The following is a 56,923-nucleotide window of genomic DNA, read 5'->3' as shown; positions in this document are numbered from 1 at the left end:
GGTCTCGACGGCCTGGGCCATCCGGGCCGCGGGCCGGTACCGCCTGCAATAGTTCGGGGCGCACAGATGTGAGCCGCCCTTGATGACGCGGCGGCCGATCCGCGGCTGTGCCCGGTCGACCTGTGCCCGGTCGACGCTGTCGGCTTCGGTGCCGCCCCTGGGATCGACGGCGACACAGCAGGCGTGCGCCTGGCCCTGGTGGGCGGTGTACCAGTCCTGGGTCCATTCCCAGACGTTGCCGACCATATCGACCAGGCCGTAGCCGTTGGGCGGGAAGGAACCCACCGGCGAGGTGCCCTCGAATCGGTCGACTCGCGTGTTGTGGTGCGGGAATTCGCCGTGCCAGGTATTGGCCATCAGGGTGTTCCCCGGCGCGAATTCGTCGCCCCACGCGAACTCCGCGCCGTCGAGTCCGCCTCGGCACGCGTACTCCCATTCGGCCTCGGTCGGCACCTCCTTGCCCGCCCACTCGGCGTAGGCCACGACGTCGTCCCAGGCGATGTGGACCACGGGATGGTCGGGCCGCTTGCGGACGGAGGTGCCCGGCCCCTGCGGATGCCGCCAATCCGCGCCGGGAACCCAGTGCCACCACTGGTACGGGAGGTCCATGCGCACCGGACGGTCCGGCTTGACGAACACCGAGGAGCCCGCGACCAACTGATCGGGATCGGCGTCGGGATAGTCGGCGGCGCTCGGGGTCCGTTCGGCGACGGTGCGGTAGCGCGTGCGGGAGACGAACCGGGCGAATTCGGCATTCGTCACCGGACGCGGATCGAGCCAGAATCCGCCGACCGACACCCGGTGCGTCGGCGCTTCCTCGGGATAGTGGCGGTCCGAGCCCATGGTGAAGGTACCGCTGTCGATCCACACCATCCCCCGGTGCGCGGCCGGGTCGGGAACTGTCCGAGCGCCCGGTATATCGCCCGCGGAGGTACCGCTCGGATCCGATCGAGGTGCGTCGTGCCGTAGCCCGTTCGCGACTCCACTACCCATGCGGTCCCACTCTCCACCCGTCGACGAGGATTCCGGCCTGTGCGCCCAGTGTGACCCCCGCGGCCCCGAAATCCCTCGCACGGCACGGGTGAAGCGCGGCCGTATCGCGCGCGTGTCACCCGTAGGGGGTGATGCCCGTGGTTCCACGACTGCGCCACAGTCGCATCCAGTGCCTCGGCAGCTCGAACAAGGAGTCGGTCCATGGTGGTGGAAAATCCCGCGGCGGCTACCGTCCGCGCCTCCTCGAGTTCCCCGGCAGCGACTCCGGGCGGTGACCCGCTGCCCAGCTGGCGGGAGGGTGCGGCCAAACGCGCCGTGCTCGATTTCGTGGAGCGGGTGGCGGCCGAGGCGGTGCCGCCCGAGGATCGGGTCGCCGTCTTCGACAACGACGGCACGCTGTGGTGTGAGAAGCCGATGCCGATCCAGCTCGACTTCATCCTGCGTCGGCTGGTCGCGATGTGCGAGAAGGTGCCCGCCCTTCGGACTCGCCAGCCCTGGCAGGCGGCCTACACGCGCGACTACGACTGGCTCAACGACGTGATCACCAAGCACTATCGCGGCGACGACAGCGAGGTCGCGGTGCTGGCCTCCGGAATGCTCACGGCGTTCGCCGGAGTCACGGTGGAGGAATTCGAGGCCCAGGCCGATCGGTTCCTGCGCACCACCGAGCACCCGACTCTCGCCCGCCCGTACACCGCGTGCGCCTACGCGCCGATGGTCGAACTACTCGGCATGCTCGAAGCCACCGGATTCGCCAACTACATCGCCTCCGGCGGTGGTCGCGATTTCATGCGGCCGATCAGCCAGGAGATGTACGGCATCCCCCGTGAGCGGGTCATCGGCAGCAGTGTCTCGCTGGCATGGAAGGACAGTACGGTCGTCCACACCGCGGAATTGGATTTCCTCGACGACGGTCCGGAGAAACCCGTGCGCATCTGGAGCCGAGTCGGCCGACGCCCCCTGCTCGCCGTGGGAAATACCAACGGGGATATCCCGATGCTGCGATTCACCGAGCGCGACGGTGTTCCGTCGCTGCGGATGCTGGTGCTCCACGACGACCCCGACCGCGAGTTCGACTACGAGACGGGTTCCGAGCAGGCACTCGAAGCAGCCGACGCCGAGGGCTGGACGGTGGTCAGCATGAAGGACGACTGGTCGACCGTGTTCGAGGCCCGGTAGCGGACAACTCCCGGTTTCGAAACCCGAAAGTTGTTCTCACCCATCGTGGGTGAGGCGAGCCGGAAGGTGGGCGCTTACGTTCGATCGGGGGGCGAACCGTCGGGGGGCCGTCCATCAATGAGGAGAACGCCAATGGCAGTTCCTTTCCGCGGTGTGGTCAACCTCGATATCCGTGATTCGATCCCGGACTGGGGCCCCTACGAGCAGCCCAAGGCCGCGCCGGGATCGCCGAATATCGTCTACATCGTGCTCGACGACGTCGGCTTCGGCGCGATGAGCTGCTACGGCGGCCCGATCGAGACGCCGAATATCGACCGGATCGCCGCCAACGGATTGCGCTACAGCCAGTGGCACACCACCGCGCTGTGCTCGCCGACCCGTTCCTGTCTGCTCACCGGCCGCAACCACACCACCAACGGCATGGCCTGCATCAGTGAGGCCGCGGTCGGATTCCCCGGCGGCAACGGCCACATTCCCCCGGAATGCGCCACTCTCGCCGAGATCCTGGTCGACCAGGGCTTCAGTACCGCGATGGTCGGCAAATGGCATCTGTGCGCCGAAGACGAGATGAATCTGGCGTCCACCAAACGCAATTGGCCGGTCGGTCGCGGTTTCGAGCGCTTCTACGGATTCCTCGGCGCGGAGACCAACCAGTGGTATCCGGATCTGGTGCACGACAACCATCCCGTCGAACAGCCGTCGACGCCGGAGCAGGGCTACCACCTCAGCGTCGACATCACCGACCGGGCCATCGAGTACATCGATGACGTCAAGTCCATCGCCCCGGACCGTCCGGTATTCCTCTACTACGCACCCGGTTGCGCGCACGCGCCCCATCACGCGCCGCGCGAGTGGATCGAGCGCTACCGGGGACGGTTCGACGCGGGCTACGAGGTGATGCGCGCGGAGATCCTGGAACGGCAGAAGCAGATGGGCCTGGTCCCGATGAACACCGAACTGCCGCCGCTGAATCCGATCGGCACCCCCGACACCCGGAGCGGACCGGATGGTCAGCCGTTCCCGCCGCTGGACTACACCCGCCCGTGGGACAGCCTCAACGACGACGAGAAGCGACTGTTCGCCCGGATGGCCGAGGTGTACGCCGGATTCCTCTCGCACTGCGACGATCAGATCGGGCGACTGCTCGACTATCTGGAGAGTACCGAGCAACTCGACAACACCATGATCGTCGTGGTCTCGGACAACGGAGCCAGCGGCGAAGGCGGTTCGGACGGCTCGGTCAACGAGAACAAGATCGCGAACAGCGTCCCGGACGACCTGGCCGAGAACATGGCCGCACTGGATCTGCTCGGCAGCCCGATGACCTACAACCACTACCCCAACGGCTGGGCGGTGGCGTTCAACGCCCCGTTCAAGATGTGGAAGCGGTACTCGTTCAACGGCGGCACCTGCGACCCGTGCGTCATCTCCTGGCCCGACGGGATCAACGCCCACGGCGAGATCCGCGACCAGTACCACCACGCCGTCGATCTGGTGCCGACCATGCTGGACTGCCTCGGCATCGAACTGCCCGACATGGTCAAGGGCCACACCCAGGTGCCGTTGCAGGGGGTGAGCATGCGTTACAGCTTCGACGCCGCGAATATCCCGACCGCCAAGCACACGCAGTTCTACTCGATGCTCGGCGGACGCGGGATCTGGCACGACGGCTGGAAAGCCGTCACCACCCACCCCACGCTCAGCGGCTGGAGTCACTTCCCCGACGACACCTGGGAGCTGTACCACACCGAGGTGGACCGCTCGGAGATGCACGATCTCGCCGCCGTGGAACCGGGCAGACTCGCCGAACTGATCGGATTGTGGTTCTACGAGGCGGGCGTGAACCAGGCGTTCCCGCTCGACGACCGTTCGGCCGTCGAGATCCTCACCACCACCCGCCCCCAGCTCGCGCCACCGCGCAACCGCTACGTGTACCGCCCCGGCGGCGCCGAGGTGCCGGAGTCGGTCGCGGTCAACATCCGTAACCGCTCCTACTCGATCGGGGCGCTGGTCGACCTGCCCGGTCCGGGCGCGTCCGGCGTGCTGTTCTCCCAGGGCGGCCGATTCGGCGGGCACGCGTTGTACGTGAAGAACAATCGTCTGCACTACGTCTACAACTTCCTCGGCAGCGAGGAACAGCGGATCAGCGCGACCGAGGACCTGCCGACCGGCCGCGACCTGATCCTGGCCGCGTCCTTCGACAAGGACGGCGAGGATCCGCCCGGCACCGCCCAGGGGACGATCACCCTCTACTACGGTGATCGCCAGGTCGGTGCGGGCCGAATCCGAACTCAGCCGGGCAAATTCAGTATCGCCGGGACGGGCCTGCACGCGGGCCGCGACAACGCCGAAGCCGTCACCGACGACTATTCGGGTGAATTCCCGTGGTCGTTCACGGGCGGGACCCTGCACCGGGTGGCCGTCGATGTCAGCGGTGAGCCCTACGTCGATCTCGAGCGCGAGGCTGTCGCCATGCTCTCGCGCGAGTAGTACGCGCATGGTCGTTGTCTCGGAGCAGCCGGGGCGTCACGCCCCGGCTGTCGAGCCGGTGAGCCGACAGTGCCCACCCGGGTGATCCGCGCGCGCCGTCCGCCCAGGTCATCGACACGCTGCTGGCGATCGGACTCGGACTCCTCGGCGCGGTGGCGCTGATCTTCTCCGTGCTGTTCCTGGTCGTCCAGTGGGTGAGCACCACGTTCTCGCCGCGGTTGATGCTGTTCCGCGACGACCCGATCGTCTGGCGCACCTTCGGTTTCGCCGTCGGACTCGTCGTGTTCTGCGTCACGGCCGCCCTGAGCATCGGCAAGCGCGCCGATGTCTCGGTGGCCGTGCCGGTACTCGCGATGTTGTTGCTGCTCGTATTGATCGCGCTGTTGCGGACATTGCAGTTGCGCGCCTTCTCCGCCATTCAGCTGGCGCCCGCGCTCGGCTCGATCGCCGCGCGCGGGCGCGAGGTGCTCGGCGCCCTCTACACACGTGACCGCACCGAGCTCGCGACGACTCCACTGCCGCCGCCGAGCACCACCGTCGGCTGGCCCCATCCGCCCGCGGTGTTGCAGCGGGTGCGGACCCGGCGGCTGGTCGACGCGGCCCGATCCGCCGACGTGGTCATCGTGCTTCGCGAAGCTCCGGGCGCCACACTGCATTTCGGCGATCCCGTCGCCGATGTGCACGGCGGCGCGCTTCCCGACGACGTCGTCCTGCACGGGCTGAGGCTCGGCGATGAACGCACCTTCGAACAGGATCCGCTGTTCGCGTTCCGCCTGCTCGCCGACGTCGCGTTACGCGCGTTGTCGGCGGCCGTGAACGATCCGGCGACGGCGGTGCAGACCTTCGACGGGTTGGGTGACCTGCTCGGACGGGTGGCGGCGATGCCGCACGGTCCGCTGCGCCTGACCGACCGGGACGGCGTGCCACGACTCGTCATCCCCCGGCCCGACTGCGAGGAATTCCTCCGAACCGGCGTCGACGACATCATCTTCGCCGCCCGCTCGCCGATGGTGCTCGCGGGTCTGCGGACCATGCTGCGACGTGCGCGTGAACGTGCCGCGCCGGAGAACGCCGGACTGTTCGACGAACGCGCGGCGCTGCTGGACGGCCGGTTCGCCACCCCACCACCGGAAGCTCTGTGACAGAATCAGCGAACCAGACAACGGCGTCGAAGTAACTGTGCCAGATCAGAATTCAACCACCGGAGGGCCGCGGCCCGGACCGGTTCGAGGAAGCGGGAACACGTCTTGTTCTGGGGACTCATCACGACCGTCATCGTCATCGCACTGCTGCTGCTCGTCGCCACGGCCATGAAACCGCGCGAGCGTCACGACAGCCGCACGCGGTTCGCACCGGAAACACCCGCCGGGAGCAGGGAGAGTTCACGTCCCGCACCGGCGATGCACCACTGACCCGTTCCGGGGTCGACCGAGTCGATCGCATGCGTCCCGACGTCGTGACGCATGCGATCGAACACTCGAATCACGGTGTGGTCGAACTCGGTTCATCCATCTGACGCAAACGCTGCTCGACGAATTCCATGGTCTCGGCATGTCCGCCGCGCACCCCGAGCGATTCCTCGAGCATGAGAAACCGTGAGACACCCGACAGCGCGACGACCACGACCTCCGCGGGCCACGTCTTCTCCTGCGCGTCGTACTTCTCCATGAATTCGCGTAGCGCCGTCATCTCGGCCTCGCGGAAACGATTCGAGTACTCGGTGAGGGCGGCCCGAATCACCTTGCGATGGTTGGCCAATGCGGCGAATTCCATGGTGAGCGCGGCAGCCGCGGCCTCGGTGTTGAATTCCCACAGCGCGCGCAGCGGGTTGGGCGAGGCGAGCGCGACCGCTTGCCTCGCCAGGCCCTCCTCCGCGCGGCGGGTGAAGACTTCCAGCAGCAGATCGTCCATGGTCCGGAAGTAGTAGTAGACGAGCTGATACTTCAGGCCCGCCTTGCGAGCGACAGCGCGCGAGGTGACGGCCGCGTAGCCCTCGTCGAGCATGAGCTGCTCGGCGGCGTCCAGCAGGACCGTGCGATTCTTCGCATCGGGCGCACCGAACCTTCTCGGCGATGTCATCTCGATAACCTCCGTGACTCGTGATCACCGCTCACCGCGGTCGGTGCCGACCGCACGCGATCGAACCGATGCCGATGACCAGCATCTTCTCTTCCGATGCTAGGCGTCGGCACGGTACGACCATCGCCGAGCACCCGGAGGAAATCTAACCCAACCGTCGCGATCCGCCCTCGTCCTCACCTCCGACGCTTCCCGGATCGCGCTCGTACCCGGCTCGGCGCGCCGCGCGTTTTCCACGGGCGACCTCGGTGGCGAGCGCGTCGAGCGGCTGCGCGAAAAGCTCGATCGAGGGGATGAGGCCGCCCAACCACGTCCGGGCGACCTCGATCCCGGCGGTGTCGATCGCGTAGATCCGGCGGGTGCCCTCGGCCCGAACGGTCACGATCCCGGCCTCCCGCAGCACTTTCAGATGCTGGGAAACAGCGGGCTGGGAGATCGGCGTGTACGCGCGCACGGCGTCGGCCACCGCTCCCGCCGACATCTCGCCGCCCGCCACCAGTTCGAGGATGCCGCGGCGGACGGGATCGCCCAGCGCCTCGAAGATCTTCGCCGCCGCCGTCATCAGGACTCGGGACCGTCCTCGGGAACGGTGGTGTAGAACACGATGGTCTGCTCGGCGGCGGTATGGGCGTCCGTGGGATCGTCACCGTCGCCGATGGCCGCGTCCGCCCAGCCGCTCGCGCAGGTCCTGATGAAGGTGATGCCCTCGGGGGTGGTGTGGAATTCCGCCGCCGCCGCGTGATCGACGGCCGCGCCGGTCGACAAGTGCAGTCCGAGTCCCATCAGCGCCAGATCCCAGCCCACGCCGACGGCGCCCGGTCCGTACTGCGTCCAGAATTCCGGATCGACCTCGGCCTCGTGCACCAGTTCGAGCCGCGTGCCCTCCCCCTCGGGGCTGAGGTCGACCTCCACCCACGACACCTGCGGCCCCATTTCCCAGGTCACCGCGAACCGCTTCGGCTCCTCGCACACCTCGACGACACCGCCCGCGTTGCCTTCGAGCTGATAACTCCCGCCCACCCGCAATTCGCCGCTGACGGGCATGAACCAGCGCGGCAGCCGTTCGGCGTTGGTCAGCGCGTCCCACAGATCGGCCTGATCGGTCGGGTACGTGCGCCGCGCCACGGCGATCCGCGTCGGCGTGCCCGCGCGTGAGCCGGAGCGGACCTCGCGGGTCACCAGGCCGGCCACGGTGGCCGGATCGGTCAGCAATGTCATGACAACCTCCTTTTATAAGTTTTGACTTATATTATCAGGTGCGCTCCGCGCCGTCACCGCCCCGGCGATCCGCGCCTGGCGTGTCCGAGCGTCGACGGCCAGGATGGACGTCATGGCGACAACCCGAGAGACCGCCGAAACCCCGCCCGCACTCGGCTTCCCGCCGATCGAACCGTACGACTCGGGCCTGCTCGACGTCGGCGACGGAAACGAGATCTACTGGGAGACAAGCGGAAATCCGCGGGGCAAACCCGCCGTCGTCGTCCACGGCGGGCCGGGCAGCGGCGGCACCCGCGGATCGCGGCGGACCTTCGATCCGGACGTCTACCGGATCATCCTCTTCGATCAGCGCGGATGCGGCGAGAGTCGCCCGCATGCCTCCGGGCACGATGTCGACCTGTCGTGCAACACCACCGACCATCTACTCGCCGATATGGAACGGCTGCGCGAACATCTCGGCGTCGAGCGCTGGCTGATGTACGGCGGATCCTGGGGCGCGACACTGACACTCGCCTACGCCGAGCGGTTTCCGCGACGTGTCGACGCGATCGTGCTCGTCGCCGTCACCACGACGCGACTGGAGGAGATCGACTGGCTCTACCACGGGCTGGCCCGGCTGCTGCCCGCCGAATGGGACATCTTCCGCGACGGTGTCCCGCCCGAAGAGCGCGACGGCGACCTCGTCGTCGCCTACGACCGCCTGCTGCGACACCCCGATCCCGACGTGAGGATGCGTGCCGCGCGGCAGTGGTGCGCGTGGGAGGACGCCGTCATCGCGCACGAGAACCTGGGCTCTCCGGGCCAGTACAGCGCGAAGTCCGATACCGCGATGCTGGCCATGGTCCGGATCTGCGCGCACTATTTCGCCCATGCCGCGTGGCTCACCGAATGGCAACTGCTCCAGGAGGCGGGCGCGCTCGCCGGCATTCCCGGCGTGCTCGTCCACGGCCGACTCGACCTCGGGTCGCCGCTGACCACCGCGTGGGAGCTGGCGAAGGTGTGGCCGGACGCGAAACTCGAGATCATCGACGACGCCGGGCACACCGGAAGCGCGGCGATGGGACAGGCGATCATGCGCGCGATCGACGCGTTCGGCCGACACTGAACGTCACGGGGGCGGCAACGGCGCGCGCGGATCGATCACGATGCCGAGCGCGCGCAGGCGATGGTCGATGAGCAGCCAGGATTCCACGACGAGGGTTTCGACCAATTCCTCCTCGGTGCTGCCACGATGGGTCAGCCACCAGCGCACCGAAGCGTCGATGAGACCGAGCAGCGCCACGACCAACCGGTCCGCGGCCACGCGGTCGGCGCCGAAACGCGGGATGTAGCGGGTGGCGGCGGCCGAGATCTCGGAGGCGAAGGCGCTGCCGCCGACACTCGGATCGTCGTTGCCGCGGCGATAGTTGCGTCCGAGCAGGAATCGGTACAGGTTCGGATGCTCGTTGGCCCAGCCGACGTGCTCGGCGACCGGTGCGCGAATGATGTCGAGCGGGGTGCCGTCGATCGCGAGCGCGGCGCGGATGCGTTCGGTCAACTCCTCGTGCGCGCGCCGGGCGATGGCCAGATCCAGTTCTTCCTTGCTCGCGAAATGCCGGTAGAAGTGGGTGCGGTTGAGTCCGGCGCGATCGGCGATCTGGCCGGTGAGCGCGTTGGGCCCCTGTTCCTCGATGGCGGCGACGGCGGCATCGAGGATGGCCAGGCGGCGGTCTTCGCCGCGATTGCCCGAACGCCGCGTGACGGCGGTATCGGTCCAGCGCTGATCTGTCACACCGGTCACGCTAGCCGACCCTTCCCGCCGCTCAGAGGTATTCCTTGCCTCCCGGCGTCATATGGGACACACTGTACCCGCTAATTCTGGTTACAAATATGTACCCAGTGCTGTGCCGAGCCTGAGGAGTCTCGATGACCGCGCACCGGTCCCCGTGGATGAACGACGATCTCGACGCGCTGCGCGACCTCGCGCGGGCGTTCTTCGACAAGGAGGTCGCACCGAACGTCGACAGGTACATCCAGCAACATCACGTCGACCGGGAGCTGTGGAACAAGGCGGGCGAACTCGGCCTGCTCTGCCTGTCCATCCCGGAGGAGTACGGCGGCGGTGGCGGCACCTTCGCGCACGAGGCCGTCCTCATCGAGGAGCAGGCACGGGTCGTCGACACCGCGTGGGGTCAGAGCCTGCACAACGGCATCGTCGCGCACTACCTGCTGCACTACGGCACCGAAGAACAGAAACAGACGTGGCTGCCGAAGATGGCCAGCGGCGAAGTGGTCGGCGCGATCGCCATGACCGAGCCCGGCACCGGATCCGACCTGCAGAACGTCAAGGCCAAGGCGATCCGCGACGGCGACGAGTACGTCGTCAACGGATCGAAGACCTTCATCACCAACGGCGCGCAGGCCGATCTGATCATCGTCGTCGTCAAGACCGACACCAGCCAGGGCGCCGCCGGTATCAGCCTGGTGCTGGTCGAGGCCGACCGTCCCGGCTTCCGTCGCGGCCGCGTCCTGGACAAGATCGGGCAGAAAGGCCAGGACACCTCCGAACTGTTCTTCGAGGACGTCCGGATCCCGGTCACCAACCTGCTCGGCACCGCCGAGGGCCAGGGTTTCGTCCAGCTCATGCAGCAACTGCCGCAGGAACGGCTGATCATCGCCGTCGGTTCGGTGGCGGGGATGGAAGCCGCGTTGGAGCACACCGTGCGCTACACCAAGGAGCGCGAGGCGTTCGGCCGCAGCGTCTTCAACTTCCAGAACACCAAATTCAAACTGGCCGAGGTGGCGACCGAGGCCAGGGTGGCTCGGGTGTTCGCCGACGACTGCATCGTCAAGCACATCGCGGGCGAGCTCGACATTCCCACGGTCGCGATGGCCAAGTGGTGGACCACCGACCGCGCGCTGTCGGTGGCCAGCGAATGTCTGCAACTGCACGGTGGGTACGGCTACATGACCGAGTACCCGATCTCACGGATGTGGGTCGACAGCCGCGTACAGATGATCTACGCGGGTACCAACGAGATCATGAAGGAGATCATCGCGCGCACCCTGTGATCGACGCCCGCGACGCGCTCCGGTCTCAGTAGTGTGGCAGGAGCACCATCCCGGGCCGGCCAGGCCCGGTCCGCTCCCGTCACGGAGAGGATGCGAGATGACCGTGCTCGTCGCGGGTTCGACAGGTTTCATCGGTGGGCGGCTGTGCCCGGCGCTGGAGGAGGCCGGACATACGGTCCGCGCCATGACCAGGCATCCCGACACCTACGAGGGCGCGGGCGCGCCGGTACCCGGTGACGTCGGCGACCCGGAATCGCTGCGCGCGGCGATGGACGGAGCCGAGGCCGCCTACTACCTCGTCCATTCGCTGGCCGCGGCCGATTTCGAGCGCCGCGACGCCGAGGCGGCGCGCAATTTCGGGCGCGCCGCCGCCGAGGCGGGTATCGGGCGCATCATCTACCTGGGCGGCCTCGGCGAGGACGGTGACCAGCTGTCCGCGCATCTGCGCAGCCGCCGCGAGGTCGAAGGACTCCTCGGCGCCGCGGGCGTTCCCGTCACCACCTTGCGCGCCGGGATCATCGTCGGCCACGGCGGCATCTCCTGGGAGATCACCCGGCAACTCGTCGAACACCTGCCCGCGATGGTGACCCCGCGCTGGGTGCGAACCCGGACCCAGCCCATCGCGGTCGACGATGTGATCCGCTACCTGGTCGGCGTCCTCGACCGGGAGGAAGCGGCCGGGCGCACCTTCGACATCGGCGGACCCGATGTCCTGGAATACATCGATATGCTGCGCCGGGTCGCCCGGATCGAGGGCAGGACGCTGCTGATCGTTCCGGTTCCCCTGCTGTCGCCGCGTCTGTCGTCGGCGTGGCTGTCGCTGGTCACCGATGTCGACAACCGCACCGGACGCTCACTGGTCGACTCGATGGTCAACGAGGTGCTCGTCCGCGACACCGCCATCAGGGAACTGGTGCCCTTCGAGCCGATCGGCTACGACGACGCGGTGCTGCGCGCCCTCGCCGAGCGGGCGGGAGTACGGCCATCCTCATGAATCGCAGCGTGAGACGTCGGTGGCGCGGGATGATCGACGGACGCGACCGGTATCGGCTCGCGACCGCGGGCGTCTGGGGCGTCGGCACCGGGTTGCTCGGCGCGTCGCTGGCCTCGCGACCCGACAGTGCCGAGTTCTACGGATTCACCCTCGCCACCGCCGCCACCTTCGCCGTCGGCGGCCTCGCCGCGACACCGCCCGCAGCCGAACCGTCGAAGCGGCAACTGCTCACTCCGGTCGTCATCGGGGTCGGCGCTTTCGGCGTCTTCTACGGCTGCGCCCTGGTCGTCCGACGGATCCCGTTCCTGCGCAACGCGATCGCCGGTGTCCTCCAGTACGCCGAACGTGGTCCGGCTCCCTCGGTGCTGCTGATCACACTCGCCAACGGCGCGGCCGAGGAGATCTTCTTCCGGGGCGCCGTCTACGCCGCCGTCCCCGAGCGTCCGATCGCGGTGTCGACCCTGGTCTACATGGGCACCACCGCAGCGACCCGCAATCCCGCCCTCGTCCTCGCCGCCGCCGTGATGGGCGCCCTGTTCGGTGCGCAGCGCCGCTGGACCGGCGGGGTGCGAGCGCCGATGATCACCCATCTCACCTGGTCGACGTTGATGATCCACTACCTCCCTCCCCTGTTCGCCCCTGCCGTGAGCGCGGGAGCCGATACCGCGCGGTGAACGAGCGGCGGAGCACCGGTGGGCGCGCGACGATTCCGCGCGTTGATCGAGTGTCTTGCGGACGACAGTCCCGCTTGGCAGGATTACCCCCGCATGCCGAATACCGATCCCGCCCGTGACAGCCTCGACGGCCTGTCCGTCGGCGACGCGCTGGGAGCTCAGTTCTTCGTCCCCGGCAGCTCCGTGACCGAACTTCTCGCGGGCCGACCGCCCGCGGCTCCCTGGCCGTGGACCGACGACACCGAGATGGCCTGTTCGGTGTACGTCGAACTCCGCGAACACGACCGGATCGACCGGGACAGGCTCGCCGCCGCGTTCGCCGATCGCTGCGAGCCCTATCGCGGCTACGGCGCGGGCACGGTCGTCGTGCTGCACGAGATCCGCGACGGACGCCCGTGGGCCGAAGCGGCGGGCGCGGGCTTCGACGGGCGAGGATCCTGGGGCAACGGCGCGGCGATGCGCGTCGCGCCGCTCGGCGCTTATTTCGCGGGCGACCCGGACCGGGCGGCGGCGCAGGCCGCGCTGTCCGCCGAGGTCACCCATCGGCATCCGGAAGCGATCGTGGGCGCGATGGCGGTCGCGGTCGCGGCGAGTCACGCGGCGGCGACACGTGCCGGGGCGTGCGCGCCCGACGAATTGCTGCGGGCGGTCGAGCCGTATCTGGTCGACGGGCGGACCGCCGACGGCATCCGACGTGCCGGGAGCCTACTGGGCAGATCGGTCGCCGAAGCGGCGTATCAGCTCGGCAACGGCGCGCAGGTCAGCGCCGCGGACACGGTGCCGTTCACGCTGTGGGCGGCGGCGACCTTCCTCGACGACTATCCGGCCGCCGTACTCGCGTGCGTCGAGGCGGGCGGTGACGTGGATACGACGGCCGCGATCGTCGGCGGAATCGTCGCGGCGCGGACCGGCGTCGGGCAGCGCGGTCGACTACGCGGCGTACCGGAGCAGTGGTATTCCGCGCGTGAACCCCTGCCCCCGTGGGCCGAGTCACCGCACCGATCGCCGACGAACATCGACTGATATCGCGGGGCGCCGAAGCACCCGCACCGTCGCGGGATTCCGAACGGTCACGGGGCGGTCGATCATCCGCGTCCTGCCGTGATGGAATCCGACGGGCCCGCCCGCCGAAAAGGAGTTGCCGATGGAGACCGAACACTTCCTGCCGTTCCGCAAGAGCGCGGTGATATCGCTGTGCGCCGCGGAGTGGCCCGAGGAGGAGCGCGAGTCGTTCCTGGAATTCGCGCGTCTGCTGGCGGCCCTGGTGCACTACGGATTCCACGCGCGCGGTGACGCCGTACTCGATGCCTATCAACTGGTCGATCCGGCCGAGGACGTGCGGATGATCCGCGCGGCGACCGCGCGGGACCGGGCGGCGGCGCGGGCGGTCGTCGAACGTGAACTCGTCGCGCTCGCCGAGGCGGCCGATTTCACCCGCGTCGACGCCGCCGAGATCGACCGCGCCTTCGCCGAACACTCCCTGGTGAAGGTGCGGCTGGAAGTCGACGACGACGATATCGACACCGTGATGTTCTTCCGGCGCGGAGTGACGCAGCGCAGCGAGCAGGTGAAGTCGCTCTACGGGTTGCGGCGACGCAGCATCGAATTCACCAGCTATTCCAAGGTTCTGGTCTACATCGCCTTCACCGAGCGACCGGAGCCGGACGGGGATCGGCCCAACGGCGGCGTTCTGCTCAAGCTGTTCCAGAATGTCCCGAGAAACGACCTCGAAATGCTGTATCCGCGCGTCCGCGTGCGGATGAGACCGCTGGACAAGTTGCTGATCGGCGTGCCCGCGGTGATCTCGGGGATCATCGTGCTGGTCACCAAGTTGGTCGCCTCGCTGGGACTGCTGGTGTTGTTGCTCGCGTTCTGGGTCGGTCTGCGTGAGGAATCGGTGCGACTGGATCAGACCGCGCTCGTCACCCTCGGCGCCGGGCTGGCGGCCTTCGGCGGCTATCTGGTGCGGCAGTTCTCCAAGTTCAAGAACCGCAAGATCGAGCTGATGAAGACGCTGTCGGAACACCTCTACTTCCGCAATCTGGACAACGACGCCGGGGTGTTCCACCATCTGCTCGGTGCCGCCGAGGAATCCGAGGTGAAGGAAACCGTGCTGGCCTACCACTTCCTCCGCACCGCCGAGCGACCGCTCACCGCCGCCGAACTCGATCAGCGGATCGAGAGCTGGTTCCGGCAGCGGTGGGACACCACCTTCGATTTCGAGATCCGCGACGGCCTGAGCACACTGCGGAGGCTGGACCTGCTCGCCGAGGACGAGCACGGCGGACTCGGCGCGGTGGCGGTGTCGCAGGCGCGACAGCGGCTGGATCGGCACTGGGACGACGTGTTCGGTCCCGACCCGTCGACCGCGGCGCTATCGGACAGCGAGCGCGTACAAAGCATATGAGAATGTCGTTCTCATATCGGACATACCCGCAGCTGCCACACGATGGAATAGTCAGTACATCTTTCTCGCAATGACTCAAACCGCCGCGGCGAACACGGCCGCAGGCGCGGGCCGGCAAACATCGACGCCGAGGGACACGCGGGGTGAATGCGGTCCCAACTGCGCCGAAGCACCTTCGGGCAACCCGGAACACAGTTCTCCCCAGGCCCTGTACGTTCTGGGATCGGACTGTTATATTCTCCCCAGAGAGAATGCAGTTTCCATACTCGACGTCGCCGAGGTCGAGCGCGAATCCGAGGCGACTCTCAGGTCAGACTGCGCAGGGTGATCGTGTCCGCATTCGCGGCGCGCGTTCATCGGCACTTTCGCGTGATCCGAACCATTCGGGCACAGGTTGGCACGCCCGCACGGCATGGGAGCGACACGTCATGACCTTCTCCACGACGCACCGGCCCCACGGTCGGTCCCGCTCGGTACTGCGAATCGGCGGTCGAGCGGCATCGACACCGCTGCGCAACGCGGACCGGATCGCCGAACACGTGCTCCGATCCTTCCAAACCTCGGTGACCCCGTCCGGCCCGCTGCCCGCCGAGCAGCTGCGCGAGGACGTCACCCAGCTCACCCGGACCTGCCTCGAACTCGTCACCGAGATGCTGGACAAGCGCGAAGTACCCGGCCCCGACCAGTTGGGCGTCGTCTGCGAGGCCGCGACCCAGTGGGCACACGACGGCGTGCCGCTCAGCACCGTCCTGCGTGCCTGCCACGAAGGCGTGCGGGTCGCGTTCGGACTGGTGACCGCGCCCGCGAAGGCAGCCGACGTCGACGAACTGCTGATCGCGGGCGATCTCATGCTCGAGATGCTCAACGCGATCATCGCGGGCGCCTCCGACGCCTACGTCGCCGAACAACTCCTGGTCGCGAAGGAACAGCATTCCGCGGCCGAGACCCTGGCCTCGGCTCTGCTCAGCGGCCGGGGCAGCGCCGCGCTCTCACGCCAGGCCGGTGTGCACGTCGCCGACTCCTACCAGGTGGTGGCGCTGTCGATACCCGACGACGACGATGTGAGCATGACCGCCACGGTCGCGGCTCGTCGCCGACTCCGCCGACTCCGGGCCGCGATAGCGACGGTCTTCTCCCCCCACGCACTCGCTGTACTCAGCGCGACCGGCGGCACGCTGCTCGTCCCGCTCGGTGACGAGAACGGCCCGATATTCGAGGCCGACACCCTGGCCGAACTCTCCGAATCCGCCGAGGTCACGCTCACCGCGACCGTCGTCATCAGTGGCACCGAGCAGATACCGGAATCGGCCGATCAGGCGCACGAACTGCTGACCCTGATCCACGCAGGCCAGCGTGCGCCCGGTCTGTACCACATGTCGGATCTCGACATCGAGTTCCAACTCACCCGGGGCGGATCGGTGACCAGGCGGATCGCCACCATCCTGGATCCGCTGCGCAGCTATCCCGAACTTCTCGACACCGTGCGGGCCTACCTCGCCAACGACATGAACCGGCAACGCACCGCCCGCAGGCTCTACGTGCATCCCAATACCGTCGACCATCGGCTCCGGCGTGTCGCACAGCTGACGACGATCGATCTGGCGACCTCCACCGGAATCTGCCGGGCGGCCATCGCCCTGCTCGCCTACGACCACGGACGCAACGACCCCGGTCAGACCTGATCGACGAGTGAATCCGGATCCGGTCGAACACCACGAATCCGGACCCGCGCAGAATATCGCCGCGGATATTCGCCCGCGACTCGGTGATCGGTCACCGTTCGAACAGCGCGTCGGGTGACATACGCGCGAGATCCGTGGCCAACTGCGCGACGGTTTCTTCCGCGCACACCCGGTTGTCACCGATTCCACCGGTCGAACCGCGTTTCGCCCAACCGGTCACGTACAGTCCTTCGACGGCGCCGCCCGTTCGGGGAGAGATCACCCGTCCGCGGCGATTGAGCACCACGCCGTTCTCGTCGATGAAAACGCCGTCCATTTCCTTCATTCGGAATCCCGCCGCACCGATAACGGAACTCGACTCGAATACTCGCCCCGATGCGGTGACGATGCGGGCCATGCCCCGGTCCGAATGCCCGATATCCACGACTTCGTTTCCGAAGGAGAACGTCACCCGGACCTGTCCGGGTTTCGCCGCGATATCGTCGGGATCCGAGAGGTCCACCGAACCCAGTCCGGGCACATCCCTGAGAAAACGGCCGGAGCCGAATATGTCCACCGAAGTTCCGGCTCGATCTATGGCGAGGTCGACATTATCCAGATCCGCGATCTCGTCGAACGCGGCGGGAGTGAAAGCCACGCGATTCGACCGCGCCAGAATCACCACATCGGTCACCGCGTCGTCGACCGGATCCGCGCCGCCGCGTTCGGCGATATATCGGACGATATCCAGTGCGACATTCCCCGCGCCGACGACCAGACAGCGCGGGCCGAGCCCTTCGGGACGAATCGGAACGGGAAGACCTCGGTTGTCGGAGGAGAGAATATCGATGGCCTGGTAGAAACGGCCGGAAAGCTCAGGATCCGCCGGTCCGAACGACCGGGGCTCGGAAGCGCCGCAGGCGAGTATCACGGCATCGAAATCTCGCCGGAGATCTTCGATCGAGACGTCGACGCCGACTTCGGTCTCGTAGACGACCGAGACGCGATCGTCCTTGAACGGCACGTCGTACAACCGATCCATCTCGCGCACTCGCGGATGATGACGGGAAACCCCGCGACGCAGCAGACCGCCGGTCTCGCCGAATTTCTCGAATACGGTGACGCGAACCGAACCCGATCGCTGCAGAATCTCGCGGACCGAATACAGCGCGGCCGGGCCGGAGCCGACGACGGCGATGCTCAGGCGTCCGCCGGGGCTGCCGAGTGCCTTGCGGTCGGGATCCCTGGACGCGGGAACGCCGGACATGATCGTCCTGCCGAGGAAGAACGCCTCGTTGCGGCGGGCGTCACGCTGCTCGAGCGGCGTGAGGTCACGTGCGGGCTTGATCGCCGAAGCCGGGCACGCCTCCACGCACGCGGTGCAGTCGATGCACGACCGCGGGTCGATGAACAACGTCTCCGCGGTGTCGAACCCGACCTCGCCCGGAGCCGGATGGATGCAGTTCTGCGGGCAGACCCGCACGCACGACGCATCCTTGCAGCAGTGGCCCAGAATAACGTGGGTCAAGATCGCTCACATTTCTAGAGAAGGTTCGACTTGCGGTAGATCCATCGAGCGCCGCCTGTCAGCAGACCTTCTTTGCTCAAGAATTCGATGAACGGCTCGGCCGCTTTCCGGAACATCATCCGGTGATGCTCGTTGCCGTCGATCTCACGCTTCACGACATCCCAGTCGAATCCCAGGTCTTCGTAGACCCGGCGGTTGATCAGGCCCTTGGCGATGATATGGGTTCCGATCGCGATGATCAGCGAGCTGAACGATCGTCGCAACGCCGACGCGCCCGCGAGGCAATCACGGATATTTCGCCGCGCGAACGGCATATGCCTGGATTCCTCGACGACATGGATATACGAAGTCCGGCGAATCGGGGCGGCGACATCCTCGCTCGCCATCCAGTCGCGCTGCATGACGTCGAACATCTCTTCGCCCGCGAGAATGATTCCGTAGGCCACCTCCGACCAGGCGAAGGTGCGGAACAGCCAGCCGAAAATACCGAACGACCGGTCCCGCCGGTAGAACCGCGCACCGATACTGCTGATGGCGTTGACGAACATCAACGAATGCAGATTCTCGTCCGCGCATTCGTTCAGCAGGAATCTGACGTCGGCCCGGGACGGATCGGCGCTGTGATTGCGCCGCAACAGTGCCACCTGCAGTCCCAATTCGAGCCAGATACCGACGCCCAGATACTGAGCGACCTCACTTCTGGTGAGCTCTGACCGCTCGGCTTCCGACATGGACGCCCAGGTCCGGGTCCCGAACAGCGGCGACCACTCGGGCGACATTCCGTACGAACCCTCGTTATCGAGATCGACCTCGTAGACAGCCGGGTTTCGGGGATCGAAGGACAGTCGGTTCGCCGAGACCAGCAGGTCCTCGAATAGCGAGTTACTGTCTGAAACCGTCATTCCCACTCCTTGTCACCTCGTCGATGAGACGCCGGTCCACGATAAGTCGACACCGGCGGCGCAAGCTACGGATTCTCGCGCCGATGGAAAAGATGAATACGCGTTCCGAAACTGCTGGAGTAATTCACAACGCCTTGTGACGCATCCCGGCAGGCGATTCGGACGACCCCCGGACGAGCCGTGCCGGACGCCCTCCGGGGCGGCGATCACCGCCCCGAACTGCGCGGACGCGCCGAGGCGACCACGACAACCCTACTTCGACTCGCCGGTACGGTGACGCTGCCCGACACGGTAGCTCCGACCGACGACTTCGGCCAGTACCCTGTGCGGGTGGGGTCGACGGACGACGCGCCGGGCACGGCACGACCGCGGATCGCGCTGGCGGCGGTCACCACCGTGCTGTTCGTCACCTTCCTCGACACCACCGTCGTCAGCGTCGCGCTCGGTGATATCCGGCGCGAGCTGGGTGCCGACGTGGTCCTGCTGCAATGGGTGGTCAACGCCTACACGGTGGTCTTCGCCGGTCTGATGCTCGCCGGCGGATCACTCGGTGACCGTTGGGGGCGCAAGCGGGTCATGATCGTCGGACTCGTCGTCTTCTGCGCCGGATCGGTGATCGCGGCACTCGCGGCGAGCACGCCCGCGCTCATCGCCGGTCGAGCCGTCATGGGGGTCGGCGCCGCCGCCTCCGAACCAGGCACCCTCTCGGTGCTGCGGCATATCTTCCCGCGGGAGCGGGCACGCGCGAGGGCGATCGGGGTATGGGCGGCGGTGTCGGGACTGGCGCTGGCGGCCGGACCGGTGGTGGGCGCCGCGCTGGTCGACGCCTACGGCTGGCGCTCGATCTTCTGGTTCAATCTGATCATCGGCGCGGGGGCGCTGGCCGCCGCGGCGTGGTCGGTCCCGGAGAGTCTCGATCCGAATCCGGGCCCCTTCGACCGTGCCGGCCTACTGCTCGGCGCGACATTCCTGGCGGCGGTGATCTACGCCGCGACCGCGGGCGCGGATCGGGGATACACCACGGCCCCGGTGCTGTCGTTGTTCGCATTCGGCGCGATCGCCTTCGCCGGTTTCGTCGCCGTCGAATCGCGGGCTCGCGCTCCCCTGCTAGATTTCCAGTATCTGCGCCCGCCCGCGGTGCGCGGCGCGCTCGTCGTCGCCTTCGCCCTCTATTTCGGCATATTCTCGATCTTCTTCTTCACCGCGCTGTATCTGCAAGTGATGCAGTCCTATTCGGGCGCGCGCACCGCGGTCGTGTTCGCGCCGATGGCCGTCGCGATCGTCGGCGGATCGCTGGCGGCGGGTTCGTGGGTGGCGCGACGCGGCGCGCACGGTCCGATGATCATCGGTTGCGTTGTCGGGGCGTGCGGGATCCTGCTGACCCGACGGGTTCTCGCGGGCCCACTGCACGATCTGCCGCTCGCGGCGGCGATGGCGGTGGCCGGGGCCGGATTCGGTCTCGCCGTCGTGCCGTTGACCTCGTCCGTGCTGTCCGGGGTACCCGCGCGGCATTCGGGGATGGCCGCCGCGGTGACCAACACGATGCGCCAGGTCGGTTCGGCGGTCGGTGTCGCCGTGCTCGGAGCGGTGGTGAATTCGTTCCTCACCTCCGATCTGCGGACGCGGATGAGCGAATTGGGATTGCCCGCCGAGTTGCAGCCCGATGCCATCGATGCCGTCGAACGCGGCCGCATCCCCGAAGGTGTCGACATCACCGCCTACCTCCGGTACGCGTCGAAGGTGTCGGAGGTGCTGGAGACCGGAAAGGTCGCCTTCCACCACGGACTCGATGTGGCACTGCTGATTTCGGCGATCCTGATCCTGGCCGCGGCGGCGTTCACCGCCCTCGACACGGCCGCCTCGCGCCGCGGGCCGTTCAGTTCCCCGTAGCTCGGTCGCGAGCGATCTCGGCGGCCCGCCGGATGCCGTCCTTCCACAGCGGGCCGTGGCCCGGCACGACCAGGTCGGCGTCGATCGCGTCGAAGGCGGCGAGGCCGTCCAGCGCGCCTCCGGTCGAGTGGTTGAAGAAATCCGGAAGTAGTTGTGGTCCTTCGATATTCGAGGTGGGATGCGCGGTGACCAGGGCGTCACCGGTGGCGACGACCCCCGCGCCGGGCAGGTGGAACGCGCTGTGTCCGGAGGTATGGCCCGCGCACGGGATCGGCACCGGCGAGCCGGGCAGATCCAAGACGCCTTCGGTGGGAAACGGCTGGATGTGCGGGGCGCTGTTCTCGCGCAGGCCGCCCGCCGCTGCGATACGCACGGCCCACGCCAGGGTTCGCGGCTTCCAGGCACGGCGGATGACGTCGAGCGGTGTCGCCGACTCGTGGTACTCGCCGCGCGCGTGGCCGACCTCCGCCGGGGCGGTATAGGCGGGGATTCCGTAGCGGTCGTGCAGATGCCTCAGCGCGCCGATGTGGTCGAGATGGGCATGGCTGAGCAGTACCGCGGCGATATCCTCCGGTCGGTGGCCGAGCGCGCGCACCGACCGCTCGATCGCGTCGGCGTCCTTCAACCATCCCGCGTCGATCAAGGTCAGCGCACCGCCCTCGCGCGCGAGCACCATGTTGACGTCGGTGCCTCGGAGGCAGAACACATCGTCGGCCACCTGGTAGTACTGCACGCGAATCCTCCTCCGCCGGAACAATCGCTCCGAATGTAGTCCGGGTCCGTCCACCGCGAATACACCCCGCTCGGCCTGTCGCCCGACCACACGGCCTTCGACCCGATATCGGTATGTATAGTGGGCCACCGCGACCGGCTGGTTCGCCTATATCAAATCTGCTGGTGGGGAACGGGACTCGCGGGTGCCGTACGGCCACGTCCGCCCAGGGGCGACGATGCGCCGGGAGGCCGCTTGCCCGAAAATCCGTGCCGGTCGGTATTTCGCTCGCAGCACTCGGCTCCACCTCCAAGACAGACCGTCGGAGATACAGCGTCGGAGACATGCCGTCGGGGATACGCCGCCGGGGCATGCCGTCGGGGACATGCCGTCGGGGACACACCGTCGGGGACACACCACTGACAGGACCAGGGCTCTTCAATGACGAATTCCACCACGACCACGCCGGATCCGAGCGCGACGCTGTCGCATCGGCAGATCATGACGATACTGTCCGGTCTGCTACTAGGCATCTTCCTTGCCGCGCTCGACCAGAACATCGTGAGCGTGGCCATCGTCCAGATCGCCAACAGTCTGCACGGATTCGACGAGCAGGCGTGGGCGACAACGGCCTACCTGATCACCGCGACGATCACCACACCGCTCTACGGCAAGCTCGCCGACATCTACGGGCGAAAGCCGTTCTATCTCCTGGCGATCGGACTGTTCGTCCTCGGCTCGGTGGCCTGCACCTTCGCGACCTCGATGTACCAACTGGCCGCTTTCCGCGCGTTCCAGGGACTCGGCGCCGGTGGTCTGATGTCGCTGGCGTTCACCATCATCGGCGATATCGTCCCGGCCCGGGAGCGGGTGCGCTACCAGGGCTATTTCATGATCGTGTTCGGCTCGGCCACGGTTCTCGGCCCGGTACTCGGCGGATTCTTCTCGCATTACGCCGAACTCGGCGGGCTGGAGGGCTGGCGGTGGGTGTTCCTGGTCAACGTCCCGGTCGGCGTGATCGCGTTCCTCGTGGTCGCGAAGGTGCTGAATGTTCCGCATCGGCGTCAGCGTCATCGCATCGACTGGTTCGGCGCGCTGACGCTCACGCTGTGCGCGGCGCCGCTGCTGCTCGTGGCCGAGCAGGGCAGGCAATGGGGATGGAATTCCGATCGCGCACTGCTGTGCTACGGCATCGGCGCCGCCGGGCTTGCCCTGTTCGTCTTCGTCGAACTCGTGATGAAGGACGCGGCATTGATCCCGCTGCGGCTGTTCCGCAGCGGGACGTTCAGTGTCGCCACCGTTGGCGGTTTCATCGTCGGTATCGCGATGTTCGGCGCGATCGTGCTGGTGCCCCTGTACTTCCAGGTGGTACGCGGATACGCGCCGACCACCGCGGGTCTGCTGATGCTGCCGCTGGTGTCGGGCATCATGGTCGGCTCGCAGATCGCCGGAACGATCACCAAGCAGTCGGGCCGCTACAAGATGCTGCCGGTCACCGGATCGTTCATGATCGCGCTCGGCGCGGCCCTGCACGCGGGCGTGGACTATCACAGCCCGCTGTGGCAGCCGCTCGCCTGCGGCGCCGTCATCGGTTTCGGGCTCGGCTGCTGCATGCAGACGCTGATCATCGCCGCCCAGAACGCCGTATCACCGTCGGATATGGGCGTTTCCACCGCGACGGCGACCTTCTTCCGCCAGATCGGCGGCACCCTCGGTGTCGCGGTCTTCCTGACGATCCTGTTCAACCTGCTGCCGCACCGGATCCTCGACGCGTTCGGCGGACGTCTCCCCGACGGCTTCGACGCCGCGCAGTTGGCGACCGTGCAGAGCAGCACCAGCGGAATCGCCGCGCTGCCCGAGGAATTGCGGGTGCCGATCCTGACCGGCTTCACCGAATCCATGCAATCGGTCTTCCTGGTCGCCGCGGGCGTGGCGGTGCTGGCGGGCGCGGTGCTGCTGTTCATGAAGGAGATCCCGCTACAGAGCGTCGCGGCAGCGCTGGTCGAGCCGGTGGCCGAAGATGCCACCAAGTCCGTCGAGCGCGGACATACCGACCGGCGGATCCGCGCGGACGGGCCGACGCGCAAGGAGCCCCCGGTCAAGATGATGGCGAAACCGGAACGGGTGGGAGCCGGGGCGACCTGCCGCAACGGCGGGACCGGTTCCCTCGGTACGACCTCGGTCGACCTCATGACCGAGATCCGGGCCTCCGAGCGCTGCTCGATCTCCGGGCGGGTACACCGGGAGGACGGACATCCGGTCGCCGCGGTCGCGCTCACCCTCATCGACCAGTGCGGTCGCCAGTGCGCGCGCACGACCGGCGCGGACGACGGCTCCTACACCGTCCTCGCGCCCGCGCCCGGCGAATACGTCCTGATCGCGGCGACGACGGGCCATCAGCCCGCCGCCGTCGGTGTCACGGTCGGTGGACGCAAACAACGCCTCGACGTCCCCCTGCTCGGATCGGGCGAGGTGTCCGGCGAGGTGCGCTCGGCCCGCAAGGGCACGCCCATCTCGGGAGCGACCATCACCCTCACCGATACCGGTGGCGAGGTGGTCGGGGCCGCCGTCAGCACCGGCGACGGCGAATACCTGTGCCGTGGCGTGGTGCCCGGCACCTACACCCTCGTGGCGATCGCCGACCATATGCGTCCCTGCGCCGCGACGCTCACCGTGCCCGACAGCGGACTGCTCCGCCACGACGTCGACCTCGCGCCGATGGCGGTACTCGCCGGATCGGCCATGGCCGACGACGATCGGGCCGTCGCCGATATCCAGATCACCGTCCTGGACGCCGCGGGCGATATGACCGCGTCGGCCCGCACCGACGAGCACGGCCGTTACGTGGTGCCGGATCTGCCCGAGGGGCAGTACACCGTCGTCGCGCGCGGCTATCCGCCGGTGACCAGCCGGGTCACGGTCGCGGGCGGCGAAGTCGCCCACGATGTACGGCTCGGATATCGGCCGGTATCCGGTCAGCTGTCCCGATAGCCCCGCGCCGCAGGGCTTTCCCCGACCCCGACCACGACCGGAGCGACGAACTGCTCCAGCATCGCGCGCTCGTCGTCGTTGTCACGCCCCGGCGCGGTGAGCAGCGACAGGATCACCCGGGCCGCCCACCTGGCCGAACGGGAACGACGGGAATCGTCGGCGACGGCATCGGCGAGCAGCCCGGCCGCGATCGCCTCGATGACCTCGGAGGTCTGCCCGATCTCGTTGGCGATCCCCGCGTCCCCCGCGGTGAACCACGCGATCAGGGTCGGGTCGTCGCGCACCAACCGGATCGAGGCCGTCATCGCGGTGACGACCCGTTCGCCCGGGTCGGCGATATCGGCGACTTCTCGTGCGACGGCCGCGGCGACGCGGCGCGCCTCGCGATGGACGAAGGCGATCCGCAGGGACTGCCGGTTCGGGAAGTACCGGTACAGGGTCGCGCGGGAACATCCCGCGGCCTTGGCCACCTCGCCCATCCCGGTATTCGCCACGCCGCGCTCGACGAAAAGCCGGGCGGCGGCGTCGAGTATCTGCTCGGCCGCGATATCGGCGCGGGTCGGACGCAGCCAGTCGTTCATGCCACCACCGCGAACGGCACCCGATCCGGCCACCGCACATAACTGCCCGGGGCGTAGCGCACGTTCTCGAAATCGACGCCGAAATCCGGACACCGCGCGAGCAGTTCCTCCAGCGCGACCCGCGCGACCATCCTGGCGGCGGCGGCGCCGAGGCAATGGTGGTTGCCGTGGCTGAAGGTGAGGATGCTCTTGGGTCGGCGCAGCACGTCGAGTTCGCCCGCGGTGGGACCGTATTCACGTTCGTCGTGATTGGCCGACGCGTACAGCAGCAGCGTCCGGCGTCCGGCGGCAAGGGTGGTGCCCGCGATTTCCACGTCCCGGGTGAGGGTGCGCGCCAGACCCTGCACCGGCGAGGTGACGCGCAGGAACTCCTCCACCGCGTCCGGGATCAGCGCGGGATTCTCGATCAGCAGCCGACGCTGGTCCGGGTACCGGGCGAGCAGTTGCACCGCACCGCCCAGATTGCCGGTAGTGGTGTCGTTCCCGCCGGTGATCATGGTGAAGGCGAATCCGAGAATCGAGAGGATGCCTTCGTAGTCACCGTCGGCCCCGAAACCCGACGCGACCAGATGAGAGATGGTGTCGTCGCCCGGTTCGACGCGGCGACGATCGATGAGTCCGCTGAAATACCGCATCAACTCACCGATGGCCTCCTGGGCGCCCATCGGGCTGCCGCCCGCCGACGCGGCCATGATGAGATCGGTCCATTCGTCGAAACGGGCCCGATCCTCTTCCGGCACACCGAGATAGTGCGCGACGACCATACTCGGCAGCGGTTTGAACAGTTCCACGACGATATCGCCGCCACCCGCCGCACGCAGCCGCTCCAGCCGCTCCACGACGAACGCACGCACCTCGGGTTCGACCGACCGGACCTGGCGCGGGGTGAAACCCTTCATCACCTGCCTGCGGAAGGCGGTGTGGTCGGGCGGGTCGGTGAAGACGAACGGTCGCGGTCGCGGGATGCCGATCTCGTCGAGATCGGTGTAGTCCACCGTCAGCCCCTGTGCGGAGGAGAACGTGGTGACGTCGCGGGCGGCCGCGTAGACGTCGGAATACCTCGACAGTACGTAGTAGTCGCCGCTCGAATCGTCCTCCGGGACCACGTGGTGGACCGGATCGTGGTCGCGAAGTGCTCGATACATGGGCCACGGGTCACGCCAACTCTGTCCGGAACGTGGCTCGAAGCGCGGTCGGTGAGACAACTCTGTCGACATGATTCGAGGCTAAGACAGAATGGCAGTATTGTCTAGAACGCGTTCCAGTCGTGCTACGCGGACCTGGCCCCGAAGAAATGAACCCATCCCGGATAGCTTCCGCTGTCGACGTCGTAGATCTGGAAGTCGTAGTCGCGGCACTCGCCGGTCGTCAGATCACGGAATCGCAGGTGCGGGTGCTCGCTGAAATAGGTGACATCGCCGCGCTCCCACAGCTCGCGGAACTCCGGATACACCCCGAGTTCAGCCAGGAATCCGGTGAAATGCTCACCGGCCTGCAATCGACCGATCCGACCGCGCAGGCCCGCCACCGACAGCGCGACGGCGCGTTCCCAGTCGACCACCGCGCGCCGCGCGAGTTCATGGCCGAAGAACCAGTGCAGGATATTGGCCCCCTCGCGCAAACCGGGAAAGAGATCCCCGACGGTCGCGTTCGCGGCGAGCAGATTCCAGCGCGAGTCGAAATACGCCGCCGCGTACGGTTCGTGCAGATCGAGCGCCCGCCGCATATCCGGTGTGATCTCGGCGCACAACTGCGCGACGGTCGGGACCACGGTTTCGACCAGGCCCGCGAGTTCGAACAGATGCCTGCGGTCGTGACGCGGCAATTCCCGCACGCTGTCGAGGTGACGAACCAGGCCGTCCACCACGGTCCGTGTCGGCCGGTCACGTTCGCCGCGCTCGAGATGGGTGAGATAGCTGACGCTCACACCCGCGCCGATCGCGAGCTTCTCCCGCGAGATCGCCCTACCGTGCCGCAACCGGCGCAACAGTTGCCCGAACGTCGGCGGCATCAAGGTGATCCCCGAAACACTCCCGCCCGACCTGTCGACCACTCGCCATCCCCTCCAATACGGTGCGAGTCGAAGACTCGTGACCAGTGATGATGCGGTTACTGAAAGATCCCTCCGCACCCTAGTCCCCGAACTCCTTCCGACATGTGCATTTTCGTAATGCTTTCATACGAAAGCAATGCGGCAGCGGGGCCGTCCGGGATCCGCTCACCGATCCGGGTCGAGTCGAAACTTTTGGATACCCATTGGACATCTTTCAGCAATCGATCAACCGCTTCCGAAAACGCGGAACTCTCCCGAACATTCACAGTTCGTGTCGCCCAGTCCATTACACGAGAGGGTTGCGACCGGCGATCTCGCTATTCCTGTGCAAAGATGTGGCAATCAGACCGCAAGTCCTGCCGCGCTCGAAGCGAGGAATGCCATGCCCGCCACGACCGAATACGACGCCCGCACCGCGTCGACCCGGGGCGAGAAGAGGCCGCCATCGGCGGCCGCCGGAGGCCGGAAGGCTCGTGCCGACCGCACGCGTCCGGCTCGAGTCGAATCGACACGGGGGCAGGCGATTCCGACGTTCGGTGCGGGCGATGGCGGACCGGCCGACCATCGATCCCGCACGACTCCGATCCGCGGTGAATCACGACACGACCAGCGGGAAGGGGTATTTTCTTGACGACAGCGAATCGTAGTGATTCAATTCGACCCGCCATGGGTCAGATGAATCGAGCCGGGAACGACGCGGGGGTGGGAGTGGCCACCGTCTCCGATCCGGATCCCCCCGATACGGAACCACGCGCCCGACTAGGGGCCGAACTCCGGCGTCTGCGCGATCTCGCGGGAATCTCCGGGCGGGATCTCGCGCAGCGGATCGGCATCAGTCAATCCAAACTCTCGCGGATCGAGAAGGGGAACGCGGTTCCCTCCATCCCGCAGGTGCTGGACTGGGCAAGAGAAGCCGACGCGAGCCCCGAAACTCTGCGTGTCCTGCGACTTTTGACCGAAGCGGCGCATTCCGAGGTCGATACCTGGCGTTCCGCACTGGCGACGCGCAGACATCTCCAGGACGAGGTCCGCGAGCGCGAATCCGCCGCCGATGTGGTCTCCACCTTTCAGCCCTCGGTGGTGCCCGGCCTGCTCCAGACCGCCGAATACGCCCGCAGGGTTTTCGCGACCTTCCAATTGCCCTATGCCAAAGATGATCTCGCGGCCGCGCTGGCAGCCCGCCTCGACAGACAACTGGCACTGTACGACTCGGACAGACGATACGAGTTCCTCATCACCGAGGCCGCGCTGCGCCTGCGTCCCGGTCCGCATCGGGTGGTACTCGGTCAGTTGGACCGCATCTCCTCGCTCAGCACACTCGACAATGTCTCGATCGGCGTCATCCCCAACGACATCGAGGCGACGACGACCGTTCCGCACGGTTTCGTCATCTACGACACCGGCGACGACGAGACCCTCGTCTCGCTCGAACTGATCGACGCGAGCAGGCTGGTCCGCGCGCCCGAGGAGATCGAGCTGTATCGCCGATGCTGGGAACTGTTGGGCAGGATGGCGCTCTTCGGCGACGCGGCCAGGGAGTTCCTCGCCGAACTCGCCGTCGAGATCCGCGGGTCTGCGGGCGATTGAGATGTCGAATTCCGCAACGCCGGCGAGGGTGGTGCCGCGGCAACCCCGCTGCGGCACCACCCGGGCGGCATCAGGTGCCGAAATCGAATTCACCGGCACGCACGCCGGCGAGGAAGGCTCGCCACTCCGACGTCGTGAACCACAACATCGGACCGGACGGATCCTTCGAATCGCGCACAGCGATCCGTCCGTCGCCCGACGCGACCTCGACGCACCCTCCGCCGCCATCACTGAAGGTACTCTTTGCGAACTTCGCATTGAAGTCCCCCTCATCGAATGTGTTGTCTCTCATGATGTCTCCTAGATCGCGGAGGACCACTACCTCCGCTCCGATATCCAGGAAAGCCCCCCGGACGGTCGCGCGTACTGAAATCGACAGGTGTGCAATCGGATCCGAATTCGCGATATTTCGGTCCGATTCATGCAGTGAGGGAGAATTCCATGGCGATCGGTAACCGCGCGTTCCTCCGCTCCGTGGTGCAATTCCGATTGCTCGGCACCGTCGAGGCCGAGAAGAACGGTCGGCGTGCCGAACTCGGCACCGCCCGCGAACAGCGCCTACTCACCGCACTGCTGTCGGTGATGGGCCAGCCCGTCTCGCGTGAGGAAGTGATCGACTGGGTGTGGGACGACCCGCCCGCCGACGCCGACGCCGCGCTGGACGAGATCGTCGCCGTCCTACGGGATCTGCTGCGCCCGCTCGGCATCGGCGACGCGCTGATCAGCGGCGACGGGGTGTTCCGCCTGGACGTTCCCGCGGAATGGGTGGACGTGCATCAATTCCGCATCCTGACCGAACGCGCGGCCCAGCTCGACGACGCCGAAGGCCGCGAATTCCTGGCCGCCGCACTCCAATCGGTGCGCGGATTCCCGCTCAGCGATCTGTCCGGCCGCCGGATCGCCGAGTACCGACGCGAACTCGCCGACCAATTGCAGGCCGCGGAAATCCGATTCAACGGAATCCAGATCGGGCAGAGTCGGGCCGCGACGATGCATCGGGTGGAAATCGCACAGGCCCTGTGACGACACCGGTCACAGGGCCTGCCGACGAAACGGACCTACTTCTTGCGTTCCCGCTTTTCGCGCACACGCACCGAAACGCGAACCGGTGAGCCGTCGAAACCGAATTCCTCGCGCAGCCTGCGCTCGATGAATCGACGGTAGCCCGCCTCCAGGAAGCCGGTGGTGAACAGCACGAACGTCGGCGGGCGCGTCGACGCCTGGGTGGCGAAGAGCACCCGGGGCAGTCGACCGCCACGCATCGGCGGCGGCGTCGCCGCGACGACCTCCTTGAGCCAGGTGTTCAGGCGGCCGGTCGAGATCCGCTTGTCCCAGGACTCCAGCGCGGTTTCCATGGCGGGAACCAGCTTCTGGACGGCCCGCCCGGTCTGGGCGGAGATGTTGACCCGCCCCGCCCACGGCACCCGGTTCAGGTCCCGGTCCACTTCCTTCTCCAGCATGAGACGCCGGTCCTCGTCGACCAGATCCCATTTGTTGAAGGCCAGCACCAGCGCGCGACCCGAGTCGGCGACCAGGCTGATCACGCGAAGATCCTGCTCGGTGATCGGCTGGGAGGCGTCGATCAGCATGATCGCGACCTCGGAGGCCTCCAGCGCGGATTTGGTGCGCAGCGACGCGTAGAACTCGGTGCCGCTGGCATTGGACACCTTGCGCCGCAGGCCCGCCGTATCGACGAATTTCCAGATCTTGCCGCCCAGGTCGACGAGACTGTCGACCGGATCGACCGTGGTGCCCGCGACATCGTGCACCACCGAACGTTCGTCGCCCGACAACTTGTTGAGCAGGCTCGACTTACCGACATTCGGCTTGCCGACCAGCGCGACGCGACGCGGTCCGCCACCGCCGCCACCCTCGCGGGGAGTCTCGGGCAGCGCCGCGAGCACATCGTCGAGCAGATCGCCGGTGCCCCGTCCGTGCGCGGCGCTGACCATTCGCGGCTCGCCGAGCCCGAGCGACCACAGCGTCGCCGCCTCGGATTCGACCCGCTGGTCGTCGACCTTGTTGGCCACCAGGATCACCGGGATCTTGGAACGGCGCAGCTTCTTGACCGCGGCCTCGTCGGTCGCGGTCGCGCCGACGGTCGCGTCGACCACGAGCAGGATGGCGTCGGCGGTGTCCATGGCCAGTTCGGCCTGCCGGGCGACATGCTGCTGCAAACCCTTGGCGTCGGGTTCCCAGCCGCCGGTGTCCTGGACCCAGAAACGTCGGCCCGACCAGTTGGCCTCGTAGGAGACCCGGTCGCGGGTGACGCCGGGGATGTCCTCCACGACGGCCTCGCGCCTGCCGAGGATGCGGTTGACCAGCGTGGACTTGCCGACATTCGGCCTGCCGACCACCGCGAGGGTCGGCATGGCGAGTTCTTCGCCCTCCTCCGACTCCTCGTCGAAATCGAGGACTTCCCAGTCGGTCTCGTCACTCCATACGCCGTCTCCGGCGAGTACGTCTTCGTTCATCGGGCGCCTCCCGGCGAGCTCGTGGTGATCTGATGTGCGACAACGCGGTACAACTCGTCGATGACCTCGTCCTTGCTCAGTTCGCTGGTGTCGACGATGACGGCGTCATCGGCCGGGCGCAGCGGGGAGACCTTGCGGGTCGAATCGAGGTTGTCACGACGCTGGACGTCGGCGAGGACCGCGTCGTAGTCGTCGCCGCGGCCTTCGTCGATGTTCTGCTGATTGCGGCGCTGGGCCCTGGCCTCGGCGGAGGCGGTCAGGTAGATCTTGGCGTCCGCGTCGGGCAGCACGACGGTACCGATATCGCGGCCCTCGACCACGATCCGCTGCGCGCTGTAGGTGATCTCCCGCTGCAACGCGACGAGCAGTTCGCGCACCTCGGCCACCGCCGACACCGCCGACACCGCCTTGGTCACCGCGTCGCCGCGGATCTCACCGGAGACGTCCTCGCCGTCGAGTTCGATGATCTCGTGGCCGGGATCGGTGCCGATGGTCAGCGGCAGTTCCTTGACGGAAGCGCCGATCGCCGCGGAGTCGGTGAGGTCGATGCCCGCGCGCAGCACCCGCAGGGTCGCCACCCGGTACATCGCCCCGGTGTCCAGGTAGCGGGCGTCGAGACGGCCCGCGAGCCGACGGGAGACACTCGACTTGCCCGTGCCGGACGGACCGTCCATCGCGACGACCAACGACTCGGTGCCCGAAAGCTTTCCCGCTGCGCCACTCTGCACCGGAACCTCCACACCGTTCACAACGACACCGCCTCGTAGAGTTTGCCAACTTCGTCGCGACCGAGCACTCGCAGCGTGCCCGGCCGTTGATCGCCCAGCAGCACCGGGCCGATATGGGTGCGAACCAGTCTGGTGACCGGATGCCCGACTTCGTCGAGCAGTCTGCGCACGATGTGCTTACGACCTTCGTGCAACACGAGTTTCACCAGGGAGCGTCCCTCGCCGATCTCGAGCACCTGGAAGCGGTCGACCTTGGCCGGACCGTCCTCCAGTTCCACGCCGTCGCGCAGTCGCTTGCTGATGACCTTGTTGTTGACTTCGCCGTTCACCGTGGCCAGGTAGGTCTTGGACACTTCGAACGACGGGTGCATGAGCCGGTGCGCGAGGTCGCCGTCGTTGGTGAGCAGCAGCAGGCCCTCGGTGTCCGCGTCGAGCCGTCCGACGTGGAACAGGCGCTGACCGGCCGCGATCCGCTCAGCGACGATATCGCCGACGCAGGGGCGGCCGAGATCGTCGGACATGGTCGACTGCCAGCCCTTGGGTTTGTTCAGTGCCAGGTGCACCAGTTCCGCGCGCACCATGACGCGCGTTCCGTCGACCCGGACCACCGCGTTCTGCGGGTCGATGCGCAGACCCTGTTCGCGCACGATGAGCCCGTCGACCTCGACGCGGCCCTGGTCGATCAGATCCTCGGCGGCGCGGCGCGAGGCGACGCCCGCCTTGGCGAGCACCTTCTGCAACCGCTCCCCCTCGCCCCACGGCATCTTGGTGTGGGTTTCGGTGCTGTCAGTTTCGACGTGCTGGCGACGCGCCGGTTTGGCATTGCTCAGCAGCGGCGGTCCGCTGACCTGACGCTGCGGTTTCGGATTCTTGGCCTTGCGACCGGCGGGAGCCTGCGCCTGCGCGGGACGCCGCGCGCCACGCGGCGCGGAACCGGATTGCGGGGTCGCGGAAGGCCCGCGGCCACCGGAACCGCCCGAAGCGGTGCCGCCCTGCCCGTACGCGCCACGCTGGGGCGCGTCACCGTAGCCGCCACGACCGGTGCCACGCTGGGCGGAATCGCCCTGCGAGTACCCGCCGCGACCGCCGCGCTGGGCGGAATCGCCTTGCGAGTAGCCGCCGCGACCGCCGCGCTGGGCGGAATCACCCTGCCCGTAGCCGCCGCGACCGGTACCACGCTGGGCCGAATCACCCTGCCCGTAGCCGCCGCGACCCGTACCGCGCTGGGCCGAATCACCCTGTCCGTATCCACCGCGACCGGCGCCGCGCTGAGGTGAATCGCTCTGGGAACCGCCGCGCCTGCCGTTGCCGCGCTGGTCGTTGTCCCAGGCTCCGCGCTCGGCGGCGGCGCCGCGCTGTGCGGCGCGAGCGCCGCGCGAACCGGTGTTGCGATTCGCGCCACCCGATGCGGGTTGGTCACTACGTTTTCTTCGATCCGGTGTGCCATCTCGGCGAGCGGAAGTATTCATCTGTCCTGTCAATTCTCGGTGCCGAGATCCAAGTCGGATTCGGCGGGTTTTCTCAGCCTGGTGTAACGGGGATCCGTCTCCAGGCTCTCGTTGATCTCATCGATCAGGTCGACGCCCGGAAGCAGGGGCGCCAGCGCGGGCAGGTCGGACAACGACGCGAGTCCGATTCGTTCGAGGAACAGTTCGGTCGTGCTGTACTGCGTGCCGTTGGTCTCCGGGTCGACCCCGGCCTCGGCGATCAATCCACGTGCGAGCAAGGTGCGCATGACACCGTCGACATTCACACCGCGAACCGCGCTGACCCTGGTCCTGGTCACCGGTTGGCGGTAGGCGACCACCGCCAGGGTTTCCAGCGCCGCCCGGGTCAATTTGGTCCGGGCGCCGTCGAGCAGCACCCGTTCCACATATGGCGCGTACTCGCTGCGAGTATAGAAGCGCCACCCGTCTCCCACGAAACGCAGGTCGATGCCGCTGCCCCTGGCGGAGAACCCGGCCGACATCTCGCGCAGTGCCGCCTCGACCCGCTCGGTGGTGTCGTCCAGGGCCGCCGCCAGCTGCTCTACCGGGGCGGGAGCGTCGATGACGAGCAACATCGCCTCGAGCGCGGACCGGAATTCGGTCTCGTCGAGAGTCGCGGGGGTGAACTCCGCCACGGACGCGTCGGGAACGGGCCCGGCGGGCGTGATCGTGTCCGAGATCTCGGGGGTCGCGCCCTCCGAGAGGTCCACGGCGTCGAATGCGGCGACCTCGGCGGAGTCCGTCGCGTGCGCGCTGGGCTGGTTCACCCGTAGTCCTCCTCGATCGTGATGGTCTCGGTCTCCTCGGCGTCGGGGTCGATCTCACCGATCCAGCTCACCGCGAGCGGACCGAGCGGATCGGGCTGCTCGAATTCGATCGTCTTACCCCGGTACAGCTCGAGCAGTGCCAGGAAGCGGGCCACGATCTGCACCGCCACCTCGCAGTCGGCGACCAGTTCCGCGAAGGTCGTCCAACCGCCCTTCCCGCGTTCCTTGAGCCGTTCCAACACCCACGCGGCCTCTTCGGCCACCGAGATCGCGTGCGCGTGCAGGTGGTCGAGTCCGACCCGCGGGATGGGTCTGGGCCGGAAGGCCACGGCGGCGATCTGAGCGAAAGCCGCGGCGTCCACCCCCAGGGTAACCTCGGGCATCAGCCCGGCGAAGCGCTCCTCCAGTCCGACCGAGCGCGGATAGCGGCGCAGCGCCACCGCCTCCAGTTCCGCGAACAGTTCCGCGACCTGCTTGAACGCGCGATATTGCAGCAGGCGCGCGAACAGCAGATCGCGGGCCTCCAGCAATTCCAGATCCTCGGAATCGGTCATCTCGCCCGAGGGCAGCAACCGCGCCGCTTTCAGATCGAGCAGGGTCGCGGCGACGACGAGGAATTCGGTGGTCTGGTCCAGGATCTTGTCCGCGCGCAGGCCCGATTCCCCCGCGCTCGCCGCGGTCAAAGCCTTCGTGTACGCGATGAATTCATCGGTGACCTGGGCCAACGCGACTTCGGTCACATCCAGCCTGCGCGAGCTGATCAGGGTGAGCAGCAGGTCGAACGGGCCCTGGAAGTTGCTCAGCGACAGGTGGAACCCCGGGGCGCGCTCGGGTTCCGCCGGCGCGACGCCGTCCGCGGTGCCGGACACCGTGCCGTCATCGGGTTCGTGCGGGTGCTCGGTGGTCGTCTGCGGCGCCGGGTTTCTCGCGTCGCTCACCGTCCGGACCGGTGGATGACTTCCCGCGCCATCGCCCGATACGCCTCGGCTCCACCGGATTTCGGGGCCCACGTGGTGATGGGCTCGCCCGCGACACTGGCATCGGGGAAACGGACCGTGCGCGAGATGGCGGTGTCGTACACCAGCTCACCGAAAACCTCGACGACGCGCGCCATCACCTGACGCGAATGTAGTAGACGGGCGTCGAACATCGTCACCACGATGCCGTACAGGCTCAGTCGCGGATTCAGGCGATCGCGCACCTTCTCCACGGTGTCGTTGAGCAGCGCGAGACCGCGCAACGAGAAGTACTCGCATTCCATCGGAATGATGACGCCGTCCGAACAGGCCAGCGCGTTCACCGTGAGCAGACCGAGCGAGGGCTGGCAGTCGATGAGGATGTAGTCGTAGCGATCGCGCACGGGTTCGAGCGCGCGGCCGAGCGTCTGTTCCCTGCCGACTTCGTTGACCAGCTGGATCTCCGCGGCGGACAGATCGATATTGCTCGGCAGCAGATCCATGTTCTCGACCCTGGTCTGCATCAGTACGTCGTCGATGGAGGTGCGCGAGCCGATCAGCAGGTTGTGCACGGTCTGGTCGAGGTCGTGGTGGGCGACGCCGAGCCCGGCCGAGAGCGCGCCCTGCGGGTCGAGATCCACCAGCAGCACGCGGCGCCCGTATTCGGCCAGCGCGGCACCGAGATTGATGGTCGAGGTCGTCTTGCCGACGCCGCCCTTCTGGTTGCACATGGCGACGATCAGCGCGTCGCCGTGCCTGCCCAGCGGCGGCGGGTGCGGGACCAGGCGCAACGGACGGCCCGTCGGGCCGAGTTCCGCGCTCTCCGCGGGAACCGGCTGGGCTCCTTTGCCCCACAGCGTTTCCGCCGCGGCGTCCGAGTACGGTTCCGAACGGGGGCCTGTAAGCGGTTGCGCCCCAGCACCCATCTGCGGCTCCTGCGCCGCACCGGCTGTCGTCACGATCCGCTGCTCCTTATGCTTCTGCCCGTTGCCTCGCCGAGCGTAGCGAGACCGATCAGGCCCGACCTCGCTTTCGTACGGTCCAGCTCTCGATAGACGCTACCGCTTGACAACACGAGACCCACGTTCGGACACGCGACACCGTGTTCGGAGCACACGCCGAGCTCGATCGACTCCGATGTGGGCAGTCCCTCCATGCTGTCTCATTCCGCTCCGTCGCGCGACGCGACGTCGTGCGATGAGATACGGCCTGCGGATACCTTCGATCCGGACGATACCCCGTGTGCGATCGGTGAGGAACCGCGCGCGCATATCGGCACCGCACCGACCCCGGTGGCATCGCGCCGTTTTCATCGCGCCCGAGGGTGCGCGGTCGCCCACACCTCGCGCAGGGTGTTGACGGTGACGAGGGTGTAGATCTGGGTCGTCGTCACCGACGCGTGGCCGAGCAACTCCTGCACGACCCTGACATCGGCACCGCCATCCAGCAAATGCGTGGCGAACGAATGACGCAGTGTGTGCGGCGAAACGGCCGAGCCGATACCCGCGCGTTCGGCGGCGATCCGCAACACCTGCCAGGCGCTCTGGCGAGACAGCCTGCCACCGCGCGCGTTCAGGAACAGCGCGCCCCCGCTACCTTTCGCGCCGCTCCTACCGCCCGCCGCCAGCATCGGACGACCGCGGATCAGGTAGGCATCGACCGCGGCGATGGCCGGACGACCGATGGGCACCATCCGTTGTTTGCCGCCCTTGCCGTGCAGGGTGACCGTGCGTTCGCCGGTGTCGAGATCGTCCACGTCGAGTCCGACCATCTCCGAAATCCGCGCCCCCGTGGAATACAGCAGTTCCAGCAGCGCGCGATCACGCAGACCGCGCGGGCCGCCGTCGACGCCCGACGCCGTATCGGGCGAATCCGCCGCGCCGCCGCCCGCCGCCTCCAGCAAGCGCGATACCTGGTCGTAGGGCAGCGCTTTCGGCAGTCGGCGACCGGGGGCGGGAGGTTTCACCCCGTGCGCGACATCGGTGGCGCTCATCCCCTCGGCGGCCGCGAAACGGTGCAGCCCGCGTACCGCGATCAACGCCCGCGCCACCGAACTCGCGGCGAGCGGCGGATGCCCGGTCCCGCCCGCCCGCAGCGCGACGGTGAATTCGGCGACATCGGATTCGGCCGCGCGGTCGAGTTCGGTGATGCCGCGCCGCGTCAGGAATTCCCGGTAGCGGTCGAGATCGCGGCGGTACGCGCCGAGCGTATTGCGCGCGGCGCCGCGCTCGACCGCGAGATGGTCGAGGTAGGCGGCGATTTCACGCGCGAGTACCCCGTCGGACATCTCAGTCTCCGGATCGTGCGCGCGCCTGGCGGCGCAGGAAACCCGTCGGCTGCCCCGGCCACGGCGCGTCGGCCGGGCGCAGCGCGATGTCGTCGGCGCGTGCCGCCGCGAGGGCGAGCACACCGGCCACCGCCGTCGCGTTGACGATCTCGCCCGCGAGCGCGGCGCGCACCGCGGCGCCGACCGGCATGCGGATCACGCGCAGATCCGCTTCCTCGTTCTCCGGCTCCGGCCGGTCGACCTCGCGCAGATCGCGTGCGACGTAGATGCGCAGCGCCTCGTCGGTGAATCCCGGCGACAGCGCCACGTCGACCAGTACCGACCACTCCGCCGCGGCCAGTCCGGTCTCCTCGGCGAGTTCACGCCGCGCGGCCTCGAGGGGATCCTCGCCCTGCACGTCGAGCAGTCCGGCGGGCAGTTCGAGCAGCCTGGCGCCGATCGGATGCCGGTACTGGTCGATGAGCACCAGTTCGTCGTTCTCGTCGATCGCCGCGACCGCCACCGCCGCGTGATGTTCGATGACCTCGCGTTCGACCACCTTGCCGCCCGGCATCGCGACCTGGTCCAGCCGCAGCGCCAGAATCGCTCCGCTGTAGACGGTCCGGCTCGACACTGTGTCGAAATCGTGGCTGCCCGCCGCTGTTTCGTTCTTCGTCACGACCGTGCCTCACTCCCACTCGGCGTCACCGCCCGCGCTCACACCCACTCGCTCCCGTCCGGACCTCCCGGACGCGAGAGCGCGGTACCCGTCGCCCGGATCGCCGATCACGTCCGAGCCGACATCCCCCGCACCCGAGCACGCTATACCCACGATCGACCCGCCGCATACGGACACGGCACGCGCCGCGCCCGTGCGCGTCGCGTGCCGTGCGTCGAGGGGGTTCGCGTCGCGGCGACCCCGCGTATCAGGAGCTCTGGTCGGCCGCGGCCAGTTCCTCGTCCGAGATGTCCACCGGAAGTCGTTCGGCCAGTTTGTATTTCAACGCCGCGGACACCAGTGCGGCGAACAACGGGTGCGGGCGGGTCGGACGGCTCTTGAGTTCCGGATGCGCCTGGGTGGCGACGAAGAACGGATGCACGTCCGCCGGGTACTCGACGAATTCGACCAGGTGCCCGTCCGGCGAGGTGCCGCTGAACCGCAGGCCGCTCGCGGCGATCTTGTCGCGGTAGGCGTTGTTCACCTCGTAGCGGTGCCGATGACGTTCCGAGACGCTGTCCGAGCCGTAGGCCTTCGCCACGACCGATCCCTTGACCAGCGCCGCCGGGTACGCGCCCAAACGCATGGTGCCGCCGAGATCGGCCTCACCGGCGACGATCTGTTCCTGGTCGGCCATGGTCGAGATCACCGGATGCGGGGTGTCGGGTTCGAATTCCGCCGAGTTGGCCTCGACCAGTCCGACCGAACGCGCCGCCTCGATCACCACGCACTGCAAGCCCAGGCACAGCCCGAGCAGCGGGATACCGCGCAGGCGGGCGAAACGGATGGCGCCGACCTTGCCCTCGATGCCGCGGATGCCGAAACCGCCGGGGATCAGCACCGCGTCCACGTCGCGCAGAGCGGCGATCGCGCCCGCCTCGGTCTCGCATTCGTCGGAGGGCACCCAGCGGATCTGCACCTTGGCGCGCGAGGCGAATCCGCCCGCGCGCAGCGCCTCGGTCACCGACAGGTACGCGTCGGGCAGGTCGACGTACTTGCCGACCAGCGCCACCTCGACGGTCTCGCGCGGAGAGTGCACCCGGTCGAGCAGATCACCCCACACGGTCCAGTCGACATCCCGGAACGGCAGGCCCAGCCTGCGCACCACGTACGCGTCGAGACCTTCCCGATGCAGCACCTTGGGGATGTCGTAGATGGACGGCGCGTCCGGGGTGGAGATGCAGGCGTCCACCTCGACGTCGCACATGAGCGCGATCTTGCTCTTGAGCGCCTGGGGCACCTCCCGATCGCAGCGCAGGATCAGCGCGTCGGGCTGGATACCGATATTGCGCAGCGCCGCCACCGAATGCTGGGTCGGCTTGGTCTTCAGCTCGCCCGACGGCGCCAGGTAGGGCACCAGCGAGACGTGCAGGAAGAAGACGTTGTCGCGACCGACATCGTGGCGGATCTGACGAGCCGCCTCGAGGAAGGGCTGCGATTCGATATCGCCGACGGTGCCGCCGATCTCGGTGATCACCACGTCGGGCACCTGGCCCTGGAGATCGGGGCCCTGCATCGCGAGGATGCGGTCCTTGATCTCGTCGGTGATGTGCGGGATCACCTGCACCGTGTCGCCGAGGTACTCCCCGCGCCGTTCCTTGGCGATCACCGTCGAATAGATTTGCCCCGTGGTGACATTCGCGTCCTTGGACAGGTCGCGATCGAGGAATCTCTCGTAGTGTCCGACGTCGAGATCGGTCTCGGCGCCGTCCTCCGTCACGAACACCTCTCCGTGTTGGAACGGATTCATGGTGCCCGGATCGACGTTCAGATACGGGTCGAGTTTCTGCATGGTGACGCGCAGCCCGCGCGCTGTCAGCAGCTGACCGAGGCTGGAAGCCGTCAGGCCTTTGCCCAATGAGGAGGCGACTCCACCACTGACGAAGATATGTTTCGTGGCAGTTCGCGCCTGAATCCGTGTTTGACCCACGGGTCTTCACGGTAACACGGATGCGCCCGGTCGCTCGACCGCCACGCCCGTTTGCCCGAAAGTCGCTGCCATCCCGTTTTCCGCCACGGTTCCGGTTTCAGCCGCCGGAATGGCCGATGACACCGCGCACGACCTCTTCCAGGGCGTCGGCGGTCCGATCCATCGCCGCGGTGTCGCGCTGCGCGCGACAGATCGCGACGCAACCCTCCAGCGCGGCCACGATCAGGGTGGCGGTCCGGGTGGCGACGGCGTCGGCCGCGCCGTGGGCACGCAGCGAATCGGCCAGCAATCCGGTCCACTGATCGAACGCAGCGGCAGCGGCCAGCCGCGGATCGTCGGTATCGGGCAGATCCTCCACCGAGACGGCCAGCACCGGGCAACCCGCGCGAAAATCGCTGTCGAGCACGACCTTTCTCCACATGTCGACGAATTCACGCAGCGCGACGACCGGCCCGGCAGACAGATCCTTCGCCAGTTTCCGCGCGACGAGACCGTCCACGAGGCGGACCGCTTCGGTGGCGAGCTGGGATTTGCCGCCGGGAAAGTAGTGGTAGGTCGACCCGAGTGGCGCACCCGAGTGTTTGGCCAGTTCGCGGACGCTGGTCGCGTTCAGACCGCGTCGGCGCAGCATGTCGGCCGCCGCGACCACCATCCGGTCCCGCGCCCGCGACTCGACCATCCGCATCTCCTTGCCTAGAACGACTGTCATAGCGTAGCGTCCTCGGAATATAACAGTCGTTATAACCAGGGAGTTCCCATGCCGATGATCCAACTCACACTCCCCGCCGGAGCGCTGCCCGCCCCGACCCGCGCCGAATTGCAGAAAACCCTCATCACCACGCTGTTGCACTGGGAGGGCGCACCCGACACCCCGTTCTTCCGGGCGCAGTCCTGGTGCCTCGTCGAGGAGGTGGCGCCCGGGGGATTCGTCAACGCCGCGGACGACCTGCCCCGGTTCCGGGTCGATGTGACCGTGCCGGAAGGCGCGCTGTCCGACCGCCGGAAGGCGGGCCTGGTCCAGCAGGTGACCGCCGACATCCTCGCGGCCGCCGGACTCGGCGAGGACGACGGTCTGCGGGTGTGGGTCCTGATCCACGAACAGCCCGAGGGCACCTGGGGCGCGGCGGGCAATATCGTGCGGTTCGCGGAGTTGAAGGCGCTCGCGGCGACCGAGCGCGGCTGAAGTCGGTACGAGTCGCCCCGCGCGCTCACGAGCACGGTTCGGCGGAAAAGATCCGCCGGGAGGATGCCGTCAGCGTGGCGGGGCGGCCAGTGTCAGCGAGGTCGCCCTGGTCCCCGTGCCGTAACGCCCGGCGGCACCGTTCAGCTGTTCGGTCAGTCCGAGGACCGCGGTGACCCGACCGATCTCGCGGTCCAGATTGTCGACGGTGGTGACGGCCGCGGCCATCGCCGGGTCCGAACGGATGACACCGATCGGACCGGGATCGTCCGCCGCCCCGGCACGGCCCGCCAGAATCGCCCCTGAGCCGCGACCGCGCAGCGCGCCGGTGAACCGGGCGATATTGGCCCCCTGGGCGTTCTCGGCGGCCTTGGCGCCGTTGCCGGTGATCACCACGGCGAGCTGGGCGGGCGCGATCGGCGCGTCCGCTTCGGCCACGAAGCCGCCGCCGCGCAATGTCTCCAGCACCAGGCTGAGTTCCTGCGGGGTGCTGCGCGGCGCGCCGTTACCCGGGTCGAGCAGCAGCACCAGCCCGAGCAGATCGCCCGCCATGCTGCCCTGATCGACCGCGCCGGTGCGCAGCTGCGCCCCGGCCGGGATCACATTGGTCATGGCGGCACGCATCCGGTCACCCTCGCCGGAGTCGAGGAAGGCGTCGGTCAGCGCGAGACGTCCGGTCACCGGGGCGCCCGCGGTCTCCAGTCCCCTGATCACCGATTCGACATCGGCCGGATCGGCGTCGGGTGTGGTGAACACCACGACGCTGCGGCCGGTGAGCGTTCCCCCGAGCACGCGTCCCGCCGACCCCGCGAGGAAACGATCCGCGGCGTTGAGTTCGTCGGTCAGCTGCCGATTCCGCGCGGAGTACTCCTCGACCCGCCTGCTCAGTTCGGTCCGGTCCGAGCGCAGTCCGGACAGCATGTCCGCCGCGAGCGTCTGGGATCCGAGCACCACCCCGATCGCGAGCGCGAGGAAGATCGCGACGATCGCTATCGCGTGCTGGCGAAACGAGATCATGACGCTCCTACGCTCGTGACGGACCGATCGCGCTAGCTACTGCCTGCCAGGCCCTGCACCCACAGCGCGAACCGGTTCCAGGTGTCGATCGTCCAGTTCAGGGTTTCGCCGCCGGTGTTGGAGGCGAGTAAGACCACGATCACCGCGACCAGGGCCGCGAGCACCACCATGGCGATGGCCACACCGGACATGCGGTTGCGGTAGAGCGTGCCGACGGCCTTGGCGTCCATCAGTTTGGTGCCGACCTTGAGCCGGGTCAGGAAGGTCGCCGGATTGCTGTCGCGCCTGCCTCGGTCGAAGAAGTCGTCCAGGGAGGCGGCGGCGCCCGCGGTCACGATCAGCGCCGCACCGTGATGATCCGCGAGCAGCAGGGCCAGATCGGCGGGGGCGCCCGAGGACGGGAAGGTGGTCGCGCCGATTCCGAGATCCTGGATCCGCTCCAGTCCCCTGGCGTGCCCGTCGGTATCGGCGGGCAGGATCACCTCGGCGCCGCATTTGAGTGTGGCCGTGGTGATCTCGTCCGGATCGCCGACGATCAGATCCGGCCGGTAGCCGTGTTTCACCAGGGTGTCGGCGCCACGCCCGACGCCGACCATGATCGGGGCGTACTCCTTGATGAACGGCTTGAGCCGCTTGAGGTCCTCCGCGTGGTCGGAGCCGTCGGCGACCACGACCACGTGCCGGTTCTTCATGGACAGTTCGAGTTCGGGCACGCCGATGCCGTCGATCAGCAACGCGCTCTCGGTGCGGACGAATTCGATGGTGTTTCCGGCGAACGCCTCGAGGTGGTCCGCGAGACCGCTGCGGGCGGCGACCATCCGTTCCGCGATCGCCGCTTCGGTCAGTTCGATGGTCTCGACCAGGACCTCGGGTTCCTTCTTGCCGAATTTGTCCGCGTAGACGACACCGTCGGCGATGCGGACCTTGGCGCCGTCCTTGATCTTGGTGAAGGCGTCCGAGGTCACCGTGTCGAGCAGCAGGATGCCGTTGGCCACGAGCACTTCCGGACCGAGGTTGGGGTAGCGCCCCGAGATCGACGGCGAGGTGTTGATCACCGCGACGACACCGGCCTCGATGAGGCGGTCGGCGGTCATCCGATCCAGGTCCATCTCGTCGATGACCACGACGTCACCGACTCCGGCGCGCCGCAGCAAACGACGAGTATTGCGATCGACCCGGGCCACCCCGGTCAGGCCTGGCAGCGATTCGGTCGTCCTCGACAGCAGCGCCGGCATCTTCATGGCCCGATAATGGCTGTTGGACCACGACTTTCGATGGAGGCGCGCCGCACCAGCCCGCACATTCGTCACTGTGATACGGTCCGCGCCGAAACCGGACCGAGGGGTCCGTGTCGCCGTGACGACGCCGCGATCCCGACTGCGGCTAATTACCGGCATCGCGACCGGAATCACCCGCATCGTGTGAGGAAATCCGGCCGCGTGGGCGGGAAGGTGATGCCACGTCGTATCACAACGCGACCACATCGTGCTGAGGGCGCATACGCGCCGCGGCCTCCGGAAGGGCGAACGACATGGATTTTTGGGACATTATCTGGTTCATCGTGGTGAGCTTCTTCTTCATCGCCTATCTGATGGTGATGTTCTCGATCCTGATGGACCTTTTCCGGGATCACGAGACCTCGGGCTGGGCGAAGGCGATCTGGGTGGTCTTCCTGCTCATATTCCCGTTCATCACCGCCCTGGTGTACCTGGTGGTGCGCGGCAAGGGGATGGCCGAGCGCCGCGCCGCGGACACGATCCAGCTGAAACAGGCCCAGGACGCCTACATCAGGCAGGTCGCGGGCTCCGACCCGACGGCGCAGATCGCGAACGGCAAGAAACTGCTGGACGACGGCGCGATCACCGCGGAGGAATTCGAACAGATCAAGCGCACCGCGCTGCAATAGACCGCGTGCACACGGTTCCGGCGATGCGAGCGCGTCGCCGGAACCGTGCTGTTCCATTCGTCCAAGACCGCGGGTAGCCGCGGACGTAGTTTGACGATATGACTTCCACTCCGCCGACCGTCTCCGAGGTTTCCGTGTCTTGCGAGGTCTCCGAGGCCGACCGCACGCTGACACTCCGCTACGACGACTGGCTGACCGCCATCGTCGCCAACGACGCCGACCGCATCGCCGAATTCGTCACCGACGAGTGGGTTTTCGTCGGCGAGACCGGCATCACCGAAGGCACCCGATTTCTCGAACTCGTGCGCGCGGGCACGCTGACGCATTCCGCCATGGCGCGGGTCGGCGAACCACGGATCCGGCGTCACGGCGAGGTCGCGGTGTTCTCGGTCCGCGTGCGCAACACGGCACGGTTCGACGGCAGCGAGTTCGATTCCGACGAATGGACCACGGACGTGTTCGTCGAGCGCGACGGTGATTGGTACTGCGTTCTCACCCAACTCACCACCGTTCGCCCCGGCGACTAGCGGCCCCGCGATCGGTCCGGGATCGCGGGCAGCGGCGGGAGTTCGAGATTCGCGCGGAAGGTGTCGCCGACGTAGTCGTCGCCGACGATTCCCCGGCGGCGCAATTCGGGAAGCAGCCCGTTCAGCAGGAAGTCACGGGTGCGCGGGTCGGCGAGTCCGCCGAGTGAGATGACATCGAGCACCCCCGCGTCGTAGCGTTCCTGGACCGCGTCGGCGAGTTGTTCCGGAGTACCGGCCACCGCCCAGTGCCCGGTGTCCTTGCTCGCGATGATCAACTCGCGCAACGTCTTTCCCGAACGCGCGAGTTTGCCGAAGATCTCCACCCGACCGCGTCGACGGTTGACCGAGGTGACATCGGGCAGCAGATGCTCCGGAATCGGCCGGTCCAGCGGCAACCCCGACAGGTCGACACCGCCGCCGAACATATCCTCCAGCGCCACCCGTCCCGCGTCGAGATCGAAGGCCTCGGCCTGCTCGCGCACGATCCGGCCGACCTCCTCCTCCGACGCGCCATAGGTCGCGTGGAAGGAACTCATGATCAGCGGCAGTCCGTCCGCGCGTCCCCATTCGGCGGCGCGGGTACGGATCCGCTTGGTGTAGGTGACGGCGTCCTCCAGCGTCGGCAGCGAGGTGAACACGACTTCGGCGAACCGCGCGCCCAGTTCGATCCCGCCCTCGGACTGCCCGGCCTGGAACTGAACCGGTCTGCGCTGCGGCAGGATCGGGATATTGAGCGGCCCGCGCACCGTGAAGAACCGACCTCGATAATCGATCGGAACCACCAGGTCCTGATCGAGTACCGCGCCGCCGCGGCCGTCGGGGGTGAGCGAACCCGGCCGCCAACTGTCGAACAGCGCGTTGACGACCTCGAGGGATTCGGTGGCCCGCGCGTAGCGCTGCTCGGGGCTCGGCAACTCCTGGTCGCCGTAGTTCTCCTCGCCGACCGAGGAGGTGACGGCGTTCCACGCCGCGCGCCCGTTGCTGATGTGATCGAGCGTTCCGAACAGCCTGGCGAGGTTGAACGGATGGTGGAATGTCGTGGTCACCGTGGCGATCAGGCCGACGTGGGAGGTCACCGAACTCAGCGCGGACAGGAAGATCAACGGCTCCTGCGCGCCGATCGCGCCCTGCGCGCCGAAGGTCAGCAGATCGGCCGCGAACAGGGCGTCGAATTTGTTCGCCTCGGCGATTTTCGCGATCTCGATCGAGGAGGCGACCGTGGACACCGCCGGGTCGATCGCGGCCGAATACACGCTCACCGCCCCGCTGACACCGGTCACCGTCTTGAGCGGTCGACGTCGTGTGCCCATGCGCTGGCTCCCTCCTCGTCTCGGTCACCCCCGGTACATCCAGGGCCGCCTTTCACGCTGTGCCACGACACGTTTCGGAACAACGGACTCGATCACCGTGATTCCAATCGGTCACGATTCACCGGCGAATCCGCGGGTGCGCCGCGACACTCACGAAGCCAGCTGCGTCGGCAGCACGGTCAGCCGTAGCGCGCGGATCGCCGCGGCCACGGCCGGTCGTTCCAGCGACGCCTGGCGATAGGTGACCCCGATCTGACGTGAGCCGTCGGCGATGGTGCACGCGATCAGCTCCCGATGATGTTCGGCCACCGACATTTCCGGCACGATGGCGACACCGAGACCGTGCGCCACCATCTCCGCCATCCCGTCGAAGCTGCCACTGCGATGTTCGATCCTCGGCGCGAAACCGGCTTCGCCGCAGGCGTATACGACCGACACGATGGAGGGCGCGCCGTCGCGGGCCGCGATCCAGTCGGCATCGCGCGCGGCGACCAGCCCCTGCTGCGCGGCGCGTTCACGGAGACCGGGCGGGGCGAGCAGCACCAACGGATCGCTGAAGAGGAATTCCGACGACAGCCCGAACGGCAGATCCCTGGCCCGGAACGAGTAGGAGTAGGTGATCGCCAGATCGACCTCCTGCTGGCGCACGGCGGGAACCGAGTCGACGGGCATCTGGTCGACCAGGCGGATGCGCAGCGCCGGGTACTCACGCTTGAGCCTGGCCGCGGCGGGCAGCGCGAGCCGGGTCTGCGCCGTCCGGAACGTCGCCAGTGTGAGTACCCCGGTGACCGCCTCGGCGGTGGCCGCGACCGCGCTCTCGGCCTCCTCCAGTGCCGCGACGATCCGCGAGGTGTGGTCGACGAGTATGCGACCGGCCGGGGTCAGCCGCAGCACCCTGCCCTCACGCCGGGTCAGCACGGTGCCGACCTCGTCCTCCAGAATCCGCAATTGCTGTGACACGGCCGATGTGGTGATGCCGTGCAACTCCGAGACCGCCGTCATGGTGTTGCGCTCCGCCAGGTCGCGCAACAGGATGAGGCGTCGAATGTCGTACATGAACCCTCGCTTCGACTGCTGCCGGCACCCGGCATCTATCATGCGCAGTCGCGAGCGCCCCGGAAATCCTTACGATCAGAACGATTCTGTGCACCCTCGCCCGCGGGCGATATCGTCTCGCGGGATTTCGTCAGGGTACCTATACACTTCCTGTCACAGACAGTTCGTAGAGGAGACACCATGGCAAGCACGACCGTCGATGCCGTCATCGCCGCCCCGCGTGAAGTCGTCTATCAATTCTTCGCCGCACGTGACGGGATCAATCCCTACGTGCCGGTCGATTTCACGCTCAAGCGGCCGGGCTCACCGACCCCCGAAGGTGTGGGCGCGCAGTACCTGATCGGCAAGGGCGGCGTGGGCCTGCTGGAGGAGACCACGAAACTGGTCCCGGGCGAGCGCATGGAATACAAGATCGTCAAGGGCGCGCCGGTGAAACGCCACGTCGGCATCATCACCTTCACCGACGCCGACAACGGCACCCTCGTCTCGTACACGATGGAGTCCGAGCCCAGTCTGCCCGTTCCGGCCAAGGTGCTCGAATTCGGACTGAAGAACTTGATCAACCAGTTCATCAAGGGCGCGCAGAAAGCCCTGCGCTGACCCGATAGCCCCCGGAACCCCTCCCTCGTGCGAGGGGTTCCGAGGTCAGGCCGGGGTTCGCTCGGCGCGCGCCGTCTCCAGCAATTCCTCCGCGTGCGCGCGACCGGTCTCGGTATCGTCCAGCCCCGCCAGCATCCGGGCCAATTCGATGACCCGCTCGTCCTCGGACAACGTCCGCACGCCGCTGTCGACCGCGCCCTCGCCGTCGTCGGATTTGTGCACCACCAGGTGGGTGTCCGCGAAGGCCGCCACCTGGGGCAGGTGGGTCACCACGATCACCTGGTGGGTACGGGCCAGACGGGCGAGGCGCCGCCCGATCTCCACCGCCGCGCGTCCACCGACACCGGCGTCGACCTCGTCGAAGACCATCGTCGCGCCGTGGTCGGAGCTGGAGAGCACCACTTCGAGCGCGAGCATCACCCGGGAGAGCTCACCACCGGAGGCGCTCTTGCTCAGCGGCAGCGACTGCGCGCCGGAATGCGCGGACAGTCGAAACTCCACCTCGTCGACACCGGAGCCGCCCGCGTGCAGTTCCTTACCCGCGACGGTCAGCGGCGAGGAATCCTGCGCGCCGGCGAGCACCGGCCGGACCTCGACCTCCAGCCGCGCCTTACCCATGGCCAGACCGCCGAGTTCCGCGCTGACCGCGTTCGCCAGTTTGCCCGCGGCCTTGGTTCGCGCCGCGGTCAACTTGCGTGCCGATTCACGGACCTTCTCCGCGGCGATATCGACCTCCGCGGCGAGTTTGGTCAGCGTCTCCTCCGAGACGTCGAGCGAATCGAGCCGGGTACGCGATTCCTCGGCCCAGGCGATGACGCCGTCGATATCCGGGGCGTATTTGCGGGTGAGGGACTTCAGTTCGGCCTGGCGGGTCAGCAGGGAGTCCAGCGCGCCGGGATCGGACGGCAGATCCGACAGGTACCCGCTCAATTCGGTGGTCAGGTCGACGACGACGGCGATGGCCTCCCCCAGTCGCGGACCGAGCGCCGAGAGCGCGGGATCGTCGGCCGATTCGATGCGGCCGCGCGCCGTTCCGAGCAATTCCAGTGCGCCGGAACCGGCTTCGGGCGAATCGGCCGGACCCGCGAGCGCGTCGTGCGCCGTCGCGGCGGCCTCGCGCAGCGAATCCAGATCGCTGAGCCTGCGCACCTCGTGCACGATGCGCGTGTCCTCACCGGGTTCCGGTGCGATGGAGTCGATCTCGTTGAGCGAATGTTTGAGCCGATCGGCCTCCAGCGCGAGTTCGCGACTGCGCGCGGTGCGTTCGAGCAATTCGTTGCGCGCGTCGAGCCAGGAACGCCGGTACACCTGGTATTTCGCCAACAGCGGCCCGACGGTGTCGACCGCGAACTGATCGAGCGCGTTCAACTGCTGATCGGACCGCTGTAGCCGCAACTGGTCGTTCTGGCCGTGCACCGTCAGCAGCGGCGCGGTGAATTCGGCCAGTACCGAAGCGGGAACACCGCGGCCGCCGAGATGCGCGCGCGAACGTCCGTCACTGTTCACGGTGCGCACGGCGATGATGCTGCCGTCGTCGTCGGGTTCGGCCGCCGCCGATTCGAGCACACCGGCGACGTCGGCTCGGGCGCTCTCGTTGACATCGTCGACGGTGAACCGGCCCTCCACCACCGCGCGCTGCGCGCCGAGCCTGACCCGGCCCGCGTCGGCGCGTGCCCCGCTCAGCAGATGCAGGCTGGTGACGACCATGGTCTTACCCGCACCGGTCTCGCCGGTCAGCACGGTCAATCCCGCGTGGAACTGCGCGGTGGCGGTGGATATGACGCCGAGGCCGTCAATCCTGATCTCTGTCAGCACGTGTGCTCTCCGTTCGCCGTCGGCCACGCCAGCCGGTCACGGGCAATTGGAACTTGCGCACCATCCGGTCGGCGAACGGCGCGGAATCCAATCGCACCCAGCGCACCGGTTCCGCGCCACGGACCGCTTCCACCCGGCCACCACGAGGCAGCGCGATGGTGCGCCTGCCGTCAAGGAAAACTATCGCATCGTGTCCGGTCGCCACCGACTCGACCGCGATACGGGATTCGGGACTGGTCACCAGCGGCCGCGCGAACAGCGCGTGGGCATTGCTCGGAATCACCAGCAGTGCCTCCAGTTCCGGCCACACCACCGGGCCGCCCGCGGAGAAGGCGTAGGCGGTGGAACCGGTCGGGGTGGACAGCAGGATGCCGTCGCAGCCGAACGAGGACACCGGCCTGCCGTCGACTTCGAGTACCACCTCGAGTACGCCCATCCGCGAGGCGTTCTCGATACTCGCCTCGTTCAGCGCCCAGCCGGATTCCACGATCTCGTCGTCGACGCGCACCGTCACGTCGATCGTCATCCGATCCTCGACCCGGTAATCACCGCGCACCACCTGCGCCAACGCGTCATCGAGGTGTTCTGCTTCGGCTTCGGTGAGAAATCCGATGCGGCCCAGATTGATTCCGAGCACCGGAACCGCGGCGGGCCTCGCCAGCTCGGCGGCACGCAGGAAGGTGCCGTCACCGCCGAGCACCAGCACCATCTCGCAGCCGATCGCCGCGCCAGGATCGTGCGGGACCACCCGCGCGGGATAGCCCCCCGGCTCGGCGACGGCCCGCACACTGGCGCTGGGATCCTCGAATCCGAATCGGGTGCTGTCGGCCTCGTCGGCGAGTACCCGCAGACCGATACCTGCGTCGGCGAAGATCTTCGCGACCCGGTGCGCGGTTTCGATGATCTCGGCGCGCCCGGGATGTGAGACGAGCAGGATCTCCCGCCTGCCGTGCGCGGTCGGCGCGTTCACCGTGGCCCCTCCTCAACCGCACGCTCGACGAGGGCCGCGACCTGCTCGTCGTCGTAGTCGAACTGTCCGTCTCTGCGCAGCCACAAGAAGTATTCGACATTGCCGGAAGGTCCCGGCAGCGGGCTGGCCACCGCCGCGAGGGTCCGCAATCCGTGCTCGGCCGCGACCCTGGCGACCTCGCGCACCGCCTCCGCGCGCAACCCGGGATCCCGGACGACGCCGCCGGTTCCGACCCGGTCCTTGCCCACTTCGAACTGGGGTTTCACCATGGGCAGCAGATCCGCTCCCGGCGCGACGCAGGCGGCGAGCGCGGGCAGCACCAGTCCGAGCGAGATGAACGACAGATCGCCGACCACCAGGTCCACGGTGCCGCCGACGAGTTCGGGCGTCAGAGTGCGCACATTGGTGCGGTCGAGCACCCTCACCCTGTCGTCGCTCTGCAACCGCCAGACGAGCTGACCGTAACCGACGTCGACGGCGACCACCTCGCGCGCGCCCTTCGACAGCAGCACATCGGTGAAACCGCCGGTCGACGCGCCCGCGTCCAGGCATCTCTTACCCTCGACCTCGACACCGAGCGGCTCGAAGGCCGCCAGCGCGCCGAGAAGTTTGTGCGCTCCCCGCGATGCCCACGACACCTCGTCGGGTTCCTCGCGCACCAGCAGGGGGGTGCCGGTCTCCACCGCGGTCGCCGGTTTCACGGCGACCGTTCCGGCTATCAGGACGCGGCCGGCGCCGATCAGCTCGACCGCGTGCTCTCGCGATCGAGCCAACCCGCGGCGAACGAGTTCGGCGTCCACCCGTGCACGCCTGGCCACCTCAGATCTTGTCCACCGTGGCGAGCGCCTGGACGAGCACATCGTGCGCCTGTTCCAGAATGCGGGCGCGGCGGGTGATATCCGCGCCGGATTCGACGCCGTCCGCCGCCGGGGTCCCCCACCGCGGACGGGAATCCAGTTCGGCGAGCAGTTCATCGATCTCGGCGCGGATCCGAGCCGGATCCGCGAGCTCCGTCTGCCCCTGCGCGCCGGGCAGGTGCCGACCGGGCAGCGGGACGCCGGGGCGGGGTCCATTCGAGCCTGGTGCGGTCATACCGGGTCCATTCGGGCGGGTTTCGGAGTACTCATCGTGGTGACAACGCTATCGGATTTCCGAATCGACCGCGCGGACCGTCACCGCCCTGCCCGGATTGCCGAGCGACAGTTCGGCCAGCGCCTGTCTCGGATCGCCGTCGACATCGAATTCGAGTGGCGGGTGGTTGAGCGCGGCCAGCGAGTCGGCCACGAATGTCGGGACCCGTTCGGGTGGGGCCGCGCGAAGTTCGTCCAGGGTGCTGACGCCGGTGAGCACCAGCAGCGATGCCAGTCCGACCCGGTTCGCGCCCTCGATATCGGTGTCCATCCGATCCCCCACCACCAGCGCGCTGCGCGTGCCTGCCCGCGTCAGCGCGTCCTCCAGCAACGGCGCGTACGGTTTGCCCGCGACGATCGGTTCCCGATCCGAGGCGGCGACCAGAGCCGCGACCATCGACCCGTTACCCGGCGCGAGACCGCGCTCGTTCGGCAGCGTGCGGTCGGTGTTGGCGGCGACCCACAGCGCGCCCGCGCGCAGGGCGTAGGCCGCCTCGGCCAGATCCGGCCATGCCGTCTGCGGCGAATGGCCCTGCACCACGGCGGCGGGAACGTCGTCATCGAAGCGGCGGATCGACGTCAACCCGACGGCGTCCACCTCGCGGGCCAGATCATCGGTCCCGACGACGAGCACCGTCGAGCCGGGAGCCAGACGCTCGGCCAACAGCCCCGCGGCCGCCTGCGCACTGGTCACGACATCGTCGGTACTCGCGGGGAAACCGAGTTCGCTCAGATGTTCGGCGACCGTCTTCGGGGCACGGCTGGCATTGTTGGTGACGTACACGAGCCGCTGCCCGCCGACGTCGTCGACCAGTGCCTCCGGTGCGCCATCGATCACCACCGGACCCCTGTACAGGGTTCCGTCCAGATCGAGCAGCAGGGCCTCATAGCGATCCCGTAGTCGCGTCACACCACTCTCACTCCCTGGCCGATCGGCGCCCGCCGGTCGCACCTCGTGCCGATCGAACACGACACGGGGCAGTCCGCCCCCACAACCGCCGTTCCGACCGTCCCGGCAGCGCACCGAGACGACTCGCACCCTACGCCAGCGCACCGACGGGCCGCGCCCGCGATTCGATCGCCGGACGACGTCGCCGGTCGCGGTCGGGTGTCGGCCTGCGCCACGACGGTGCTCGACGTCACACGGCGGACAGTCGCCGCGCGACGCCGAGCACCGGTCGTCGCACCGTCTGCGCGGTGTCGGTGGCGCGGTGTCAGAGTTTCCCGGCGATGAATCCCGCCGCGTCGTCGACGGCGTCACCGTAGGCGACGTGCGCCAGCGGCAGAGCGCCACCGAGTTGGCAGACCGGATCGCCCGAGGTGCAATAGGTCCGAGTGTGATCGCGATGTCTCTGCGGCACGCCCGTCCGCCAGATGAGGCCGGGGTCACCGAACAGCGCGACCGCGACGATCGGCGCCTGATACCGGGATTCGAGCGGCGCGACCGACGACGGGACGAGCGGGGCCGCCTCACCCAGAACACCGTGCATGACGATGGCGCCCTCCGAATAGCCGACCATCACGAAACGCTGATTCGGGCATTTGTTCAACGCACCCGTCACGTACTCGACGACATCGGCCACGCCCTTCCGCACCGAAGTCGGATCGGCCGGGTTCGCCGGGTAGTCCACGGCATAGGAGGTGGTCGTGACCTGGACCGAGCCGCGCACCTTCGCGTACAGCGGGTCACCGACGATCGTGCCGAGCGCGCCTGGCTCGCTGGTCCCACGTGCGACCACGACGGCGACATCGGCGCACCCGGGATCGGCCTGCGCCTGCGTCGACCAGAACACGGGCAGAGTCGCGGAGCACAGCGCGCCGATCAGCATGCCTTTCAGAGCGGCCCGGCCGATGGTTCGAGAACTCATGGTTCCTCCAGATATTCGCGAGCGTTGTTGTTGCCGCGGCGGATCCGTGCGGATTCGACGGAGTCGCAAAATCATTTCGCCGCGAATTCTTCTCGCCATTCTACAGGCGAAATAGGTTGCAACGCAACGCACTTTACTGAACGAGAAACGCAAGTCAACCGGCCACGACGCCGAATCGAGGGAATCGTGATTCCTCACAGCAATTCGCGTAGTTCTCACAAAAGTCACGCAGGCGAATTCGCCGCTATCGACCGAATTCTATGGACACTCGGGATATTCTGGAGGCAGCGCGGCCGCTCCGGTATCGATGAGCAATACTGCGGCGGAAACCGCCGCGCCGGATAACCATCGAGTCGGTCGTCGGGCCATGTAACTCGTCAGGCCCAGGCCACTCCGCGCGCCCAGGCCACTCGGCGGGCGCGAGCCACTCGTCAGGCTCAGGCCCACTCGGCGCGCGCGAGCCATATCGGATGCGTGCGGACGGTGCCCGCACCCGGATCTCGCAGCTTCCGGCGAAATGCCGGGCGCTCGGGCCAGCAACGGCCACAGGGACTTCGCGAATGCCCAACGCTCACCACGGCAAGCATCGTCGTGCCCCGATCGGCCACGGCTGTGCCCGGGTGACGACGCCAGGTAGCGACGGAACGCGAGTCGGTCGCGAGCGCGCGTCGATCACCGAACATGCGGCAGCCACCGAACCCGCGACAGTCACTGATGCACAACAGTCACCGACGCACGACAGTCATCGAACGCACAATGGTCGACGCATAATGCACGACAGTGCCCGCATAACGCGCGACGGTGCCGTCACCCGCTCGTGGTTCCGGTGCTACAGAGCGTAGCCTCGACTCCTGCGGTCCCAATTCTTCTGGCACAGTTTCGATCTCGCGGTCCAGCGGTTCTCGGATCTGGCCAAGCAGGCGCAGGCGGGAGAGCCGGTCGACTACTGGTCGCCGGTGAGTTCGGCAGCGCGCTCTTCGGCGTCGGTTTCGCCGTCCAGATCCGCGGAGGCCGAATTGAGGAACCACTCCAGCCCTTCGGCTGTACGGCCCGCCGCGACCAAGGCGTCGGCGTACGCGTAGAACAGGCGGGCGGCGGAGGAGCCGGTACGGGAGGCGTCGAGATCGGAGCCCTGCAGGGTGACCACGGCCTGGTCGAACTCGCCGAGATCCATACGGGCGCCGGCGACGACGATCCGGAGTTCGGCTGCCTCGTCACCGGACAGTTCCCTGGCCTCGTCGCTGCGACCGAGTTCGATCGCCCGCTCGGGGCGGCCGAGACCACGTTCGCAGTCCGCCATGACGGCGAGCAGTCCGGAACCGCCCGACATGCGGCGCGCGGTGCGCAACTCCGACAGTGCCTCGGCCCACTCGCCTGCGTGATAGGCGGTCACTCCCGCGGTCTCCCTGACCACGGCGACGCGGCCGGCGCGCTGACGAGCGGCGCGTGCGTGCGCCAACGCCAGTCGCGGATCGTCGTCGATGAGGCGCACCGCCATCACCAGGTGCCTGGCGACGGCTTCGGCATTGGTCTTGTCCAGACTCAGCAGGTCGCGGCGGACCGCCGGGTCGAGATCGGAAGCCTGGATGTCATCGGGCAGATCCGGTTCCTCCGGACGAGGCGGACGCCGCTCACCGCCGCGGCCACCCTGGCCGCCGCCGGTACGCGCGCCTTCACCGCCACGTCGACGGTCGTCACCACCGTCGCGTCGTTCGAAGCCGCCACGGTCACCGGAACCGCGCTGGAAACCACCGCGCTCGCCGGAACCACCGCGGTTCTCGCCGCCACGATCGCTCGCGCCGCGTTTGAACCCACCGCGATCGGAACCGGCGCCTTCGCCCGATCCACCACGGCTCGACATACCCCGGTCATCGGAGCCACGCTCGGAACCGCCACGATCACTCGCACGTTTGAACCCACCGCGCTCACGCGAATCCGCACCGCGATCGGAATCGGAACGGGCACCGGAAGTACCGCGGTTCGCCGCACCCCGATCCTCCGAGTCACGCCGGAACCCACCGCGATCGTCGCCGCCGCGCTGATAACCGCCACCGCGCTGCGTGCCCGCGCGGTCGTCGTCGCGACGCTGAGATCCACGATCGGACCCGCCGCGGTTGAACCCGCCACGGTCACCGGAATCACGACCCGAAGATCCGGTCCGCTCGCCGGAACCACGGCTGAATCCACCACGGTCACCGCCGCGATCACCGGTGCCACCGCCGCGCTTGAATCCACCGCGCTCACCGGAATCGCCTCCGCGGCTGCTGCCACGATCGGAGTCACCACCGCGGCTGTAACCGCCACGGTCACCGGAATCGCTGCTTCGTTTATAGCCGCCACGGTCAGCGGAATCTCCGCTACGCCCATTGCTGTCACGACCACCGGAGTCGCGGTTGTATCCACCTCGATCGCTCGAATTCCCGCGACCGGAACCACCACGGTCACCGGAGTCGCCACGGCTGTAACCGCCGCGATCGCTCGATTCGCCGCGTTTGAATCCACCCTGGCCGGAGTCACGATGGCCACCGCGATCAGCGGAGCCGCCACGGTTGTCGCCGCCGGAGTCGGGACGACCGAAGCCGCCACCGCGGCCGGACTCGCGCTGATAACCACCGCGATCGTCGGAACCGCCGCCGCGTTTGAAACCGCCGCGCTCACCTGAGCTGTCACCACGGGAATCACCGCCGCGGTTTCCTGAATCGTCGCCGCGGCGGAAGCCGCCCCTGGGCGCCGAATTCTCGCCGCGCTGGAAACCGCCACTTCGGCTGCCGCCGTCACGATCGCCCGAGCCACCACGGTTGTACCCGCCGCGGTCACCGGAGCCACCGCGCTGGTCGCCGCCGCGCCCACCGGACGAACCGGTACGGCCCGCGCCGCGATCGGGACGACCGCCGTCGGAGCCGCCGGTTCCGCGGGACGGACGATCTGATCCGTCGCCGCGTCGGAAAGACTTCCGACCGTCGTTATCTTCCGACACGGTGATCCCTTTCTGAGATTCCGGAGGCCGCTACGGGCTCCATGGCAAATTCAATCACGCGCCGGGCTCTAGCCGTGGACGGGGCAACGTGGAGGAGCACGAAAAGGTGCTCAAACGACGATAGGGGACCCAGATTCTGGGTCCCCTATCGTGAACGATGTTCCGGCGGTGTCCTACTCTCCCACACCCTGTCGAGTGCAGTACCATCGGCGCTGGCAGGCTTAGCTTCCGGGTTCGGAATGGGACCGGGC

At 67.7% G+C, this 56,923-nt stretch carries 53 protein-coding genes, 1 rRNA gene and 1 pseudogene (1 of these 55 cut by a window edge); 21 read left to right on the top strand and 34 right to left on the bottom strand.

Features of this window, described 5'->3' with window-relative positions; translation table 11 throughout:
- A protein-coding gene (locus DAT37_RS42830) for a formylglycine-generating enzyme family protein (RefSeq protein WP_109530699.1) crosses the window boundary here: on the bottom strand, positions 1-873 show its 5' portion. Its footprint begins 42 nt before the window's first position; 873 of the gene's 915 nt are visible here — the first part of the coding sequence; it begins with the start codon at positions 871-873; its stop codon lies beyond the left edge, outside the window.
- A 321-nt stretch (positions 874-1,194) separates the two neighbouring features.
- Here DAT37_RS42830 and DAT37_RS42825 point away from each other — a divergent pair, with 321 nt between their 5' ends.
- The 4 genes from DAT37_RS42825 (at position 1,195) to DAT37_RS44710 (ending at position 6,074) form a co-directional block, all read left to right on the top strand.
- Entirely contained in the window at positions 1,195-2,172 is a 978-nt protein-coding gene (locus DAT37_RS42825; RefSeq protein WP_109530698.1) for an HAD family hydrolase, read from the top strand.
- Between the two features lie 132 nt (positions 2,173-2,304).
- A complete protein-coding gene (locus DAT37_RS42820; RefSeq protein WP_109530697.1) occupies positions 2,305-4,662 on the top strand; it encodes an arylsulfatase in 2,358 nt (785 codons plus the stop codon).
- A gap of 110 nt (positions 4,663-4,772) precedes the next feature.
- Positions 4,773-5,804, top strand: a complete 1,032-nt coding sequence (locus tag DAT37_RS42815) for a DUF2254 family protein (protein WP_109530696.1) — start codon at positions 4,773-4,775, stop codon at positions 5,802-5,804.
- Between the two features lie 105 nt (positions 5,805-5,909).
- Positions 5,910-6,074 (top strand): hypothetical protein, encoded by a 165-nt coding sequence (locus tag DAT37_RS44710; protein ID WP_157978998.1) that lies wholly within the window; start codon positions 5,910-5,912, stop codon positions 6,072-6,074.
- A gap of 70 nt (positions 6,075-6,144) precedes the next feature.
- On the opposite strand, the gene DAT37_RS42810 is transcribed toward DAT37_RS44710, so the two are convergent.
- From DAT37_RS42810 to DAT37_RS42800, 3 genes are all read right to left on the bottom strand, one after another.
- Positions 6,145-6,741: a TetR/AcrR family transcriptional regulator gene (locus tag DAT37_RS42810; protein ID WP_109530695.1), complete on the bottom strand. Its 597-nt coding sequence runs from the start codon at positions 6,739-6,741 to the stop codon at positions 6,145-6,147.
- A gap of 145 nt (positions 6,742-6,886) precedes the next feature.
- The gene (locus DAT37_RS42805; RefSeq protein WP_109530694.1) at positions 6,887-7,303 is read right to left on the bottom strand and encodes an ArsR/SmtB family transcription factor; all 417 of its coding nucleotides are present in this window, start codon (positions 7,301-7,303) and stop codon (positions 6,887-6,889) included.
- Positions 7,303-7,959 carry an SRPBCC family protein gene (locus DAT37_RS42800; RefSeq protein WP_109530693.1) on the bottom strand — a complete coding sequence of 219 codons (657 nt, stop codon included), beginning with the start codon at positions 7,957-7,959 and terminating at the stop codon, positions 7,303-7,305. Before DAT37_RS42800 ends, DAT37_RS42805 begins: the two co-directional genes overlap by 1 nt.
- A 112-nt stretch (positions 7,960-8,071) precedes the next feature.
- On the opposite strand from DAT37_RS42800, the gene pip reads away from it, so the two are divergent.
- Positions 8,072-9,064: a prolyl aminopeptidase gene (gene pip / locus DAT37_RS42795; RefSeq protein ID WP_109530818.1), complete on the top strand. Its 993-nt coding sequence runs from the start codon at positions 8,072-8,074 to the stop codon at positions 9,062-9,064.
- Between the two features lie 3 nt (positions 9,065-9,067).
- On the opposite strand, the gene DAT37_RS42790 is transcribed toward pip, so the two are convergent.
- Positions 9,068-9,730 carry a TetR/AcrR family transcriptional regulator gene (locus DAT37_RS42790; protein WP_109530817.1) on the bottom strand — a complete coding sequence of 221 codons (663 nt, stop codon included), beginning with the start codon at positions 9,728-9,730 and terminating at the stop codon, positions 9,068-9,070.
- Positions 9,731-9,864: 134 nt separating this feature from the next.
- Here DAT37_RS42790 and DAT37_RS42785 point away from each other — a divergent pair, with 134 nt between their 5' ends.
- The 6 genes from DAT37_RS42785 (at position 9,865) to DAT37_RS42760 (ending at position 16,767) form a co-directional block, all read left to right on the top strand.
- Complete coding sequence (locus DAT37_RS42785) at positions 9,865-11,010, top strand: acyl-CoA dehydrogenase family protein (protein WP_109530692.1); 1,146 nt, start codon at positions 9,865-9,867, stop codon at positions 11,008-11,010.
- Between the two features lie 97 nt (positions 11,011-11,107).
- Positions 11,108-12,004: an NAD(P)H-binding protein gene (locus DAT37_RS42780; protein WP_109530691.1), complete on the top strand. Its 897-nt coding sequence runs from the start codon at positions 11,108-11,110 to the stop codon at positions 12,002-12,004.
- A gap of 29 nt (positions 12,005-12,033) precedes the next feature.
- Complete coding sequence (locus DAT37_RS42775; RefSeq protein ID WP_109530690.1) at positions 12,034-12,678, top strand: CPBP family intramembrane glutamic endopeptidase; 645 nt, start codon at positions 12,034-12,036, stop codon at positions 12,676-12,678.
- A 93-nt stretch (positions 12,679-12,771) separates the two neighbouring features.
- Entirely contained in the window at positions 12,772-13,701 is a 930-nt protein-coding gene (locus DAT37_RS42770; RefSeq protein ID WP_109530689.1) for an ADP-ribosylglycohydrolase family protein, read from the top strand.
- 121 nt (positions 13,702-13,822) lie between these two features.
- Positions 13,823-15,085, top strand: coding sequence for a TMEM143 family protein (locus tag DAT37_RS42765; protein ID WP_109530688.1), 1,263 nt, complete (start codon positions 13,823-13,825; stop codon positions 15,083-15,085).
- A gap of 428 nt (positions 15,086-15,513) precedes the next feature.
- Positions 15,514-16,767: a PucR family transcriptional regulator gene (locus DAT37_RS42760; RefSeq protein WP_109530687.1), complete on the top strand. Its 1,254-nt coding sequence runs from the start codon at positions 15,514-15,516 to the stop codon at positions 16,765-16,767.
- Positions 16,768-16,858: 91 nt separating this feature from the next.
- Here DAT37_RS42760 and DAT37_RS42755 read toward each other — a convergent pair whose 3' ends face one another.
- On the bottom strand, positions 16,859-18,274 hold the full coding sequence (locus tag DAT37_RS42755; RefSeq protein ID WP_109530686.1) for an FAD-dependent oxidoreductase: 1,416 nt from the start codon (positions 18,272-18,274) through the stop codon (positions 16,859-16,861).
- A gap of 14 nt (positions 18,275-18,288) precedes the next feature.
- Positions 18,289-19,176 (bottom strand): AurF N-oxygenase family protein, encoded by an 888-nt coding sequence (locus DAT37_RS42750; RefSeq protein ID WP_109530685.1) that lies wholly within the window; start codon positions 19,174-19,176, stop codon positions 18,289-18,291.
- A 180-nt stretch (positions 19,177-19,356) separates the two neighbouring features.
- Here DAT37_RS42750 and DAT37_RS42745 point away from each other — a divergent pair, with 180 nt between their 5' ends.
- A complete protein-coding gene (locus DAT37_RS42745) occupies positions 19,357-21,066 on the top strand; it encodes an MFS transporter (RefSeq protein ID WP_232840342.1) in 1,710 nt (569 codons plus the stop codon).
- Here DAT37_RS42745 and DAT37_RS42740 read toward each other — a convergent pair.
- Positions 21,053-21,799 carry an MBL fold metallo-hydrolase gene (locus DAT37_RS42740; protein WP_109530815.1) on the bottom strand — a complete coding sequence of 249 codons (747 nt, stop codon included), beginning with the start codon at positions 21,797-21,799 and terminating at the stop codon, positions 21,053-21,055. The two genes, DAT37_RS42745 and DAT37_RS42740, sit on opposite strands and share 14 nt — an antisense overlap.
- A gap of 420 nt (positions 21,800-22,219) precedes the next feature.
- Between DAT37_RS42740 and DAT37_RS42735 the strand changes: the two genes are divergently transcribed.
- The gene (locus tag DAT37_RS42735; RefSeq protein WP_109530684.1) at positions 22,220-24,769 is read left to right on the top strand and encodes an MFS transporter; all 2,550 of its coding nucleotides are present in this window, start codon (positions 22,220-22,222) and stop codon (positions 24,767-24,769) included.
- Here the strand turns inward: DAT37_RS42735 and DAT37_RS42730 are convergent.
- The 3 genes from DAT37_RS42730 to DAT37_RS42720 are packed head-to-tail and all read right to left on the bottom strand — an operon-like array spanning position 24,754 to position 27,361.
- On the bottom strand, positions 24,754-25,350 hold the full coding sequence (locus DAT37_RS42730) for a TetR/AcrR family transcriptional regulator (RefSeq protein WP_109530814.1): 597 nt from the start codon (positions 25,348-25,350) through the stop codon (positions 24,754-24,756). The genes DAT37_RS42735 and DAT37_RS42730 overlap by 16 nt on opposite strands.
- The gene (locus tag DAT37_RS42725; protein WP_109530683.1) at positions 25,347-26,567 is read right to left on the bottom strand and encodes a cytochrome P450; all 1,221 of its coding nucleotides are present in this window, start codon (positions 26,565-26,567) and stop codon (positions 25,347-25,349) included. Before DAT37_RS42725 ends, DAT37_RS42730 begins: the two co-directional genes overlap by 4 nt.
- A gap of 53 nt (positions 26,568-26,620) precedes the next feature.
- Entirely contained in the window at positions 26,621-27,361 is a 741-nt protein-coding gene (locus DAT37_RS42720; protein WP_198654726.1) for a helix-turn-helix transcriptional regulator, read from the bottom strand.
- A 717-nt stretch (positions 27,362-28,078) separates the two neighbouring features.
- Between DAT37_RS42720 and DAT37_RS42715 the strand changes: the two genes are divergently transcribed.
- Positions 28,079-28,990, top strand: coding sequence for a helix-turn-helix domain-containing protein (locus DAT37_RS42715; RefSeq protein WP_109530682.1), 912 nt, complete (start codon positions 28,079-28,081; stop codon positions 28,988-28,990).
- Between the two features lie 70 nt (positions 28,991-29,060).
- On the opposite strand, the gene DAT37_RS42710 is transcribed toward DAT37_RS42715, so the two are convergent.
- Positions 29,061-29,309: a DUF397 domain-containing protein gene (locus DAT37_RS42710; RefSeq protein ID WP_332873399.1), complete on the bottom strand. Its 249-nt coding sequence runs from the start codon at positions 29,307-29,309 to the stop codon at positions 29,061-29,063.
- 122 nt (positions 29,310-29,431) lie between these two features.
- On the opposite strand from DAT37_RS42710, the gene DAT37_RS42705 reads away from it, so the two are divergent.
- Positions 29,432-30,013, top strand: a complete 582-nt coding sequence (locus tag DAT37_RS42705; RefSeq protein ID WP_157978997.1) for an AfsR/SARP family transcriptional regulator — start codon at positions 29,432-29,434, stop codon at positions 30,011-30,013.
- Between the two features lie 35 nt (positions 30,014-30,048).
- Here the strand turns inward: DAT37_RS42705 and der are convergent, their stop codons facing one another.
- The 10 genes from der to DAT37_RS42650 all read right to left on the bottom strand — a co-directional run bounded on the left by der (position 30,049) and on the right by DAT37_RS42650 (position 41,025).
- Positions 30,049-31,464, bottom strand: a complete 1,416-nt coding sequence (der, locus tag DAT37_RS42700) for a ribosome biogenesis GTPase Der (protein ID WP_109530680.1) — start codon at positions 31,462-31,464, stop codon at positions 30,049-30,051.
- The gene (cmk, locus tag DAT37_RS42695) at positions 31,461-32,138 is read right to left on the bottom strand and encodes a (d)CMP kinase (protein ID WP_109530811.1); all 678 of its coding nucleotides are present in this window, start codon (positions 32,136-32,138) and stop codon (positions 31,461-31,463) included. The genes der and cmk overlap by 4 nt, the downstream gene beginning before the upstream one ends.
- Before the next feature lie 71 nt (positions 32,139-32,209).
- Positions 32,210-33,661, bottom strand: coding sequence for a pseudouridine synthase (locus tag DAT37_RS45185; protein WP_198654725.1), 1,452 nt, complete (start codon positions 33,659-33,661; stop codon positions 32,210-32,212).
- Positions 33,662-33,669: 8 nt separating this feature from the next.
- Positions 33,670-34,314, bottom strand: coding sequence for an SMC-Scp complex subunit ScpB (gene scpB / locus DAT37_RS42680; protein ID WP_232840355.1), 645 nt, complete (start codon positions 34,312-34,314; stop codon positions 33,670-33,672).
- A gap of 128 nt (positions 34,315-34,442) precedes the next feature.
- Positions 34,443-35,384: a segregation and condensation protein A gene (locus tag DAT37_RS42675; protein ID WP_109530679.1), complete on the bottom strand. Its 942-nt coding sequence runs from the start codon at positions 35,382-35,384 to the stop codon at positions 34,443-34,445.
- The gene (locus DAT37_RS42670; RefSeq protein WP_232840341.1) at positions 35,381-36,361 is read right to left on the bottom strand and encodes a ParA family protein; all 981 of its coding nucleotides are present in this window, start codon (positions 36,359-36,361) and stop codon (positions 35,381-35,383) included. The genes DAT37_RS42675 and DAT37_RS42670 overlap by 4 nt, the downstream gene beginning before the upstream one ends.
- Positions 36,362-36,711: 350 nt before the next feature.
- The gene (locus tag DAT37_RS42665) at positions 36,712-37,689 is read right to left on the bottom strand and encodes a site-specific tyrosine recombinase XerD (RefSeq protein WP_109530677.1); all 978 of its coding nucleotides are present in this window, start codon (positions 37,687-37,689) and stop codon (positions 36,712-36,714) included.
- A gap of 1 nt (position 37,690) precedes the next feature.
- Positions 37,691-38,347 (bottom strand): NUDIX domain-containing protein, encoded by a 657-nt coding sequence (locus tag DAT37_RS42660; RefSeq protein ID WP_109530676.1) that lies wholly within the window; start codon positions 38,345-38,347, stop codon positions 37,691-37,693.
- A 247-nt stretch (positions 38,348-38,594) separates the two neighbouring features.
- Positions 38,595-40,316 (bottom strand): CTP synthase, encoded by a 1,722-nt coding sequence (locus tag DAT37_RS42655; RefSeq protein ID WP_109530675.1) that lies wholly within the window; start codon positions 40,314-40,316, stop codon positions 38,595-38,597.
- Between the two features lie 97 nt (positions 40,317-40,413).
- Positions 40,414-41,025, bottom strand: coding sequence for a TetR/AcrR family transcriptional regulator (locus DAT37_RS42650; protein WP_232840340.1), 612 nt, complete (start codon positions 41,023-41,025; stop codon positions 40,414-40,416).
- Between the two features lie 48 nt (positions 41,026-41,073).
- Here DAT37_RS42650 and DAT37_RS42645 point away from each other — a divergent pair, with 48 nt between their 5' ends.
- Positions 41,074-41,499, top strand: a complete 426-nt coding sequence (locus tag DAT37_RS42645; protein ID WP_109530674.1) for a tautomerase family protein — start codon at positions 41,074-41,076, stop codon at positions 41,497-41,499.
- A 69-nt stretch (positions 41,500-41,568) separates the two neighbouring features.
- Here the strand turns inward: DAT37_RS42645 and DAT37_RS42640 are convergent, their stop codons facing one another.
- Positions 41,569-42,513 (bottom strand): copper transporter, encoded by a 945-nt coding sequence (locus DAT37_RS42640; RefSeq protein WP_109530673.1) that lies wholly within the window; start codon positions 42,511-42,513, stop codon positions 41,569-41,571.
- Between the two features lie 32 nt (positions 42,514-42,545).
- A complete protein-coding gene (steA, locus tag DAT37_RS42635) occupies positions 42,546-43,754 on the bottom strand; it encodes a putative cytokinetic ring protein SteA (RefSeq protein WP_109530672.1) in 1,209 nt (402 codons plus the stop codon).
- A 290-nt stretch (positions 43,755-44,044) separates the two neighbouring features.
- Here steA and DAT37_RS42630 point away from each other — a divergent pair, with 290 nt between their 5' ends.
- Positions 44,045-44,419, top strand: a complete 375-nt coding sequence (locus DAT37_RS42630) for an SHOCT domain-containing protein (protein ID WP_109530671.1) — start codon at positions 44,045-44,047, stop codon at positions 44,417-44,419.
- Between the two features lie 98 nt (positions 44,420-44,517).
- Positions 44,518-44,946, top strand: coding sequence for a nuclear transport factor 2 family protein (locus DAT37_RS42625; protein WP_109530670.1), 429 nt, complete (start codon positions 44,518-44,520; stop codon positions 44,944-44,946).
- Here DAT37_RS42625 and DAT37_RS42620 read toward each other — a convergent pair.
- The gene (locus DAT37_RS42620; RefSeq protein ID WP_109530669.1) at positions 44,943-46,256 is read right to left on the bottom strand and encodes an NtaA/DmoA family FMN-dependent monooxygenase; all 1,314 of its coding nucleotides are present in this window, start codon (positions 46,254-46,256) and stop codon (positions 44,943-44,945) included. The two genes, DAT37_RS42625 and DAT37_RS42620, sit on opposite strands and share 4 nt — an antisense overlap.
- Before the next feature lie 150 nt (positions 46,257-46,406).
- Complete coding sequence (locus DAT37_RS42615) at positions 46,407-47,312, bottom strand: LysR substrate-binding domain-containing protein (protein WP_109530668.1); 906 nt, start codon at positions 47,310-47,312, stop codon at positions 46,407-46,409.
- 180 nt (positions 47,313-47,492) lie between these two features.
- Here DAT37_RS42615 and DAT37_RS42610 point away from each other — a divergent pair, with 180 nt between their 5' ends.
- Entirely contained in the window at positions 47,493-47,912 is a 420-nt protein-coding gene (locus tag DAT37_RS42610) for an SRPBCC family protein (protein WP_109530667.1), read from the top strand.
- Between the two features lie 45 nt (positions 47,913-47,957).
- Here the strand turns inward: DAT37_RS42610 and recN are convergent, their stop codons facing one another.
- The 6 genes from recN to DAT37_RS42580 all read right to left on the bottom strand — a co-directional run bounded on the left by recN (position 47,958) and on the right by DAT37_RS42580 (position 53,695).
- Positions 47,958-49,727: a DNA repair protein RecN gene (gene recN, locus DAT37_RS42605; RefSeq protein ID WP_109530666.1), complete on the bottom strand. Its 1,770-nt coding sequence runs from the start codon at positions 49,725-49,727 to the stop codon at positions 47,958-47,960.
- A complete protein-coding gene (locus tag DAT37_RS42600; protein WP_109530665.1) occupies positions 49,705-50,697 on the bottom strand; it encodes an NAD kinase in 993 nt (330 codons plus the stop codon). Before DAT37_RS42600 ends, recN begins: the two co-directional genes overlap by 23 nt.
- Positions 50,694-51,515, bottom strand: a complete 822-nt coding sequence (locus DAT37_RS42595) for a TlyA family RNA methyltransferase (protein WP_109530664.1) — start codon at positions 51,513-51,515, stop codon at positions 50,694-50,696. Before DAT37_RS42595 ends, DAT37_RS42600 begins: the two co-directional genes overlap by 4 nt.
- 1 nt (position 51,516) lies before the next feature.
- Positions 51,517-51,789, bottom strand: a complete 273-nt coding sequence (locus DAT37_RS42590) for a hypothetical protein (protein ID WP_109530663.1) — start codon at positions 51,787-51,789, stop codon at positions 51,517-51,519.
- 48 nt (positions 51,790-51,837) lie between these two features.
- Positions 51,838-52,737: an HAD-IIA family hydrolase gene (locus DAT37_RS42585; protein WP_109530807.1), complete on the bottom strand. Its 900-nt coding sequence runs from the start codon at positions 52,735-52,737 to the stop codon at positions 51,838-51,840.
- A gap of 304 nt (positions 52,738-53,041) precedes the next feature.
- Positions 53,042-53,695 carry a cutinase family protein gene (locus DAT37_RS42580; RefSeq protein WP_157978996.1) on the bottom strand — a complete coding sequence of 218 codons (654 nt, stop codon included), beginning with the start codon at positions 53,693-53,695 and terminating at the stop codon, positions 53,042-53,044.
- Between the two features lie 851 nt (positions 53,696-54,546).
- Here DAT37_RS42580 and DAT37_RS46605 point away from each other — a divergent pair.
- Positions 54,547-54,624 (top strand): annotated as a pseudogene (locus tag DAT37_RS46605) (DUF5996 family protein); the annotation flags it as partial.
- Between the two features lie 14 nt (positions 54,625-54,638).
- Here DAT37_RS46605 and DAT37_RS42575 read toward each other — a convergent pair.
- A complete protein-coding gene (locus DAT37_RS42575; RefSeq protein ID WP_157978995.1) occupies positions 54,639-55,556 on the bottom strand; it encodes a hypothetical protein in 918 nt (305 codons plus the stop codon).
- A gap of 657 nt (positions 55,557-56,213) precedes the next feature.
- Between DAT37_RS42575 and DAT37_RS44705 the strand changes: the two genes are divergently transcribed.
- Positions 56,214-56,357, top strand: coding sequence for a hypothetical protein (locus DAT37_RS44705; RefSeq protein WP_157978994.1), 144 nt, complete (start codon positions 56,214-56,216; stop codon positions 56,355-56,357).
- 475 nt (positions 56,358-56,832) lie between these two features.
- Here the strand turns inward: DAT37_RS44705 and rrf are convergent.
- A 5S ribosomal RNA gene (gene rrf / locus DAT37_RS42570) occupies positions 56,833-56,923 on the bottom strand; the annotation flags it as partial.

Origin of the sequence: Nocardia aurea (assembly GCF_003123685.1) — a bacterium.
Classification (GTDB): domain Bacteria; phylum Actinomycetota; class Actinomycetes; order Mycobacteriales; family Mycobacteriaceae; genus Nocardia; species Nocardia aurea.
This window is presented reverse-complemented; position numbering and strand designations above follow the sequence as displayed.

Excerpts from the sequence above, each read along its gene's own strand:
- DAT37_RS42620 (WP_109530669.1), bottom strand. The coding sequence starts at position 46,256 with ATGGGCACACGACGTCGACCGCTCAAGACGGTGACCGGTGTCAGCGGG.
- DAT37_RS42640 (WP_109530673.1), bottom strand. The coding sequence starts at position 42,513 with ATGATCTCGTTTCGCCAGCACGCGATAGCGATCGTCGCGATCTTCCTC.
- DAT37_RS42785 (WP_109530692.1), top strand. The coding sequence starts at position 9,865 with ATGACCGCGCACCGGTCCCCGTGGATGAACGACGATCTCGACGCGCTG.
- DAT37_RS42575 (WP_157978995.1), bottom strand. The coding sequence starts at position 55,556 with ATGTCGAGCCGTGGTGGATCGGGCGAAGGCGCCGGTTCCGATCGCGGT.
- DAT37_RS42610 (WP_109530667.1), top strand. The coding sequence starts at position 47,493 with ATGGCAAGCACGACCGTCGATGCCGTCATCGCCGCCCCGCGTGAAGTC.
- DAT37_RS42625 (WP_109530670.1), top strand. The coding sequence starts at position 44,518 with ATGACTTCCACTCCGCCGACCGTCTCCGAGGTTTCCGTGTCTTGCGAG.
- DAT37_RS42750 (WP_109530685.1), bottom strand. The coding sequence starts at position 19,176 with ATGACGGTTTCAGACAGTAACTCGCTATTCGAGGACCTGCTGGTCTCG.
- DAT37_RS42765 (WP_109530688.1), top strand. The coding sequence starts at position 13,823 with ATGGAGACCGAACACTTCCTGCCGTTCCGCAAGAGCGCGGTGATATCG.
- DAT37_RS42780 (WP_109530691.1), top strand. The coding sequence starts at position 11,108 with ATGACCGTGCTCGTCGCGGGTTCGACAGGTTTCATCGGTGGGCGGCTG.
- DAT37_RS42665 (WP_109530677.1), bottom strand. The coding sequence starts at position 37,689 with ATGTCCGACGGGGTACTCGCGCGTGAAATCGCCGCCTACCTCGACCAT.
- DAT37_RS42805 (WP_109530694.1), bottom strand. The coding sequence starts at position 7,303 with ATGACGGCGGCGGCGAAGATCTTCGAGGCGCTGGGCGATCCCGTCCGC.
- cmk (WP_109530811.1), bottom strand. The coding sequence starts at position 32,138 with ATGGACGGTCCGTCCGGCACGGGCAAGTCGAGTGTCTCCCGTCGGCTC.
- pip (WP_109530818.1), top strand. The coding sequence starts at position 8,072 with ATGGCGACAACCCGAGAGACCGCCGAAACCCCGCCCGCACTCGGCTTC.
- DAT37_RS42760 (WP_109530687.1), top strand. The coding sequence starts at position 15,514 with ATGACCTTCTCCACGACGCACCGGCCCCACGGTCGGTCCCGCTCGGTA.
- steA (WP_109530672.1), bottom strand. The coding sequence starts at position 43,754 with ATGAAGATGCCGGCGCTGCTGTCGAGGACGACCGAATCGCTGCCAGGC.
- DAT37_RS44705 (WP_157978994.1), top strand. The coding sequence starts at position 56,214 with ATGGCCACCGCGATCAGCGGAGCCGCCACGGTTGTCGCCGCCGGAGTC.
- DAT37_RS42650 (WP_232840340.1), bottom strand. The coding sequence starts at position 41,025 with ATGACAGTCGTTCTAGGCAAGGAGATGCGGATGGTCGAGTCGCGGGCG.
- DAT37_RS42735 (WP_109530684.1), top strand. The coding sequence starts at position 22,220 with ATGACGAATTCCACCACGACCACGCCGGATCCGAGCGCGACGCTGTCG.
- DAT37_RS42645 (WP_109530674.1), top strand. The coding sequence starts at position 41,074 with ATGCCGATGATCCAACTCACACTCCCCGCCGGAGCGCTGCCCGCCCCG.
- DAT37_RS45185 (WP_198654725.1), bottom strand. The coding sequence starts at position 33,661 with ATGAATACTTCCGCTCGCCGAGATGGCACACCGGATCGAAGAAAACGT.
- DAT37_RS42580 (WP_157978996.1), bottom strand. The coding sequence starts at position 53,695 with ATGAGTTCTCGAACCATCGGCCGGGCCGCTCTGAAAGGCATGCTGATC.
- der (WP_109530680.1), bottom strand. The coding sequence starts at position 31,464 with ATGAACGAAGACGTACTCGCCGGAGACGGCGTATGGAGTGACGAGACC.
- DAT37_RS42730 (WP_109530814.1), bottom strand. The coding sequence starts at position 25,350 with ATGAACGACTGGCTGCGTCCGACCCGCGCCGATATCGCGGCCGAGCAG.
- DAT37_RS42715 (WP_109530682.1), top strand. The coding sequence starts at position 28,079 with ATGAATCGAGCCGGGAACGACGCGGGGGTGGGAGTGGCCACCGTCTCC.
- DAT37_RS42615 (WP_109530668.1), bottom strand. The coding sequence starts at position 47,312 with ATGTACGACATTCGACGCCTCATCCTGTTGCGCGACCTGGCGGAGCGC.
- DAT37_RS42720 (WP_198654726.1), bottom strand. The coding sequence starts at position 27,361 with ATGCCGCCGACGTTCGGGCAACTGTTGCGCCGGTTGCGGCACGGTAGG.
- DAT37_RS42590 (WP_109530663.1), bottom strand. The coding sequence starts at position 51,789 with ATGACCGCACCAGGCTCGAATGGACCCCGCCCCGGCGTCCCGCTGCCC.
- DAT37_RS42630 (WP_109530671.1), top strand. The coding sequence starts at position 44,045 with ATGGATTTTTGGGACATTATCTGGTTCATCGTGGTGAGCTTCTTCTTC.
- DAT37_RS42705 (WP_157978997.1), top strand. The coding sequence starts at position 29,432 with ATGGCGATCGGTAACCGCGCGTTCCTCCGCTCCGTGGTGCAATTCCGA.
- DAT37_RS42770 (WP_109530689.1), top strand. The coding sequence starts at position 12,772 with ATGCCGAATACCGATCCCGCCCGTGACAGCCTCGACGGCCTGTCCGTC.
- DAT37_RS42825 (WP_109530698.1), top strand. The coding sequence starts at position 1,195 with ATGGTGGTGGAAAATCCCGCGGCGGCTACCGTCCGCGCCTCCTCGAGT.
- DAT37_RS42800 (WP_109530693.1), bottom strand. The coding sequence starts at position 7,959 with ATGACATTGCTGACCGATCCGGCCACCGTGGCCGGCCTGGTGACCCGC.
- DAT37_RS42725 (WP_109530683.1), bottom strand. The coding sequence starts at position 26,567 with ATGTCGACAGAGTTGTCTCACCGACCGCGCTTCGAGCCACGTTCCGGA.
- DAT37_RS42775 (WP_109530690.1), top strand. The coding sequence starts at position 12,034 with ATGATCGACGGACGCGACCGGTATCGGCTCGCGACCGCGGGCGTCTGG.
- DAT37_RS42820 (WP_109530697.1), top strand. The coding sequence starts at position 2,305 with ATGGCAGTTCCTTTCCGCGGTGTGGTCAACCTCGATATCCGTGATTCG.
- DAT37_RS42810 (WP_109530695.1), bottom strand. The coding sequence starts at position 6,741 with ATGACATCGCCGAGAAGGTTCGGTGCGCCCGATGCGAAGAATCGCACG.